Origin of the sequence: Pseudomonas sp. MWU13-2105, assembly GCF_023242315.1 — a bacterium.
GTDB lineage: Bacteria > Pseudomonadota > Gammaproteobacteria > Pseudomonadales > Pseudomonadaceae > Aquipseudomonas.
This window is the reverse complement of the sequence record NZ_JALLIY010000008.1, coordinates 114195-170185: the sequence shown is the minus strand read 5'-3', so window position 1 is coordinate 170185 and position 55991 is coordinate 114195. Positions and strand designations below refer to the sequence as shown.

Annotated in this window: 52 protein-coding genes and 3 pseudogenes (2 of these 55 cut by a window edge); 35 read left to right on the top strand and 20 right to left on the bottom strand. The window is 61.3% G+C overall.

Translation table 11 applies throughout. The features are described 5' to 3' along the window. Nucleotides 1–528 (top strand): annotated as a pseudogene (locus tag M5B96_RS13745) (tripartite tricarboxylate transporter permease) (its annotated part extends 216 nt beyond the left edge of the window); the annotation flags it as partial. Between the two features lie 318 nt (nucleotides 529–846). Here M5B96_RS13745 and ung read toward each other — a convergent pair. After that, entirely contained in the window at nucleotides 847–1539 is a 693-nt protein-coding gene (ung, locus tag M5B96_RS13740) for a uracil-DNA glycosylase (RefSeq protein ID WP_248797206.1), read from the bottom strand. Nucleotides 1540–1669: 130 nt separating this feature from the next. On the opposite strand from ung, the gene M5B96_RS13735 reads away from it, so the two are divergent. Beyond that, nucleotides 1670–2788 carry an enoyl-CoA hydratase/isomerase family protein gene (locus tag M5B96_RS13735; RefSeq protein ID WP_248797327.1) on the top strand — a complete coding sequence of 373 codons (1119 nt, stop codon included), beginning with the start codon at nucleotides 1670–1672 and terminating at the stop codon, nucleotides 2786–2788. A gap of 22 nt (nucleotides 2789–2810) precedes the next feature. On the opposite strand, the gene M5B96_RS13730 is transcribed toward M5B96_RS13735, so the two are convergent. From M5B96_RS13730 to M5B96_RS13715, 4 genes are all read right to left on the bottom strand, one after another. Beyond that, complete coding sequence (locus M5B96_RS13730) at nucleotides 2811–3131, bottom strand: hypothetical protein (protein ID WP_248797205.1); 321 nt, start codon at nucleotides 3129–3131, stop codon at nucleotides 2811–2813. A gap of 282 nt (nucleotides 3132–3413) precedes the next feature. After that, a complete protein-coding gene (locus tag M5B96_RS13725; RefSeq protein ID WP_248797204.1) occupies nucleotides 3414–4262 on the bottom strand; it encodes an ATPase in 849 nt (282 codons plus the stop codon). Between the two features lie 114 nt (nucleotides 4263–4376). Next, nucleotides 4377–5375, bottom strand: coding sequence for an NAD-dependent epimerase/dehydratase family protein (locus M5B96_RS13720; protein ID WP_248797203.1), 999 nt, complete (start codon nucleotides 5373–5375; stop codon nucleotides 4377–4379). A gap of 52 nt (nucleotides 5376–5427) precedes the next feature. Next, on the bottom strand, nucleotides 5428–6321 hold the full coding sequence (locus M5B96_RS13715; RefSeq protein WP_248797202.1) for a LysR family transcriptional regulator ArgP: 894 nt from the start codon (nucleotides 6319–6321) through the stop codon (nucleotides 5428–5430). A 95-nt stretch (nucleotides 6322–6416) separates the two neighbouring features. Here M5B96_RS13715 and M5B96_RS13710 point away from each other — a divergent pair, with 95 nt between their 5' ends. From M5B96_RS13710 to M5B96_RS13675, 8 genes are all read left to right on the top strand, one after another. Beyond that, entirely contained in the window at nucleotides 6417–6818 is a 402-nt protein-coding gene (locus M5B96_RS13710) for an ACT domain-containing protein (protein WP_248797201.1), read from the top strand. A 5-nt stretch (nucleotides 6819–6823) separates the two neighbouring features. Then, entirely contained in the window at nucleotides 6824–7426 is a 603-nt protein-coding gene (locus M5B96_RS13705) for a LysE/ArgO family amino acid transporter (RefSeq protein WP_248797200.1), read from the top strand. A gap of 179 nt (nucleotides 7427–7605) precedes the next feature. Continuing rightward, complete coding sequence (gene sodB / locus M5B96_RS13700) at nucleotides 7606–8202, top strand: superoxide dismutase [Fe] (protein WP_103498275.1); 597 nt, start codon at nucleotides 7606–7608, stop codon at nucleotides 8200–8202. Nucleotides 8203–8487: 285 nt separating this feature from the next. After that, the gene (locus M5B96_RS13695) at nucleotides 8488–10539 is read left to right on the top strand and encodes a putative bifunctional diguanylate cyclase/phosphodiesterase (RefSeq protein WP_248797199.1); all 2052 of its coding nucleotides are present in this window, start codon (nucleotides 8488–8490) and stop codon (nucleotides 10537–10539) included. Between the two features lie 157 nt (nucleotides 10540–10696). Then, a complete protein-coding gene (locus M5B96_RS13690) occupies nucleotides 10697–12037 on the top strand; it encodes an imelysin family protein (protein WP_248797198.1) in 1341 nt (446 codons plus the stop codon). A 163-nt stretch (nucleotides 12038–12200) separates the two neighbouring features. Next, nucleotides 12201–13622: a di-heme oxidoredictase family protein gene (locus M5B96_RS13685; RefSeq protein ID WP_248797197.1), complete on the top strand. Its 1422-nt coding sequence runs from the start codon at nucleotides 12201–12203 to the stop codon at nucleotides 13620–13622. A 12-nt stretch (nucleotides 13623–13634) separates the two neighbouring features. Beyond that, nucleotides 13635–14699 carry an imelysin family protein gene (locus tag M5B96_RS13680; RefSeq protein ID WP_248797196.1) on the top strand — a complete coding sequence of 355 codons (1065 nt, stop codon included), beginning with the start codon at nucleotides 13635–13637 and terminating at the stop codon, nucleotides 14697–14699. 2 nt (nucleotides 14700–14701) lie between these two features. Further along, the gene (locus tag M5B96_RS13675; RefSeq protein WP_248797326.1) at nucleotides 14702–15799 is read left to right on the top strand and encodes a DUF1513 domain-containing protein; all 1098 of its coding nucleotides are present in this window, start codon (nucleotides 14702–14704) and stop codon (nucleotides 15797–15799) included. Nucleotides 15800–15803: 4 nt separating this feature from the next. Here M5B96_RS13675 and M5B96_RS13670 read toward each other — a convergent pair. Together M5B96_RS13670 and M5B96_RS32725 are read right to left on the bottom strand one after the other, a co-directional pair. Continuing rightward, nucleotides 15804–16001: pseudogene (locus M5B96_RS13670) on the bottom strand (isochorismatase family protein); the annotation flags it as partial. After that, complete coding sequence (locus M5B96_RS32725) at nucleotides 15958–16092, bottom strand: hypothetical protein (protein WP_412548608.1); 135 nt, start codon at nucleotides 16090–16092, stop codon at nucleotides 15958–15960. The pseudogene M5B96_RS13670 and the gene M5B96_RS32725, both read right to left, overlap by 44 nt. 121 nt (nucleotides 16093–16213) lie before the next feature. Between M5B96_RS32725 and M5B96_RS13665 the strand changes: the two genes are divergently transcribed. Next, on the top strand, nucleotides 16214–18667 hold the full coding sequence (locus M5B96_RS13665) for a penicillin acylase family protein (RefSeq protein WP_248797195.1): 2454 nt from the start codon (nucleotides 16214–16216) through the stop codon (nucleotides 18665–18667). Between the two features lie 168 nt (nucleotides 18668–18835). Here the strand turns inward: M5B96_RS13665 and M5B96_RS13660 are convergent, their stop codons facing one another. Then, on the bottom strand, nucleotides 18836–20179 hold the full coding sequence (locus M5B96_RS13660; RefSeq protein WP_248797194.1) for an OprD family porin: 1344 nt from the start codon (nucleotides 20177–20179) through the stop codon (nucleotides 18836–18838). A 605-nt stretch (nucleotides 20180–20784) separates the two neighbouring features. Between M5B96_RS13660 and M5B96_RS13655 the strand changes: the two genes are divergently transcribed. The 8 genes from M5B96_RS13655 (at nucleotide 20785) to M5B96_RS13620 (ending at nucleotide 30416) form a co-directional block, all read left to right on the top strand. Next, nucleotides 20785–22134, top strand: coding sequence for a 2-hydroxycarboxylate transporter family protein (locus M5B96_RS13655; protein ID WP_248797193.1), 1350 nt, complete (start codon nucleotides 20785–20787; stop codon nucleotides 22132–22134). 458 nt (nucleotides 22135–22592) lie between these two features. Then, entirely contained in the window at nucleotides 22593–23792 is a 1200-nt protein-coding gene (locus M5B96_RS13650) for a YncE family protein (protein ID WP_248797192.1), read from the top strand. 466 nt (nucleotides 23793–24258) lie between these two features. Then, nucleotides 24259–25884, top strand: a complete 1626-nt coding sequence (locus tag M5B96_RS13645) for a methyl-accepting chemotaxis protein (RefSeq protein WP_248797191.1) — start codon at nucleotides 24259–24261, stop codon at nucleotides 25882–25884. Between the two features lie 356 nt (nucleotides 25885–26240). Further along, nucleotides 26241–27020: a transporter substrate-binding domain-containing protein gene (locus tag M5B96_RS13640; protein WP_248797190.1), complete on the top strand. Its 780-nt coding sequence runs from the start codon at nucleotides 26241–26243 to the stop codon at nucleotides 27018–27020. Nucleotides 27021–27078: 58 nt separating this feature from the next. Beyond that, nucleotides 27079–27807 (top strand): ABC transporter permease, encoded by a 729-nt coding sequence (locus tag M5B96_RS13635; RefSeq protein WP_248797189.1) that lies wholly within the window; start codon nucleotides 27079–27081, stop codon nucleotides 27805–27807. Continuing rightward, on the top strand, nucleotides 27804–28514 hold the full coding sequence (locus M5B96_RS13630) for an ABC transporter permease (RefSeq protein WP_248797188.1): 711 nt from the start codon (nucleotides 27804–27806) through the stop codon (nucleotides 28512–28514). Before M5B96_RS13635 ends, M5B96_RS13630 begins: the two co-directional genes overlap by 4 nt. Before the next feature lie 11 nt (nucleotides 28515–28525). Next, nucleotides 28526–29644, top strand: a complete 1119-nt coding sequence (locus M5B96_RS13625; RefSeq protein ID WP_248797187.1) for a succinylglutamate desuccinylase/aspartoacylase family protein — start codon at nucleotides 28526–28528, stop codon at nucleotides 29642–29644. 7 nt (nucleotides 29645–29651) lie between these two features. Beyond that, nucleotides 29652–30416, top strand: coding sequence for an ABC transporter ATP-binding protein (locus M5B96_RS13620; protein WP_248797186.1), 765 nt, complete (start codon nucleotides 29652–29654; stop codon nucleotides 30414–30416). Nucleotides 30417–30564: 148 nt separating this feature from the next. Here M5B96_RS13620 and M5B96_RS13615 read toward each other — a convergent pair whose 3' ends face one another. The 3 genes from M5B96_RS13615 to dcd all read right to left on the bottom strand — a co-directional run bounded on the left by M5B96_RS13615 (nucleotide 30565) and on the right by dcd (nucleotide 32499). After that, nucleotides 30565–31410, bottom strand: a complete 846-nt coding sequence (locus M5B96_RS13615) for a transporter substrate-binding domain-containing protein (RefSeq protein WP_248797185.1) — start codon at nucleotides 31408–31410, stop codon at nucleotides 30565–30567. Nucleotides 31411–31599: 189 nt separating this feature from the next. Next, on the bottom strand, nucleotides 31600–31824 hold the full coding sequence (locus M5B96_RS13610; protein ID WP_248797184.1) for a hypothetical protein: 225 nt from the start codon (nucleotides 31822–31824) through the stop codon (nucleotides 31600–31602). A gap of 108 nt (nucleotides 31825–31932) precedes the next feature. Beyond that, nucleotides 31933–32499 carry a dCTP deaminase gene (gene dcd / locus M5B96_RS13605; RefSeq protein WP_100944471.1) on the bottom strand — a complete coding sequence of 189 codons (567 nt, stop codon included), beginning with the start codon at nucleotides 32497–32499 and terminating at the stop codon, nucleotides 31933–31935. A gap of 374 nt (nucleotides 32500–32873) precedes the next feature. Here dcd and M5B96_RS13600 point away from each other — a divergent pair, with 374 nt between their 5' ends. Beyond that, nucleotides 32874–33083, top strand: a complete 210-nt coding sequence (locus M5B96_RS13600; protein WP_002554837.1) for a cold-shock protein — start codon at nucleotides 32874–32876, stop codon at nucleotides 33081–33083. 132 nt (nucleotides 33084–33215) lie between these two features. On the opposite strand, the gene apbC is transcribed toward M5B96_RS13600, so the two are convergent. Continuing rightward, complete coding sequence (gene apbC / locus M5B96_RS13595) at nucleotides 33216–34310, bottom strand: iron-sulfur cluster carrier protein ApbC (RefSeq protein WP_248797183.1); 1095 nt, start codon at nucleotides 34308–34310, stop codon at nucleotides 33216–33218. A 338-nt stretch (nucleotides 34311–34648) separates the two neighbouring features. On the opposite strand from apbC, the gene metG reads away from it, so the two are divergent. The 8 genes and pseudogenes from metG (at nucleotide 34649) to M5B96_RS13555 (ending at nucleotide 41506) form a co-directional block, all read left to right on the top strand. Beyond that, nucleotides 34649–36700, top strand: coding sequence for a methionine--tRNA ligase (metG, locus tag M5B96_RS13590; RefSeq protein ID WP_248797182.1), 2052 nt, complete (start codon nucleotides 34649–34651; stop codon nucleotides 36698–36700). Nucleotides 36701–36863: 163 nt separating this feature from the next. Continuing rightward, a complete protein-coding gene (locus tag M5B96_RS13585; protein ID WP_248797325.1) occupies nucleotides 36864–37448 on the top strand; it encodes an Rnf-Nqr domain containing protein in 585 nt (194 codons plus the stop codon). Then, nucleotides 37445–38260, top strand: a pseudogene (rsxB, locus tag M5B96_RS13580) (electron transport complex subunit RsxB); the annotation flags it as partial. The gene M5B96_RS13585 and the pseudogene rsxB, both read left to right, overlap by 4 nt. Before the next feature lies 1 nt (nucleotide 38261). Beyond that, the gene (locus M5B96_RS13575; RefSeq protein WP_248797181.1) at nucleotides 38262–39254 is read left to right on the top strand and encodes an RnfABCDGE type electron transport complex subunit D; all 993 of its coding nucleotides are present in this window, start codon (nucleotides 38262–38264) and stop codon (nucleotides 39252–39254) included. Further along, a complete protein-coding gene (locus M5B96_RS13570) occupies nucleotides 39251–39850 on the top strand; it encodes an RnfABCDGE type electron transport complex subunit G (RefSeq protein WP_248797180.1) in 600 nt (199 codons plus the stop codon). Before M5B96_RS13575 ends, M5B96_RS13570 begins: the two co-directional genes overlap by 4 nt. Beyond that, on the top strand, nucleotides 39843–40460 hold the full coding sequence (locus M5B96_RS13565) for an Rnf-Nqr domain containing protein (RefSeq protein WP_248797179.1): 618 nt from the start codon (nucleotides 39843–39845) through the stop codon (nucleotides 40458–40460). The genes M5B96_RS13570 and M5B96_RS13565 overlap by 8 nt, the downstream gene beginning before the upstream one ends. A 120-nt stretch (nucleotides 40461–40580) precedes the next feature. Further along, the gene (gene nth, locus M5B96_RS13560) at nucleotides 40581–41219 is read left to right on the top strand and encodes an endonuclease III (protein WP_248797178.1); all 639 of its coding nucleotides are present in this window, start codon (nucleotides 40581–40583) and stop codon (nucleotides 41217–41219) included. 107 nt (nucleotides 41220–41326) lie between these two features. Next, nucleotides 41327–41506, top strand: a complete 180-nt coding sequence (locus tag M5B96_RS13555) for a PA3496 family putative envelope integrity protein (RefSeq protein ID WP_040070339.1) — start codon at nucleotides 41327–41329, stop codon at nucleotides 41504–41506. Between the two features lie 191 nt (nucleotides 41507–41697). Here the strand turns inward: M5B96_RS13555 and M5B96_RS13550 are convergent, their stop codons facing one another. Then, nucleotides 41698–42324 (bottom strand): response regulator transcription factor, encoded by a 627-nt coding sequence (locus M5B96_RS13550; protein ID WP_040070340.1) that lies wholly within the window; start codon nucleotides 42322–42324, stop codon nucleotides 41698–41700. 915 nt (nucleotides 42325–43239) lie between these two features. On the opposite strand from M5B96_RS13550, the gene M5B96_RS13545 reads away from it, so the two are divergent. After that, the gene (locus M5B96_RS13545) at nucleotides 43240–43782 is read left to right on the top strand and encodes a hypothetical protein (protein WP_248797177.1); all 543 of its coding nucleotides are present in this window, start codon (nucleotides 43240–43242) and stop codon (nucleotides 43780–43782) included. 64 nt (nucleotides 43783–43846) lie between these two features. Here M5B96_RS13545 and M5B96_RS13540 read toward each other — a convergent pair whose 3' ends face one another. Further along, nucleotides 43847–45064, bottom strand: a complete 1218-nt coding sequence (locus tag M5B96_RS13540) for an argininosuccinate synthase (RefSeq protein ID WP_123358038.1) — start codon at nucleotides 45062–45064, stop codon at nucleotides 43847–43849. Nucleotides 45065–45193: 129 nt separating this feature from the next. Beyond that, a complete protein-coding gene (locus M5B96_RS13535; RefSeq protein WP_318654839.1) occupies nucleotides 45194–46123 on the bottom strand; it encodes a flagellar protein MotY in 930 nt (309 codons plus the stop codon). Nucleotides 46124–46281: 158 nt separating this feature from the next. On the opposite strand from M5B96_RS13535, the gene pyrC reads away from it, so the two are divergent. Together pyrC and rnt are read left to right on the top strand one after the other, a co-directional pair. Then, complete coding sequence (gene pyrC, locus M5B96_RS13530; RefSeq protein WP_248797176.1) at nucleotides 46282–47328, top strand: dihydroorotase; 1047 nt, start codon at nucleotides 46282–46284, stop codon at nucleotides 47326–47328. After that, a complete protein-coding gene (gene rnt / locus M5B96_RS13525) occupies nucleotides 47325–48002 on the top strand; it encodes a ribonuclease T (protein ID WP_248797175.1) in 678 nt (225 codons plus the stop codon). Before pyrC ends, rnt begins: the two co-directional genes overlap by 4 nt. A gap of 76 nt (nucleotides 48003–48078) precedes the next feature. Here rnt and M5B96_RS13520 read toward each other — a convergent pair whose 3' ends face one another. Beyond that, on the bottom strand, nucleotides 48079–48681 hold the full coding sequence (locus M5B96_RS13520; protein WP_121134265.1) for a peroxiredoxin: 603 nt from the start codon (nucleotides 48679–48681) through the stop codon (nucleotides 48079–48081). Between the two features lie 287 nt (nucleotides 48682–48968). On the opposite strand from M5B96_RS13520, the gene M5B96_RS13515 reads away from it, so the two are divergent. Further along, nucleotides 48969–49187 carry a bacterioferritin-associated ferredoxin gene (locus tag M5B96_RS13515; RefSeq protein WP_248797174.1) on the top strand — a complete coding sequence of 73 codons (219 nt, stop codon included), beginning with the start codon at nucleotides 48969–48971 and terminating at the stop codon, nucleotides 49185–49187. Nucleotides 49188–49387: 200 nt separating this feature from the next. Further along, on the top strand, nucleotides 49388–49858 hold the full coding sequence (gene bfr, locus M5B96_RS13510; RefSeq protein ID WP_248797173.1) for a bacterioferritin: 471 nt from the start codon (nucleotides 49388–49390) through the stop codon (nucleotides 49856–49858). A 192-nt stretch (nucleotides 49859–50050) separates the two neighbouring features. On the opposite strand, the gene grxD is transcribed toward bfr, so the two are convergent. From grxD to M5B96_RS13495, 3 genes are all read right to left on the bottom strand, one after another. Next, nucleotides 50051–50392: a Grx4 family monothiol glutaredoxin gene (gene grxD, locus M5B96_RS13505; protein ID WP_248797172.1), complete on the bottom strand. Its 342-nt coding sequence runs from the start codon at nucleotides 50390–50392 to the stop codon at nucleotides 50051–50053. 234 nt (nucleotides 50393–50626) lie between these two features. Next, nucleotides 50627–52732 carry a molybdopterin oxidoreductase family protein gene (locus tag M5B96_RS13500; protein ID WP_248797171.1) on the bottom strand — a complete coding sequence of 702 codons (2106 nt, stop codon included), beginning with the start codon at nucleotides 52730–52732 and terminating at the stop codon, nucleotides 50627–50629. A 134-nt stretch (nucleotides 52733–52866) separates the two neighbouring features. Next, entirely contained in the window at nucleotides 52867–53157 is a 291-nt protein-coding gene (locus M5B96_RS13495; RefSeq protein ID WP_248797170.1) for a hypothetical protein, read from the bottom strand. 416 nt (nucleotides 53158–53573) lie between these two features. Between M5B96_RS13495 and argF the strand changes: the two genes are divergently transcribed. Both argF and M5B96_RS13485 read left to right on the top strand, forming a co-directional pair. Then, nucleotides 53574–54494: an ornithine carbamoyltransferase gene (argF, locus tag M5B96_RS13490; protein WP_152740904.1), complete on the top strand. Its 921-nt coding sequence runs from the start codon at nucleotides 53574–53576 to the stop codon at nucleotides 54492–54494. Then, on the top strand, nucleotides 54491–55540 hold the full coding sequence (locus M5B96_RS13485) for an ABC transporter ATP-binding protein (protein ID WP_248797169.1): 1050 nt from the start codon (nucleotides 54491–54493) through the stop codon (nucleotides 55538–55540). Before argF ends, M5B96_RS13485 begins: the two co-directional genes overlap by 4 nt. A gap of 13 nt (nucleotides 55541–55553) precedes the next feature. Here the strand turns inward: M5B96_RS13485 and ybaK are convergent, their stop codons facing one another. After that, nucleotides 55554–55991 carry the 3' portion of a Cys-tRNA(Pro) deacylase gene (gene ybaK, locus M5B96_RS13480; protein ID WP_248797168.1) on the bottom strand. 33 nt of this gene lie beyond the right edge of the window, so only the last 438 of its 471 coding nucleotides appear in the window; its start codon lies off the right edge, out of view — the gene reads right to left on this strand; the stop codon is at nucleotides 55554–55556.

Genomic DNA, 55991 nt, shown 5'->3' with positions numbered 1-55991 from the left:
GCCCTGTCGCTGTCGGCCTGGAGTTCGTTCATCGGCGCCTTAATCGCCACCTGTGGCATGGTGCTGTTCGCCCCGCTGCTGGCGAAATGGGCGATTGCCTTCGGCCCGGCGGAGTATTTCGTGCTGTTGGTCTTCGCCATTGTCTGCCTCGGCGGCATGGCCGGCGATCGGCCGTTGAAGACCTTTTTCGCGGCGCTGATCGGCCTGTTCCTGTCGAGTGTCGGGATCGATGCCAACAGTGGTGTCTACCGTTTCACCGGGGACAATATCCACCTCACCGACGGCATCCAGTTCGTGGTGCTGGTACTGGGCCTGTTCTCCATCAGCGAAATCCTCCTGCTGCTGGAAAAGACCCATCGCGGCCAGGAAGCGGTGAAGGCCACCGGGCGGATGATGTTCAACTTCGAGGAAGCGGCTTCAGTGTTCACGGTGAACATCCGTTGCGGCTTGCTGGGTTTCATCATGGGCGTGTTGCCGGGTGCCAGCGGTACGTTCGGCCAAGGTGACAAACGCGGTCTCGCCGCGCCGAACTGGGCGCTGGTGCCGGTGATCGCCATTATCACCGCGATCGGGGTCTACGCCGTCCACGGCGGGGGTCTGGGTACTGACGGCGATCATGCTACTGATGCCGCTGGTACGCAGTTGGCGCAAGCGTTCGGTGCAACGCCGCACGCTGGCGGATGCCTGATAAAGGAACACGGGAGGGCAACAGCCCAATTCCAGTCAGTTAAAAAGACTTGAGGTTGAACGCAGTCTTGTGGCGAGCGGGCTTGCCCGCTCGCCACAAATCTTGGCCTGGCTTGAGATCTCTCTTAACTGAACCGTCCCCCCTGCCGCCCAAGGCCGTCAGAGCGGTGGCAACGCCCACTGAATCGGCGCCTGGCCATTCTGTTCGAGGAACTTGTTGGTCCGACTGAAATGCCCGCAGCCGATAAAGCCGCGATAGGCCGACAACGGCGACGGATGCACCGACTTCAAGACCAGGTGCTTGGTCGCGTCGATCAGCTTCTGCTTGCCCTGGGCATGGGCGCCCCAGAGCAGGAACACCAGTTTGTCCTGGTGCTCGCTGACCACTTCGATAATCCGATCGGTAAAGAACTGCCAGCCGCGATTGGCGTGTGAGGCGGCGATGCCGCGCTCCACGGTCATGGTGGTGTTGAGCAGCAACACGCCCTGCTCGGCCCAGCTTTGCAGGTAGCCGTGCTTGGCAATGTCGATGTTCAGGTCGCGCTGCAACTCCTTATAGATATTGACCAGCGACGGTGGCGCCGGGACACCCGGCTGCACCGAAAAGCACAGGCCATGGGCCTGGCCCGGGCCATGGTAGGGATCCTGACCGATGATCACCACCTTCACCCGATCCAGCGGCGTGCTGTTCATGGCATTGAAGATCAGTGGGCCCGGCGGGTAGATCTCCTTGCCGGCGGCACGCTCCTGGCGCAGAAATTCTCGCAACTCGCTCATGTAGGGCTTGTCGAACTCTTCACGTAGCGCCTGCTTCCAGCTGGGCTCGAGTTTGATGCGGTCGTCGTCGGTCATTATCGTGTCCGGAAATAACAATGGGGCGGACACTAGGAAAGCCCATCACGCTTGTCAATTGATCCGCGACAGAACCGGCACTTTCCCACACAAGGATCATACTGTGCATTCAACGAGTAGCGAGGTCATGATGAACCTGCATTTCGAAGAACTCACCGGTATCAACGGTGCCCGCCTGGGCATCGCCACCCTGGATGCCGAACATACCCTCAATGCACTGTCACTGCCGATGATCCAGGACCTCGACGAACGCCTGGAGACCTGGGCGCGGGATCCGAACATCGTCTGCGTGCTACTGCGTGGCAACGGCGCCAGGGCCTTCTGCGCCGGCGGCGAGGTGCGCAGCCTGGCCCAGGCCTGCCAGGCCCATCCGGGCGCGGTCCCGCCACTGGCCAGCGTGTTCTTTGCCTCGGAGTACCGCCTCGACTATCGCCTGCACACCTACCCCAAGCCGGTGCTGTGCTGGGCCCATGGTTATGTCCTCGGCGGCGGCATGGGCCTGCTGCAAGGCGCGACCATTCGCATCGTCACCCCGAGCAGCCGCCTGGCGATGCCGGAGATCGGTATCGGTTTGTACCCGGATGTCGGCGCCAGCTGGTTTCTGTCGCGGCTGCCGGGCAAGTTGGGACTGTTCCTCGGCCTGACCGGCGCGCAGATGAACGCGCGCGACGCCATTGACCTGGGCCTGGCCGACCGGCTGCTGGGCGACGATCAACAGGAAGAACTGATCGAAGGGCTGCTGCGACTCAATTGGCAGGAGCAGACGGCAATGCAGCTCAACAGCCTGCTCAAGGCACTGGAACGTCAGGCCCGCGAGCAGCAAGCGCAACCGCAAGCACAATGGCTGCCGCTGCGCGAGCGCATCGATGAACTGCTGGATGTCAGCGATGTGCACTGTGCCTGGAAGGCCATTGCGCAACTGGCCGAAGACGCCGACAAACGCCTGGCCCGGGCGGCCAGGCAACTCAAGGAGGGCTGCCCGTTGACCGCTCATCTGGTCTGGGAACAGATCGCGCGGGCCCGACACCTGTCACTGGCGCAAGTGTTCCAGATGGAATACACCCTGAGCCTCAACTGCTGCCGTCATCCGGAGTTCAGCGAAGGCGTGCGGGCGCGGCTGATCGACAAGGACGGCGAACCGCGCTGGCATTGGCCGGATATCGCCGCCGTGCCGGAAGCCGTGGTCGAGGCCCATTTCCACAAGGCCTGGGAGGGACGCCATCCGCTGGCGGACTTGTCAGACTACTGAGCGGCGGCCCGCTTGGTCCCGGCTAGTTCCCCCGGCCGCCATGACCACGGCCACCGCCGCCATGGTGACCGTGACCGCCATCGCTGTCGTCACCGCGCCATTGATGCCGATCCCAGCCCCAACCGCGGTTCGGATATGGACGGTAGGTCGGCGCCGGGGCGTAATAGCGTGGTGCAGGCACATAGTAGCCGTGCCGATAGTAGGAACCGCCGCCGTAGTAATAGGCCGGGGCCGGGGCGGTGTAGACATCGGAACGGTAATAGGTGGCCCCGCCATCGTAATAGGGGACACACGCGGACAGTACCAGGGACAGGCTTGCGGCGAGAAGGATTCGAGGGTGCATGGCGGCCTCCTGGACCGCTGAAGGGCGTCGGTCAGCGAAGCTGAGCGACGTAGGCGGGCCAATGCCCGCCTACACCAGATCAGACCGCGAAACCCTCGACGAGTGCCCCGACGGCGAAAATTCCGCCACAACACCAGCCAGCACTTACACCACAAAATCTGTAGGTATTTAATTAGAGCCTGTGGGAGCGGAGCTTGCCCGCGAAGCTTCTGGCGCCCTCACGGGCCTCTTCGCGGCGGCGCGGCGACCCGACAAACTCCGCTCCTACACAAACCGCTCCCGCTATGCTCCGGGTTTTGCGCTGATCTGCTCCTGCAGGTTCTGGATCTGGTTCTGCAAGGTGGTGATATTGCGCGTGACCTGCCCACGGAAGGCATCGAACTCCGCCGTGTTGGAGCCCGCCTGCCCACCCGCGGCCTGACGCTTGTCCTGTTCACTCTTGAGCACGATCAGTTCCTGTTCGATACGCTCGACCGCCGCACTGCCATTGCCCTGCTTTTTCAAGGCGGCAATTTCGGCGGCATTGCTCTTCACCTGCGCGTCGAGCTTGCCGGCATCACCCTGGGCGCCCTTCAGGCCGGCGACTTCCGCCGCCAGGCTTTTGACCTGCGCCTGCAACTGGGTGTTGGCGCTCTGCTGGTCCGCCGTCAACGCGCTCATCTGTTGCAGGCGTTGCTCAAGACCGGTGGCTTGCCCGGCAACGCCCTGTTGCTGGCGGCCCTGCTCAAGCAACTTGCCTTCGAGCTGGCGAATCTGCAACTTCAGCGCTTCGCTGTCACTGCTGACGCTCGACTCGCTGGCGACCACCTTGCCGGAAATCGCCTGCAAGCGCCCCGCCGCTTCCTCGCTGATCCGCGCGAAACTTTCCTGGGTCGCCACCAGTTGCTGCTCCATCAGGGTGATCTGCTGGAAGCTCCACCAGGCCAGCCCGGCGAAGGCAATGAACAAGGCACCGACCAACGCCCACAGCGGCCCGGTGCTCGGCACCTTGACCTTGAGCCGCGGCGTGGCGGCAACCTGGGTACGCGTGCGCTCACGTGCGGGTACGGTGCCGACGTGATCGTCATGGTCGTCCGCATCGGCACGCAGGCTGGGCACATCATCGAAATCATCGTTGGCATCGTTACGCATGAAGGAACCTTTCTGAACCGCAGTGATAGCGAAATGCAGCGAGTATACCGCCCAAGCCCGCCGCTCTGATCGACCCCGAACCTGGAACCGGGTTCAGTCGTGGTAACCGAATATTTAAACGGTCGCCGGTTCCTGGGCTTTCCACCAGGCACAGAACTCGTCGAGGGCCGCCCACAAGCTGACCTTGGGCTCGTAACCGAGATAATGCCGCGCGCGGCTGATGTCCAGGGTGAAATCCTTGTTCATCACCTGCATGCCCAGGCGCGACAGAGTCGGCTCCGGACGTCCAGGCCAGAGAGCGCAGGCACTTTCGTTCAAGGCCGCGACGCCGTAGGCCAGAGCGAAGGAGCGGTAGCGGGTCACCTGCGGCACCTGCATCTGGCGCATCACATAGTTCACCACATCCCACAACGGAATGGGCCTGCCGTTGCTGATATTGTAAGCCTTGCCCAAGGCCGAATCGCCGACCTGCAGGCTGCTCAGCAGCGCTTCGTTGAGGTTGTGCACGCTGGTGAAATCGACTTTGTTCAGGCCGTTGCCGACAATCGACAGGCGCCCCTTGCGCTGCATCTTCAGCAGCCGCGGGAAGATGCTCATGTCACCGGCACCGGTCACGAAGCGCGGACGCAGCGCCAGGACCTCAAGACCGAACTCCCGGGCGCCGAAGACCTTCTGTTCGGCCAGGTACTTGGTCGCCGCGTAAGGGTGCTTGAAACGCTTGGGTACCTGCTCCTCGGTCAGCCCCAGGTGCGAACGGCCATCGAAGTAGATCGACGGCGACGACAGGTGCACCAGGCGCCGGACCTGCTGCTTGAGGCAGGCCTCGACGACATTTTCGGTGACCAGCACATTGCCCTGGTGGAAGTCCTGGTAACGCCCCCAGAGTCCCACCGCGCCGGCACAATGCACCACGGCCTCGACATCGCGGCACAGCTCGCGCACCAACTGCGGGTCAGTCAGGTCGCCCTGGATGAACTCGGCGCCACGCCGCACCAGATGCTCGACACTCTCGGCCCGGCGGCCATTGACCCGCACCTCATGGCCCTGCTCCAGGGCGCAACGCGCAAAGCGCCCGCCGATAAAGCCACTCGCGCCGGTGACCAGAATTTTCATGTCGTGCTCCAAATGCCTTGATTCGTCTTGCCTGCTACTTAAACGCCGCCCGTCACGCCAGAGGCACCAGCCATTGCGCCGCCGAACGCGCCAGATGCTCGGTCAACTGCCCAAGCAATTGCCCGCCGTTGCGCCAATGATGCCAGTACAACGGCACATCGATGGTTTTATCCGCGATCAACTCCACCAGTCTGCCCCGGGCCAACTGCTCGCGCACCTGTAATTCCGGCACCAGCCCCCAACCCAGGCCGGCCTCGGTCAGGCGGATAAAGCCTTCCGATGACGGGCACAGATGATGTTCGAAACCGCCTTCCACGCCCAGTGCCGCGAGGTAACGGTGTTGCAGGAAGTCGTCCGGGCCGAACACCAGCGCCGGCGTGCGGGCCAGCGTCTGCACATCAATGCCGCCGGGAAAGTGCCGGGCGATAAACGCCGGACTGGCCAGCGCGCGATAACGCATTGCCCCCAGCAGCAGGCTACGCGCGCCGGCCACCGGGCGCTCGCTGGCGCAGACACACGCCGCGACCTCGCCGGCGCGCATGCGCTTGAGGCCCACGGTCTGGTCCTCCACCACCAGGTCCAGCAACAGGTGCTGGCGGGCACAGAAATCCCCCACCGCCTCGCCCCACCAGGTCGCCAGGCTGTCGGCATTCAGGGCGATCCGCAGGCGCTCCGGCAGGCCCTCCTCATCCAGCGCCGGCACCTGGCTCTGCAGGTCACGCTCGAGCAGGCGCACCTGCTGCACATGGTTGAGCAGGCGCCGGCCGATCTCGGTCGGGCTCGGGGGCGTGGCCCGCACCAGCACCGGCTGGCCGACCCGGGCTTCGAGCAACTTGATCCGCTGGGAAATCGCCGACTGCGACAACCCCAGCACCTGGGCCGCGCGTTCGAAGCCGGCCTGCTCGACCACAGCCGCCAGGGCGGAGAGCAATTTATAGTCGAACATCAGTTTTCCTAATGGGCGATCAGCACTATTGTTTTTTCTTATACAACATCGCCGCGCAGAATGCCCACATCCACTGTTTATCCAAGGACACCGACATGGCCGGCGAAACCTCCCTGAGCGTGCTGCTGCGCAGCATGAGCCCCGAACTCAACACCGGAGACTACGTTTTCTGCAGCCTGAGCGACGCCAGCCTGCTCCAAGGCCGCGAGCCCATCGGCAGCTTTCGCGAACGCGAAGGCCTGAGCGTCATCCTGCGCCGCGAAGACGCCCAGGCCCTGGGCCTGGCGTTCGACTACCTGGCGGCCTGGATCACCCTCAACGTGCACTCGGCGCTGGCCGCGATCGGCCTCACCGCCGCTTTCGCCGGCGCCCTCAGCAGAGCCGGTATCAGCTGCAACGTGATCGCCGGTTATTACCACGACCACCTCTTCGTCGCTCGCGACGACGCCGAGCGCGCCATGCAGGTCTTGCGACAACTGGCCGAACACGGGGAGTAGTCGACATGTGGCAGAGTTATCTGAATGGCATGCTGGTAGCCGCCGGCCTGATCATGGCGATCGGCACGCAAAACGCCTTTGTCCTGGCCCAGAGCCTGCGTCGCGAACACCACCTGCCAGTGGCGGCCTTGTGCGTGCTCTGCGATGCGCTGCTGGTGACGGCGGGGGTCTTCGGCCTGGCCAGCGTGCTGGCGCACAACCCGACGCTGCTGGCGTTCGCCCGCTGGGGCGGCGTGGCCTTCCTGCTCTGGTATGGCAGCCTGGCGCTGCGCCGGGCCTTTTCCCGGCAGAGCCTGCAACAAGGCCAGGGCCAGACCGTGCGCTCATTGCGCGCCGTGCTGCTCAGCGCCCTGGCGGTGACCCTGCTCAACCCCCACGTGTACCTCGACACCGTGCTGCTTATCGGTTCCCTCGGCGCCCAGCAAACCGAGCCCGGCGCTTATGTGGTGGGGGCCGCCAGCGCTTCGCTGCTGTGGTTCTTCAGCCTGGCCCTGGGCGCGGCGTGGCTGGCCCCGTGGCTGGCGCGCCCGGCCACCTGGCGCCTGCTCGACCTGCTGGTGGCGATCATGATGTTCAGCGTCGCGGCCCAATTGATCGGTACCCGCTGAGTTATTCCAAAAGGCTCTGGAACCTCTATTCCACACAGTTGTTGCGTGGTTAAGCCGCCCCCCCGGTGCTATGATCCGAGTCTTGCGCCGCAAAGAGTACAAACTCCCCGGCGCACGCCTGTATGGCCGCCGTGATCGGCCTTGCGCTCACCGCAACTGACCTGATTAGGAGAATCACCATGGCTTTCGAATTGCCTCCGCTGCCTTATGCACATGATGCCCTGCAGCCGCACATCTCCAAGGAAACCCTGGAGTACCACCACGACAAGCACCACAACACCTATGTCGTGAACCTGAACAACCTGGTGCCAGGCACCGAGTTCGAAGGCAAGACCCTGGAAGAAATCGTCAAGTCTTCCTCCGGCGGCATCTTCAACAACGCCGCTCAGGTCTGGAACCACACCTTCTACTGGAACTGCCTGGCGCCAAACGCCGGCGGTCAACCGACCGGCAAGCTGGCTGAAGCCATCAACGCCGCGTTCGGTTCCTTCGACAAGTTCAAGGAAGAGTTCACCAAGACTTCCGTCGGCACCTTCGGTTCCGGTTGGGGCTGGCTGGTGAAGAAGGCTGACGGTTCCCTGGCCCTGGCCAGCACCATCGGCGCCGGCAACCCGCTGACCAGCGGCGACACCCCGCTGCTGACCTGCGACGTCTGGGAACACGCCTACTACATCGACTACCGCAACGTCCGTCCGAAGTACGTCGAGGCGTTCTGGAACCTGGTGAACTGGAAATTCGTCGCCGAGCAGTTCGAAGGCAAAGCCTTCACCGCTTGAGATTGAACCCGCTGCGCAAAAAAACCCGGCCTCGCCGGGTTTTTTTATGCCAGTCGCGCCGCCAGGAACTAACCTGAATAATCCGGGAAAATGAAGCTCCCCCCTCAAGTAGACAGCTTGAGCGACCGACACAGTCAGCATGGCCTGAAAGGGTCCGGGAACCGCCTGATCGGTCAAGCATGAGCACAGGTTCTCGCCGCTTGCATTGTCCCTTTGACTGACCGGGCCGGATTGCCAATACTCATGGCAACTTGATGCCATCCGCACGGAACAAGGAATAGCCCTTTGAAGCTGGAATTCAAGAACAGCTTGTCGGTGAAGTTGCTCCGGGTCGTGCTGCTGTCGGCGCTGATCGTCGGCGTTGTGCTGAGCTGTGCGCAGATCGTCTTTGATGCCTACAAGACCCGGCAAGCCGTGGCCAGCGATGCCCAGCGCATTCTCGATATGTTCCGCGACCCCTCGACCCAGGCGGTCTACAGCCTAGACCGCGAGATGGGCATGCAAGTCATCGAGGGCCTGTTCCAGGACGACGCGGTGCGCATGGCCTCCATCGGCCATCCCAACGAAGCCATGCTCGCGGAAAAATCCCGCGACCTGCAAAAAACCGCCAGCCGCTGGCTGACCGACCCGATCCTCGGCCAGGAAAGCACCTTCAGCACGCAACTGGTCGGTCGCGGTCCCTACAGCGAATATTACGGCGACCTGAGCATCACCCTCGACACGGCAACCTACGGCCAGGGCTTCCTGGTCAACTCGGTGATCATCTTCATCTCCGGCGTGCTGCGGGCACTGTTCCTCGGCCTGGTGCTGTATCTGGTCTATCACTGGCTGCTGACCAAGCCGCTGTCGCGGATCATCGAGCACCTGAGCAACGTCAACCCGGATCGTCCCAGCGAACATCAGTTGCCCCAGCTCAAGGGCCATGAAAAAAACGAATTGGGTATCTGGGTCAACACCGCCAACCAGTTGCTGGCGTCCATCGAGCGCAATACCCACCTGCGCCACGAAGCGGAAAACAGCCTGCTGCGCATGGCCCAGTACGACTTCCTCACCGGCCTGCCCAACCGCCAGCAGTTGCAGCAGCAACTGGACAAGATCCTGGTGGACGCCGGCCGCCTGCAACGCCGGGTGGCGGTACTCTGTGTCGGCCTGGACGACTTCAAGGGTATCAACGAACAGTTCAGCTACCAGGTCGGCGACCAACTGTTGCTGGCCCTGGCCGACCGTCTGCGCGCCCACAGCGGCCGCCTCGGCGCCTTGGCCCGCTTGGGTGGCGACCAGTTCGCCCTGGTCCAGGCCGATATCGAACAACCCTATGAAGCGGCCGAGTTGGCCCAGAGCATCCTCGACGACCTGGAAGCGGCGTTTGCCCTCGACCACCAGGAAATCCGCCTGCGCGCCACCATCGGCATCACCTTGTTCCCGGAAGACGGTGACAGCACCGAGAAGCTGTTGCAGAAAGCCGAACAGACCATGACCCTGGCCAAGACCCGCTCGCGCAACCGCTACCAGTTCTATATCGCCAGCGTCGACAGCGAAATGCGCCGCCGCCGCGAACTGGAAAAAGACCTTCGCGATGCCCTCAACCGCAATCAGTTCTACCTGGTCTACCAGCCGCAGATCAGCTACCGCGACCATCGGGTGGTGGGCGTCGAGGCACTGATCCGCTGGCAGCACCCGGAACACGGCCTGGTACCGCCGGACCTGTTCATTCCCCTGGCCGAGCAGAACGGCACCATCATCGCCATCGGCGAATGGGTACTGGACCAGGCCTGCCACCAGTTGCGCGAATGGCACGACCAGGGTTTCAGCGACCTGCGCATGGCGGTCAACCTGTCCACCGTGCAACTGCACCACGCCGAACTGCCGCGGGTGGTCAACAACCTCTTGCAGATGTACCGCCTGCCGCCACGCAGCCTGGAGCTGGAAGTCACCGAGACCGGCCTGATGGAAGACATCAGCACCGCCGCCCAGCACTTGTTGAGCCTGCGCCGCTCCGGCGCGCTGATCGCCATCGATGACTTCGGCACCGGCTACTCGTCGCTGAGTTATCTCAAGAGCCTGCCTCTGGACAAGATCAAGATCGACAAGAGCTTCGTCCAGGACCTGCTCGATGATGACGACGATGCGACCATCGTCCGGGCGATCATCCAACTGGGCAAGAGCCTCGGCATGCAGGTCATCGCCGAAGGCGTGGAAACCGTCGAGCAGGAGGCCTACATCATTTCCGAGGGCTGCCACGAGGGCCAGGGCTACTACTACAGCAAACCCTTGCCGGCCCGCGAGCTGGGGGTCTATCTCAAGCAGGCGCAACGCAGCAATGCGGCGATCTTGTGAGCCCCGCCGCGACAAGATCGGCTGGGATCAACCACTGATTTAATACCAAATATTTCAATCACTAAGCCCTTTACACAGAATGCAAATCTTTCGCATTATGTGCCGGTTTTGCGGGGTTCCGTGCCCCCATCCCCTCTCTCGAAGCAGGATGTTCGCCATGATTCGCATGCCTCTGGCCACCGCCAGTCTGTTGGCCATTGCCATCGCCCTCGCCGGTTGTGGCGACAAGGATAAGGAAAAATCCACAGCGGCCACCCAGGCCCCGGCCGCCGCGGCCCAGGCGCCCGGCGACGATGCTGGCGGTAAAGTCGACGAAGCCGCCGCCAAGGCCGTGGTCGCCCACTACACCGAGATCGTCTTCGCCGTGTTCAGCGATGCCGAATCCACCGCGAAGAACCTGCAGGCGGCTGTCGACGCCTTCCTCGCCAAACCGAACGACGAGACCCTCAAGGCCGCCCGCGCGGCCTGGATCGCCGCGCGCGTGCCCTACCTGCAAAGCGAAGTGTTCCGCTTCGGCAACACCATCATCGACGACTGGGAAGGCCAGGTGAATGCCTGGCCACTGGACGAAGGCCTGATCGACTATGTCGATGCCGCCTACGAACATGCCCTGGGCAACCCGGCCGCGACTGCCAACATCATCGCCAACCAGCAGATCCAGATCGGTGAAGACAAGGTCGATGTCAGCGAGATCACCCCGGAAAAACTTGCCAGCCTGAACGAGCTGGGCGGCTCGGAAGCCAATGTCGCCACCGGCTACCACGCTATCGAATTCCTGCTCTGGGGCCAGGACCTGAACGGTACCGGCCCTGGCGCCGGCAGCCGTCCAGCTTCGGACTACCTGGAGGGTCCCGGGGCCACCGGCGGTCACAACGATCGGCGGCGCGCCTACCTCAAGGCCGTGACCCAACTGCTGGTCAACGACCTGGACGAAATGGTCGGCAACTGGAAGCCGGATGTGGCTGACAACTATCGCGCCAGCCTGGAAGCCGAGCCGGCTGAAAGTGGCCTGCGCAAGATGCTCTTCGGCATGGGCAGCCTGTCCCTCGGTGAACTGGCGGGCGAGCGCATGAAGGTTTCGCTGGAAGCCAACTCGCCGGAAGACGAGCAGGACTGCTTCAGTGACAACACCCACAACTCGCACTTCTACGATGCCAAGGGCATCCGCAACGTCTACCTGGGTGAATACACCCGCGTCGATGGCACCCGGCTGACCGGCCCGAGCCTGTCGTCCCTGGTGGCCAAGGCCGACCCGGCGACCGACGAGGCGCTCAAGAACGACCTGAAAACCACCGAAGCGAAGATCCAGATCATGGTCGACCACGCCAACAAGGGTGAGCACTACGACCAGTTGATCGCATCCGGCAACGAAACCGGTAACAAGATCGTACGTGATGCCATTTCGGCGCTGGTCAAGCAGACCGGCTCCATCGAGCAGGCGGCGGCCAAGCTGGGCATCAGCGACCTGAACCCGGACAACGCCGATCACGATTTCTGATCGGCAACACGGCCTCTAGTCTGGCCGAAACTTGTGGCGAGCGGGCAAGCCCGCTCACCACAGGGTCGTACCATGCAGTCAATCAAGCAAATGCTAATCCCTCTTATTCAAATGTATCGAGACTGATAAACTCGCGCCGGTCTTTCTAACGTCCTGGACACCGATGCCCTCGCTGCCCCTTCGCTTGTCGACACTGCTCCTGGCCCTTGGCCTGGCCGCCTGCGACGACGCACCGCGTTTTACCAAGCCCGAACCCGGCGAAGCTCGATCCGGCGGCAGCGCCACGGTTGGCAAATACGATCGCAACGCCTTCTCGCGACCTTCGGCCAACCTCTCCCCGGAGCGGCGCCTGGACTTCAGCGTCGGCAACAGTTTTTTCCGTAGTCCCTGGGTCATCGCACCGTCCACCACCACCGCCCGCGACGGCCTCGGCCCGCTGTTCAATACCAACGCCTGCCAGAACTGCCATATCAAGGACGGCCGCGGTCATCCGCCGGCTCCTGGCGCGGATAACGCCGTGTCGATGCTGGTACGCCTGTCGATTCCCAACAACCCGATGTACGCCAATCTGATCGAACGCCAGGGCGTGGTACCAGAACCGGCCTACGGTGGGCAATTGCAGGACATGGCCCTTCCCGGCGTCGCCCCGGAAGGCAAGGTGCGAGTCGACTACGAGGCGCTGCCGGTACGGTTCAAGGACGGCACGGAAGTCGAACTGCGTCGTCCCACGCTGCGCATCAGTCAGTTGGGCTACGGCCCGATGCACCCGCAGACACTGTTTTCCGCGCGCATCGCCCCACCGATGATCGGTCTCGGCCTGCTCGAAGCGATTCCCGAGCAAGCCATCCTGGCCAACGCCCGGCAGCAGCAACGCCTGGGCGTCAACGGCCGCCCGAACCGGGTCTGGGACGACGTCCAGCGCAAGACCGTCCTCGGTCGCTTTGGCTGGAAGGCCGGGCAACCGAACATCAATCAACAGAACGTCCACGCATTTTCCAGCGACATGGGCCTGACCAGCAGCCTGCGCCCCTTCGACGACTGCACCCCGACCCAGACCGACTGCCTGCAAGCGCCCCACGGCGGCGGCGCGGAGGGCGAACCGGAAGTCAGCGACAACATCCTGCGCCTGGTGACCTTCTACACCCGCAACCTCGCGGTACCGGCCCGCCGCGACGTCGGCGCGGCGCAGGTGCTGGCCGGCAAGAGCCTGTTCTACCAGGCCGGTTGCCAGGCCTGCCATACCCCGCAGTTCACCACCTCGGCCACGGCCGCCGAACCCGAGCTGGCCAATCAGTTGATCCGCCCCTACAGCGACCTGCTGCTGCATGACATGGGCCCCGGCCTCGCCGACCAGCGCAGCGAGTTCCTCGCCGACGGCAATGACTGGCGCACCCCGCCGCTGTGGGGCATCGGCCTGACGCAAACCGTCAGCGGCCACACCCAGTTCCTGCATGACGGTCGCGCCCGCAACCTGCTCGAAGCCGTGCTCTGGCATGGCGGCGAGGCCCTGCCGGCGCAGCAACAGGTGCTGTCTTTCAATGCCGAACAACGCGCCGCGTTGCTGGCCTTCCTGAATTCTTTATAAAAGGACACGGCGATGTTCCGCCCCAAACTGTTGTTCAGCGGCCTGGCCGCACTCGCCCTCGGCGCCTGCTCGCCGCAAGACCCGCAGGCGCTGACCTCGGCCGCGATCGCCAAGCAGGTGATCCTGCCGACCTACAGCCGCTGGGTCGACGCCGACCGCCAACTGGCGATCAGCGCCCTGGCCTTCTGCGCAGGCCAGGCAAGCCTTGCAACCGCCCGTGCCGACTTTCTCCATGCGCAGAAAGCCTGGGCCGAATTGCAGCCGCTGTTGATCGGGCCATTGGCCGAAGGCAATCGTTCCTGGCAGGTGCAGTTCTGGCCGGACAAGAAAAACCTGGTGGGTCGCCAGGTCGAGCAACTGGTCAGCGCCCAGCCACAGATCGACGCCGACGCCCTGGCCAAGTCCAGCGTCGTGGTCCAGGGCCTCTCGGCCTACGAATACATCCTGTATGACAGCAAGATCGACCTGGCCGACAGTGCCCAGAAAGCCCGCTATTGCCCACTGCTGAGCGCCATCGGCAAGCGCCAGCAAGTCCTTGCCGAAGAGATCCTCTCGCGCTGGGAAAACAGTGACGGCATGCTCGCGCAGATGAGCAAGTTCCCCAACCAGCGCTACGCCGACTCCCACGAAGCCATCGCCGATCTGCTGCGGGTCCAGGTCACCGCCCTCGACACCCTGAAGAAAAAGCTCGGCACGCCCATGGGCCGCCAGACCAAGGGCATCCCGCAACCCTTCCAGGCCGATGCCTGGCGCAGCCAGTCTTCGCTGCCAGGCATGCGCGCCAGCCTGGCCGCCGCCCGGACCGTCTGGGTCGGTGTCGACAACAAGGGCCTGCGCAACCTGCTGCCGGCGGAACAGAAAGCGCTGGCCGAGAAGATCGACGCCGCCTACACCGCCTCGCTGAAGCTGTTCGACAGCACCCAGCGTTCGCTGACCGACCTGCTTGGCGACGATACCGGGCGCCAGCAGCTCAACGACCTCTACGACAGTCTCAACGTGCTCCACCGCCTGCACGAAGGCGAGCTGGCCAAGGCGCTGGGCATCCAACTCGGCTTCAACGCCAACGACGGGGACTGATGATGTTGCGACGCCAGGCCCTGACCCTCGGTAGCCTGCTGCTCAGCGCGTTGACGCTGGGCGGTTGGAGCCTGTTCCGGCAAAAGGGCAACAGCCCGTTGCTGCTCTCCGCCCGCGACGACACTGACGGCAAGCACTATGCCGTGGGCTATCGGCTGGACGGTACGCAGGTCTTCGCCACCCAGGTTGGCCAGCGTTGCCACGACATCATCAACCACCCGAACCTGCCCCTGGCGCTTTTCGTGGCGCGACGTCCCGGCACCGAGAGCTACCTGCTTGACCTGCGCGACGGGCGTCTGCTACAGACCCTCGCCTCGCAGCCGAACCGGCATTTCTACGGGCATGCGGTGATCCACAAGAGCGGCGACTGGCTGTATGCCACCGAGAATGACACCACCGCCCCGGGTCGTGGCCTGTTGGGTGTGTATCGCTTCGAAGGTGAGGGACTGGTTCATGCCGGCGAGATTTCGACCCATGGTATCGGCCCGCACCAGGTGTCGTGGATGCCCGATGGCGAGACCCTGATCGTCGCCAATGGTGGCATTCGCACCGAAGCCGAAAGCCGGGTGGAGATGAACCTCGACGCCATGGAACCGAGCCTGGTGCTGATGCGGCGCGACGGCAGCCTGCTGAGCAAGGAAACCCTGCCGCAGCCGATGAACAGCGTGCGCCACCTGGGCGTAGCCAGCGACGGCACCATCGTCGCCGGCCAGCAGTTCATGGGCCCGTCCCACGAGTCGGCCGAGTTGCTGGCGATCAAGCGTCCCGGCCAGCCCTTTATCGCCTTCCCGGTGGCCGAGCAGCAGTTGCAGGCCATGGCGCATTACACCGCCAGCGTCGCGGTGCACAGCGAATTGCGCCTGGTGGCCTTGACCGCGCCGCGGGGCAACCGCTTTTTTATCTGGGACCTGGACAGCGGCGCCGTGCGCCTGGACGCGCCATTAGCGGACTGCGCGGGCGTCGGTGCGGTGGCGGACGGTTTCGTCGTCACCTCCGGCCAGGGCCGCTGCCGCTTCTACGATTGCCGCCAGGAGGAACTGACAGCCCAGCCGCTGAAGCTTCCCGCCGGGCTGTGGGACAACCATCTGCATCTGCTCTGATGGATCACCCCCCAAGCACCAAACGGCTGGACACCACCGTCGCATACTCGCCATGCAGATTGCCCAAGGACATGGCATGGACCTCCTGGGCGCTGTGCCTCGCACCAAAATAATCCGTCTTGTCGAAGGTGTAGCACGCGTCCTCCACCACCCAAGTGTCAAACCCGAGGTTGCCGGCCGTCCGCGCGGTCGCCTCCACAGAGATTGTTGCGTGGCCCCAGGCGCGGATGAAGGATGCCTTGTTGCTGGTCAATCAGGATCAGTGCCGCGTTGGCCTGGATCCGCATATTCATTCGCTTTCCCTTTCGATTTATCACTCAAAACTCGAAATAAGCCCGCCCGCCGTCTTGCGCGCCTTCCTCCCGCTCACTAACGTAGCGCCTTTACTGACGCTACCCCCGCAGGAGCCTTGCCATGGCCTCGCCAGCCTTTTCCTTTTCTCTCAAGCAATGTGGCGTTGCCGCCGCCATGGCGGGCCTGCTCGGCCTGACTGGTTGCCAGGCCTGGAACTCCCAGGACAGCCTGCCACCGACCTCCGGCGTGCAGCCGATCAAGGGCCTGGCGCAGAACGTCTCGGTGCGCCGCAACAGCCTCGGCATGCCGCTGATCGAAAGCAACACCTTTCACGACGCGCTGTTCACCCTCGGCTACGTCCACGCCAGCGACCGCATCACCCAGATGGTCACCCTGCGCCTGCTCGCCCAGGGCCGGCTTGCCGAAATGAACGGTGCGGACGCTCTCGACAGCGACCGTTTCATGCGCGCCGTCAACCTGAAGAAAAGCGCCGGCGAGTTGTACAACGCCGCGTCGCCACGGCTCAAGCGCTTCTTCGAAGTCTACGCGCGCGGCGTCAACGCCTACCTGTTCCGCTATCGTGACAAGCTGCCGCCGGACCTGGCCAGCAGCGGCTACCGCCCGGAATACTGGAAACCGGAAGATTCCGCGCTGATCTTCTGCCTGCTCAACTTCAACCTGTCGGCCAACCTGCGGCAGGAGATTTCCAGCCTGGTGCTGGCACAGAAAGTCGGCGTCGACAAGCTAGCCTGGCTGACCCCGGCCGCCCCGGACGAACCGCTGCCGCTGGCCGAAGCCGAGAAACTCAAGGGCATCGCCCTGAGCCAGGTCTCAGGCCTGGGCGCGCTGGACAAGGCCGCCGAGCAAGTGGCCGCGCTGAATATCCTCGGCACCGGCACCTCGACCAACTGGGCCATCGGCCCGCAGCGCAGCCGCAGCGGCAAGAGCCTGCTGGCCGCCGACCTGCAGCAACCGACCAGCGCTCCCGCCGCCTGGAACTACGTGCAGATTTACGCACCAAAGTACCGCGCCGCCGGGACCTCGATCGCCGGCCTGCCGATGCTGCTGTCCGGTTTCAACGGCAAGGTGGCCTGGAGCATGGCCGCCGTGCCGGGAGACAACCAGGACCTGTTCCTGGAAAAGCTCAAGCGCCAAGGCAATGCGCTCTATTACGAAGCCGACGGCAAGTGGCTACCGGTAATCGTGCGCAACGAAACCTACTTCATCAAGGGCCAGCGTTCGATCCGCGAGACGGTGTTCGAGACCCGCCACGGCCCGCTGCTCAACAGTGCGCTGGACAACACCGCCTTGACCGGCGGCTACGGCCTGGCCCTGCAGACCCCATCGTTCAAGGACGACAAGAGCCTGGATGCGTTCTTCGACCTGTCCCGCGCCCAGAGCGCCGAGAGAGCCTCGGATGCCAGCCGGGAAATCCGCGCCATCGCCCTGAACCTGGTCTTCGCCGACGCCAACCATATCGGCTGGCAGGTCACCGGACGCTTCCCCAACCGCCGCGAAGGCGAAGGCCTGTTGCCATCGCCGGGCTGGGACAACCGCTTCGACTGGGACGGCTACGCCGACGCAATGCTCCATCCCTATGACCAGGACCCGGGCCAAGGCTGGCTGGGCACCGCCAACCAGCGCACGGCGGCGCGCGGCTACGGCATGCAACTGTCCAACGCCTGGTACTACCCGGAGCGCGGCGAACGCCTGGCGGAGCTGGCCGCGGCCGGCAAGCAGGACAGCCGCAGCACCATCGCCATGCAGTACGACCAGAGCACCACGTTCGCCAACAAGCTGAAGAAAATGTTCCAGGCGCCGGGTATGGCCGGGCCGCTCAAGCAGGCCATCGATGCCCTGCCGGATACCGAACGGAGCAAGGCGCGGGAAGCCTTGAACCGGTTACTGGCGTTCGACGGCAAGCTCAGCGCGACCTCGGCTGACGCCGCGTTATATGAGCTGTTCCTGCAGGAAAGCATGAAGCAGATCTTCCTCGACAAGCTCGGCCCGGAAAGCGGTCCGGTCTGGCAGGCCTTTGTCGCCAACGGCAAGTTGTCCTACTCGGCCCAGGCCGATCATCTGCTGGGCCGCGAGGACAGCCCGTTCTGGGATGACAGCCGCACGCCACAGAAAGAAGACAAGCCGGCGATCCTGGCCCGCAGCCTGGCGGCGGCGATCAGCGCCGGTGACAGCCTGCTGGGCAGCGATCACAAGGCCTGGCAATGGGGCACGCTGCACCGTTATAGCTGGAAGAACGGCGCCGGCCAGGTGATTCGCGGACCGATCCAGGCCGGCGGCGACCACACCACGCTGAACACCTCGGCCTATGCCTGGGGCGGCGCAAGCTTCGACGTCACCCAGGTGCCGGGCGTGCGCATGATCGTCGACTTCGGCCAGATCGAACCGATGAGCGGCCAGCAGAGCCCCGGGCAGTCAGGCAACCCGGCCAGCCCGAGCTACGCCAGCGGGATCGACGGCTGGTTGAAAGCCCAGTACGTCAGCTTCCCGATGCAACAGCAGAACTTCGACAAGGCCTACGGCACCACGCGATTGACCCTGACACCCGGCAAGTAACGCTCCCTTGTAGCCGTACAGATAATCGTCCGAATCACCACCACAGTGAACCGAACAGCGCCAGTCACGGCATTACACACCATGCCTGGCGCACAATACAAAAGGCCCATCACCAGGATGGGCCGTTCTTTAACCGAGTGTCACATCATTCAGCAGGTAATCAGTTGATTACAGGAAGTTGATTGGGTAGTCGGTGATCAGGCGGAAGTCGTTGACGTTGCCTTCGCTCTCGGCAGCATTGGCGCGGTGCCAAGCCTGGCGTGCACGGATGGACAGGTTTTTCAGAGGACCAGACTGTACAACGTACTTGGCTTCCAGGTTGGTTTCGAAGTGATGCCCGTCTGAGCCATAGCCGTTATTGAGCGCATATGCAGCGTTCATATGGGTACCGTCGATACCTTCGCCATGGGCATAACGAACCATGAAGCTCAGGCCGGGGATGCCGTACTCGGCCATTTTGATGTCATAACGAGCCTGGAGGGATCTTTCACCCGGGGCGTTGAAGTCGGAGTACTCAATCGAGTTGCTCAGGAAGATCGACTCGGTACCGCGGTTTTTGTCACCCGCACCGATGTAGTCGAATGGCTCGTTGCCGTTGATCTTCTGGAACGCCAGAGTAAAGGTGTGTGCCTTCAGGAACGCATAGGATGCTGCCAGCGAGTAGGCGGTGTTGGAGATCTTGCCAGCTTTTGCCGCGCCGGTGTCGGTGGTGCGATAGAGGTTGAAGTCGAAGTTCAGAGACTGATCGGTCGCCAGCGGAAGGGTGTAGTTCGCGTTGGTGTAGTACTGATTCCACGTGTCTTGGGCCTTGGCACCGTAGAGGGATACGCTCAGGTTCTCATTGATACCGTACTTACCACCCACGTAATCAATGCTTCTGATCGGAGTACCGCCGTATTGGCTAAAGAGGTTGCCTTGCAGTGTGGTGTTGTCCTCGCTGCTGCTGGCGTAGAAGTGACCGGCGTCCAGATTGAGGTCTTTGATTTCGCTGCTTTGCAGTTGGAAGCCACGGGCAGTCTGTTGGAACTGACGGGGTGTGCCGAAGGCAAATACTGGCGCCGTGCTTGGGGTGAAGTCGCCGAACTTCAGCTCGGTTTTGGAGATGCGAACGGCAATGTCGGCACCGGCTTTGCCGTAACTGTTGTCGTTTCCAGTATTGGTGCTATTGCGGGGTAGGTTGAGCGAGCCCCCCTCATTGTCAAGACCATAGAGTTTGTAAGCAGCATCACCAAAGCCTTCAACTTTGACGCCGACAGTCCCTTGAGTGTAGCCGGAGCTGAATTTGCCCCGGATGCCTTGGGTCCAGTCGATTGAGTCTTTATTACTTTTTCCAACTTTTTGATCCTGCCTGGTCCGGTTGAAGTAGAAGTTCTCCAGAACCACGCCAGCCTTGGCTCCTTCAACAAAGCCCGGGGCATCAGCCTGAGAGGTTACAAACGGCTCAGCCATGGCCAATTGGGAACCTACTGCAGAAACAGCCAGGGCGATCATGCTCCACTTCATTACGCGCATCGTCATTTGCTCCGTTTATTTTTAGGAAGAATACTGCCGTCCCACTTGTATTTTTGTATGGGCGGCTCTTTCTTTTTTTGAGCGTCAGCTTTTTTGTTTTTGCGTCGGCGCGAAGTTATATCAGGTCGGTATTTGTCGGGTAAACTTCGTTTTCGGTGTATTGCTGAGGTTTATGGTAATTGAGATCTGCTTGCAAATTTCTTGCTGTTTCTAATCTACCGCCGGTCCGTTTTACAATGGCGCGAACATATAATATGGGGAGTGCTTGTTCAAGGCGCTTTATTGAAAGCTGTCAGAAAGGTTGGTGGTTTAAGGTAATGGGCGCAAGACCAAAATATGCGATTTCTGCAGAGGTTAATGTTAAGGGGCTTTATTGAAAGGTTCCAGAAAGGTTAGTGGTATACAGTAATGGATGCGAGACCAAAATCTGCGATTTCTGCAGGGGTCAATATTATTAAGGAGCTTTATTGAAAGCTGTCAGAAAGGTTGGCGGTATATAGTCATGAGTGCACGACCAAAATCTGCGGTTTCTGCAGAGGTCAATATATTTGGCTGCGTGAAGATCTGACAAAACAATGAAAACAATAAAAGCAGTGGAGAGAAATATGAAAGCGAGTCCGTCCGAGCAGCCGCTGATGGGCAAGGATGAAGTATCCACTAAATTCTGGCCGTACGGCTGGTGGAAAATCATGGAGATTCGCATCGGTATCATACCGTTGCCGGTGTACTTGCTGCTTCTGGTGTTGCTCGGTGGATTCGCCCTCACCGACAAGGTGCCGACTGACATTTCCGTGTCGATCGCCATTCTGGCGATAGGCGGCTATAGCTGCGCCGAGCTCGGCAAGCGCCTGCCCTTTTTCCGCAATATCGGCGCCGCCGCGATTTTCGCCACGTTCATTCCCTCGTTTCTGGCTTTCCAGCATCTGGTGCCGGATCTGGTTCTAAAGAATGTGACGGAATTTACCAAATCGTCCAATTTCCTTTATCTGTTCATTGCGTCGATCATTGTCGGCAGTATCTTCAGCATGGATAGAACGGTGCTCATCAAGGGTTTTCTGAAGATATTCGTGCCGCTCGCTGCCGGCACCGTGGCGGCGGCCATCGTCGGCACCCTGGTAGGCACCTTGTTGGGCTTGGGTGCCTTCCACACCTTCTTCTACCTGGTCGTTCCGATCATGGCAGGCGGCGTTGGCGAAGGCGCGATCCCGTTGTCGATCGGTTATGCCGCCATCCAGCATGTGCCCCAGGGTGATGTTTTCGCGCAAGTTCTGCCGCCGGTAATGCTAGGCAGTCTGACGGCCATTCTGCTGTCCGGACTGTTGAATGCCTATGGCAAGAAAAATCCGCACCTGACCGGCGAAGGCCGTCTGCAGCCGGGCGAGCACGATGACATGGAGCCGAGCGAAGAAATCCTGCCGGGCCATATGGATATCTCCCATATCGCCGCGGCCGGCATCACCGCCATCACGTTGTACATGGTCGGTTTGATGGCCTTCAAATTGTTCGGATTTCCGGCACCGGTCGCCATGCTGTTTGTCGCGGTTGTGCTTAAGCTGTCGCGCGCGGTGTCGCCGCAATTGCAGCAAGGTTCGTTCGTCGTCTACAAGTTCTTTTCGACGGCAGTGACTTATCCGTTGCTGTTCGCGATCGGCGCTGTCATGACACCGTGGGACAAGCTGGTCGCTGCTTTCAATTTGCCCAACCTGATCACGATCGTGGCAACGGTGGTGACCTTGATGGCGACGGGTTTTGTGGTCGGGCGCTGGATGAAAATGTATCCGATCGAGACCGCGATCGTGAACGCTTGCCATAGCGGCCAGGGCGGCACCGGAGACGTGGCGATCTTGACCGCCGCCAACCGCATGCAGATGATGCCGTTTGCGCAAATCGCCACGCGCATCGGCGGCGGTATCATGGTGACATTGGCGTTGATCGCCATCTCTCAGTTGACATAAGAAAACCCCGGGCCGGGTTTCACTCGGCCTGGTTGACGGAGTGCAAGCGACGAAGTGCAGGACTGTGCTTCGTCGACGCTCTACCAGCGTCTTGCTCTTTTCCCTCGGTTTTGTAACCGCCATCGCAAGTTTTTCGATCTGTTTACGACAGACAAAAGCCCCTCCAGGTCTGGAATATATCCAGTTTCAACAACACTTATGGATATGCGGGTGGAGTGCGTTTTTCTGAAGACTTCAGCATGGTGTGCTTGGGCGAGGTAAAGTGTCAGCGCTTATAAAAAAGCTATTTCGGATTAATGATCCCATCAGGCTCGCCGTTGATTTGACAGGGCATGTTTTGATCGGGGGGGGGTGATTCGGCTGTTGCAATGCAGTTGTAATAGCAGGGCCGCAAGTAATAATATTTCCTAAAGGCGCGCAATCTGCACGTGCAAGCACATCTAATGTTGACACCGTTTATGTATTTGACCGAAATTAACCAGGCGATAGAAAGTGTTAGACGTCTCGGTTGGCTAGGGGCGGCTTACTGGAAACGAATAAAAAAAACATCCAAAGAGTTCTGGAGAAAACACGATATGCAGCGGAAATTGTTGGGTTGTGCAACTGCAATATGGGCCTTGAGCTTAATTGCCACTTCAGTGAGTGCTGCTGATCTGAAACAGATCGGAAAATTGGAAATTCCAGGCGAACCTCTCAACGGCTTCGATATCACCTACGTCGATCAGGCAACCAATCTTTACTATTTGGCCGATAGATCCAACAAGTCTGTAGACGTGTTCGATGTCACCAGCGGCAAAATGGTCGACCGGCTGCCCGGAGGATTCGTAGGGCAATTGAAGAGCAGTTCTGTATCGGGTCCGAACGGTGTCGTCGTCGCTGGCGGCGATTTGTGGGCTGGCGACGGCGACAGTACTGTGAAGGTCATCGACCTCAAGACGAAAAAAGTCACTGATACCCTTTCGACCGGCGGTAAGGCCCGGGTTGACGAGATGGCATACGATCCGGACGCCCACGTTGTGATTGTCGGCAACAATGCTGACGAGCCGCCGTTCCTGACACTGTTCTCGACCGAGGCCGGGCATAAAGTCGTGTCCAAGATTGTTTTTGAGGATGCCACGGACGGAGTCGAGCAGCCTATCTACGATGCTGTGACGAAGAAGTTCTATGTTTCGGTTCCCGAGTTGAAGAAGGATAAGGCCAAGGGCGCAGTCGCCGTCATCGACCCGAGCAGCGGCAAGCTCGAGAAACTGATGCCTGTGGATGACTGCCATCCCAATGGGCTGGTGAAAGGACCTGGCGCAAATCTGCTGTTGGGTTGCGACGCCGGGAGCAAGGACGGCGGCCTGAAGCCGGTGCTCGTGGTCATGAAAACCGACGGTTCGGTAGTCAAGGTCATTCCTGGTCTCGGTGCAGCCGACATGGTCGCCTACAATCCCAAAGTCAATCAATATTACAGCGCTTCGCGCAACATGCCGGGAGCCCCGGAACTCGGCGTCATCGACGCGAAATCCAACACCCTCGTCCAGCGCATAAAACTGCCTGGAGGCACCCCGCACTCGGTCGCTGTCAGCGAGAAAAATAACCACGTCTTCGTGCCACTCGGCGCGAAGGGCGGTGGTTGTGATGGTTGCGTTGCCGTCTTCGAACCAGGTAACTGATTTTTCATCCTGATCGTCCAGCCTTGCGCGTCGCCAATACAGGCGGCGCGCAAGGCTGTCGGTCGTCTTGTATCCAGAAAAAGCGCTTGATCGGTATCGTCTCGAATGCTGATGCGCAATGCTTTTACCTGTCCTCCCATTGCCATCCTCGCCAGGTACCTGACCTATATAAGTTCCAGCAGGGAATGCAACGAGATGGCCTCACCCGCGCCGGGTCTGCTTACGTTTTCCGGTGAGTTCGAGTCGGCGAAGAACATCTGTTTCATCAGGGTTTAAATGTTCGGTTCGTGTGAGGTGAGTAAGTTTTTTTCAGAATTTTCCTAATAAATGTACAGCTCCTGCCGATAGTCAGCCCAAGCCTGTTGTCGATGGAAGGCGTGGGGCGGCACTGTCAGTATCGCCTGTTGTTATCTGGTGTATCTCCGGTATGGAGGCAGGTATCCTCACGTCTATAAGAGAGCAGTCCATGTCCCTACGAAATATGAAAATCGCTCCTCGCGCCTTTCTCGGTTTCGCATTCATTGCATTACTGGTAATTGTGCTAGGGGGCTTTTCCCAAACTCGTATGACGGTGATTCGTCAAGCGTCCGTTGATATGTATACCAATCAACTGCCCAGCGTGAAATATCTGGACAATGTGGGCGAATACATTCTGCGTATGCGTATTGTGTTCTATCGGATTCTGATCAACCGTGAGCCCGAGTCCCTGCAGAGCGAGTATCCGCGCATCGTTGGTCTGATCGACAAAGTTCGCAAGGACGAGAAAGCCTACGCAGACTTAACGGCTGATGGGGATGCGCTGGCCAAGTACAAGGCGTTCGCCGCGACGCTCGATACTTATATAGGAGGCCTGAACCAGGCGTTGGAGCTATCGCGCCAGAACAAGGTCGAGGAGTTGGGTAACCTAATGAAAAACCAGCTCAAGGCCAATTCGGATGCGATGGAGGAGCAGCTCAAGCTGTTGGTGGAAATCAACATGAAGGGGGCCACGGACGCATCGAACCAAGCTGGCGAGCAATATAGCAACGCCAGCCTCGGCATTCTTCTGGTCTCGGCTCTGGCGGCGGCGATGACCGTGCTCTTGGCCTGGTTGTTGACCCGCAGCATCGTCGTACCGCTGAACAAGGCTGTCGAAGCGGCTGAAACCATTGCCGGCGGTAACCTGACCAAGGCCATTGCCGTTGAAGGCAAGGATGAGCCGGCCCGTTTGCTCGGCGCGTTGTTGGCAATGCAAGGCAACCTGCGCAAGACCATCGAACAGATCTCCGGTTCGGCCACCCAGCTGGCGTCGGCGGCCGAAGAGCTCAGCGCGGTGACCGAGGAGTCGTCCCGCGGGCTGCAGCAGCAGAACAACGAGATCGAGCAGGCGGCCACGGCGGTCAACGAAATGACCAGCGCAGTCGAAGAAGTGGCGCGCAACGCGGTGTCGACCTCCGAAGCTTCGCAGCAGTCCAATCAGGCGGCCCGTGATGGACGCGACCGTGTCGTCCAGACGGTGGAGGCGATCCTGGTCATGACCCAGGATGTGCAAAGCACCTCGGTGCTGATCGAAGGGTTGGCCACCCAGGGCCGCGACATTGGCCAGGTGCTCGACGTGATCCGCGCGATTGCCGAACAGACCAACCTGCTGGCCCTCAACGCCGCCATCGAAGCCGCGCGGGCGGGCGAGGCCGGGCGCGGTTTCGCGGTGGTGGCCGATGAAGTGCGAGCGCTGGCCCATCGCACCCAGCAGTCGACCAAGGAAATCGAGCAGATGGTCGCCGGCATCCAGAATGGCACCGGCCAGGCCGTGCAATCGATGCAGCAGAGCAACCAGCGGACCCAGAGCACCCTGGAGATGGCCCGTGCCGCCGGCGTGGCCCTGGAGCAGATCACCCACTCGATCAACCTGATCAACGAGCGCAACCTGGTGATCGCCAGCGCCTCGGAAGAGCAGGCCCAGGTCTCCCGTGAAGTGGACCACAACCTGGTGAACATCCGCGACCTGGCTTCCCAGTCAGTCGCCGGTGCCAACCAGACCAGCGTCGCCAGTCAGGAACTGTCGCGCCTGGCGGTGGATTTGAATTCAATGGTCGCCAGATTCGTGATCTGATTGTCGATCGGGTGTGTCGGTGTTGTAGGCACAAGCATTTGAATGCCGCTCCTACAGTTGATGGCGTCGAGGACAATGGCAGTCCAGGACCGAGCCCCAGGCCACAATGACAGGTGTTACCCCCATCAGTGGGCAACCGCCCCCTTTTCTCACTCACCAATGCACCAATACGGGTCATTTATTTTTTTACGCCCATTTTCGGGCATCATTAGCTGGCTCGTAGCCATATTCCTGCTTTTTAAAACGCTTGTTCGTGACTCTGGTTCGGAAATTGCAACTTTTATCAGGTCATACGCGTTCCAGTAACAGTACTCAGTGCGCCACAAGCGCTCATATTGGTTTTTAGGGAATAAATAATGAAAAAAGCATTGCTGACCCTTTCTGCACTGGCTCTCTGCATGGCCGCCGGTTCCGCTATGGCCAAGGAATACAAGGAACTGCGCTTCGGCGTCGATCCGTCCTACGCGCCATTCGAATCCAAGGCCGCGGACGGCAGCCTGGTCGGCTTCGACATTGACCTGGGCAACGCCATCTGCGCCGAGCTGAAGGTCAAGTGCAAATGGGTTGAAAGTGACTTCGACGGCATGATCCCAGGCCTCAACGCCAACAAGTTCGACGGTGTGATTTCGTCGATGACCGTGACCGAAGCCCGCCAGAAGGCCATCGACTTCTCCAGCGAGCTGTTCTCCGGCCCGACTTCCCTGGTGTTCAAAAAGGGTGCGAACTTTTCCACGCCTGAGTCCCTCAAGGGCAAAACCGTGGGCTACGAGCAAGGCACCATCCAGGAAGCCTACGCCAAGGCCGTACTGGATAAAGCTGGCGTGACCACCAAGGCCTACGCCAACCAGGACCAGGTTTATGCTGACCTGACCTCCGGCCGCCTCGACGCTTCGGTGCAGGATATGCTGCAAGCCGAACTGGGCTTCCTGAAGTCGCCAGCGGGCGCCGGCTACGAAGTGAGCAAGCCGATCAACGATCCGCTGCTGCCGGCGAAAACCGCCGTCGGTATCAAAAAAGGTAACAAAGACCTGAAAGCCCTGTTGGATAAAGGTATCGAAGCGTTACACAAAGACGGCAAGTACACTGAAATCCAGAAGAAGCACTTTGGTGATCTGAACCTGTACAGCGGGAAGTGATCCCTTGGCGCCCCTCGCCCGAGGGGCGCCTTTTCGACTGCCAAAGGTCTGATTTTTCATGTTCGACAACCTCCTGCAAACTCTGGGGCTTTCGGCCTTCAGCCTGAAGGGCTTTGGCCCGATCCTGCTGGAAGGCACCTGGATGACCGTCAAGTTATCCATCCTCTCGCTGCTGGTCAGCGTGCTACTGGGCCTGATCGGGGCCAGTGCCAAATTATCCAGTATCAGCCTGTTGCGTATTCCGGCCCAGCTCTACACCACGCTGATTCGCGGGGTTCCCGACCTGGTGCTGATGCTGCTGATTTTCTACAGCCTGCAAACCTGGCTCTCGACCCTGACCGACGCCATGGACTGGGACTACATCGAGATTGACCCGTTTGCCGCCGGGGTCATCACCCTGGGCTTTATCTACGGTGCCTATTTCACCGAAACCTTCCGCGGCGCGATTCTCGCCGTGCCGCGCGGACAGCTCGAAGCCGCCACGGCCTACGGTCTTACCCGGGCCCAGCGGTTCCGCTTCGTGACCTTTCCGCAAATGATGCGCTTCGCCCTGCCGGGGATCGGCAACAACTGGATGGTGATCCTCAAGGCCACCGCGCTGGTCTCGATCATCGGCCTGGCCGACCTGGTCAAGGCCGCCCAGGACGCGGGCAAGAGCACTTATCAACTATTCTACTTCCTGGTACTCGCCGCCTTGATCTACCTGCTCATTACCAGTGCTTCGAACTACGTCCTGCGCTGGCTGGAACGCCGCTATGCCGCGGGCGCCCGGGAGGCCGTGCGATGATCGAACTCCTCCAGCAATACTGGCGGCCGTTCCTCTACAGCGACGGCCAGCACATCACCGGCCTGGCCATGACCCTGTGGCTGCTCAGCGCCTCGATCTTCTTCGGCTTCCTGGTGTCGATCCCGCTGTCCATCGCCCGGGTCTCGCCCAGGCGCCGCATCCGCTGGCCGGTGGAGTTCTACACCTACCTGTTTCGCGGCACGCCGCTGTATATCCAACTGCTGATCTGCTACACCGGGATCTACAGCCTGGAAGCGGTGCGCGAACAGCCGCTGCTCAATTCGTTCTTCCGCGACGCGATGAACTGCACCATCCTGGCCTTCGCCCTGAACACCTGCGCCTACACCACGGAGATCTTCGCCGGAGCCATCCGCAGCATGAACCACGGTGAAGTCGAGGCGGCCAAGGCCTATGGCCTGAGCGGCTGGAAGCTCTACGCTTATGTGATCATGCCCTCGGCCCTGCGGCGTTCGTTGCCCTATTACAGCAACGAAGTGATCCTGATGTTGCACTCCACCACCGTGGCATTTACCGCGACCATCCCGGACATCCTGAAAATTGCCCGGGACGCCAACTCGGCGACCTATATGACCTTCCAGTCCTTCGGTATCGCAGCCGTGATCTATCTGGCGATCACCTTCACCCTGGTCGGCCTGTTCCGTCTGGCCGAGCGCCGCTGGCTGGCGTTTCTCGGCCCGGCCCACTAGGACTCCAGAGCATGCGTCATCTGACTCACGAGCTGCTGGCTCCCCTGCCGGGCACCGCCCGGCAGATCCACAGCTTTCATTTCGGGCCGGAGCAGGCCACGGGAAAGATCTACATCCAGTCGTCCCTGCACGCCGACGAACTGCCCGGCATGCTGGTAGCCTGGCACCTCAAGCAGCGCCTGGCCGAGCTGGAACAGGCCGGTGCCCTGCGCGGCGAAATCGTGCTGGTACCGGTGGCCAACCCGATCGGCCTGGAACAGGTACTGATGGATGTGCCGCTGGGTCGCTACGAGCTGGAAAGCGGGCAGAACTTCAATCGCTGGTTCATCGACCTCAGCGACGAAATCGGCCAGCAGATCGAAGACCAGCTCAGCGCCGATCCGGCGCACAACCTGCAACTGATCCGCAGTCACCTCAAGGCCGCCCTGGCAGCGGAGGTGCCGACGACCCAACTGCAATCCCAGCGCCTGGCTTTGCAACGATTGGCCTGCGACGCGGACATGGTCCTGGACCTGCACTGCGACTTCGAAGCCGTGGCCCATCTGTACACCACGCCTGAAGCCTGGCCGCAGGTCGAGCCGCTGGCCCGCTATATCGGCGCGCAAGCCAGCCTGCTGGCGACCGACTCCGGCGGCCAGTCGTTCGACGAATGCTTCACCCTGCTCTGGTGGGACCTGCGCCAGCGCTTCGGCGAGCGTTTCGCGATTCCCCAGGGCAGTTTCTCGGTGACCGTGGAACTGCGCGGCCAGGGCGATGTGAATCACCCGCAAGCGATCCTCGACTGCCAGGCGATCCTCGACTACCTGACCCGCTTCGGCGCCATCACCGGCGAGCCCGCGTCCTTGCCGCAACTGCCCTATCCGGCAACCCCGCTGGCCGGGGTCGAGCCGGTAAGCACCGCGGTAGGCGGCCTGCTGGTGTTCTGCGCGGTGCCGGGGCAATACCTGGAAGCCGGGCAACTGATCGCCGAGATCATCGACCCGCTGAACGACAGCGTTACCCCTGTTCATTGCAGCACCGCGGGCCTGCTCTACGCCCGCTCGCTGCGCCGCATGGCCACCGCCGGCATGGTGATTGCCCATGTCGCCGGCCGCGAAGCCTATCGCAGCGGCTATCTACTTTCTCCTTGAGGTGCCCATGTACAAACTGACCATTGAAGGCCTGCACAAGAGCTATGGCGAACACCAGGTGCTCAAGGGCGTCTCGCTCAAGGCCAAGACCGGCGACGTGATCAGCCTGATCGGCGCCAGCGGCTCGGGCAAGAGTACCTTCCTGCGCTGCATCAACTTCCTCGAAACGCCCAATGATGGCGCCATGAGCCTCGACGGCCAGGCGATCCGCATGGTCAGCGACAAGCACGGCATGCGCGTCGCCGACGACGCCGAGTTGCAGCGCCTGCGCACCCGCCTGGCGATGGTGTTCCAGCACTTCAACCTGTGGAGCCACATGAGCGTGCTGGAAAACATCACCATGGCCCCGCGACGGGTGCTGGGGGTGAGCAAGAAAGACGCCGAGGACCGTGCCCGTCGTTATCTGGACAAGGTCGGCCTGCCGTCGCGGGTGGCCGATCAGTACCCGGCGTTCCTGTCCGGCGGCCAGCAGCAGCGCGTGGCGATTGCCCGGGCGCTGGCGATGGAGCCGGAAGTGATGCTGTTCGACGAACCGACCTCGGCGCTGGACCCGGAACTGGTGGGCGAGGTGCTCAAGGTGATCCAGGGGCTGGCAGAGGAAGGCCGGACCATGATCATGGTGACCCACGAGATGAGCTTCGCCCGCAAGGTTTCCAGCCAGGTGCTGTTCCTGCACCAGGGCCTGGTGGAAGAACAGGGCGCGCCGGACGATGTGTTGGGCAACCCGCAGAGCGAGCGGCTGCGGCAGTTCCTCAGTGGTAATCTGAAGTAATCAAAACGGCTCTCGTGAAGGCGGCTTTTGTGGGAGCGGAGCTTGCCCGCGAAGCTTTTGGCGTCCTCACGGGCCTCTTCGCGGGCAAGCTCCGCTCCCACAAGGGCAATCGGCCCCCACACAAGCCCTTCCTCAAGATCGCGGCTCTTCAGCCATGCGCCGCCGACCATGGATAGGCCAGCCACGTCTCCATGCGCCTGGCGAAGCGGCCGCTTTCCATATCCTGGTGCAGCCACTGGTCGACATACTGCTTGAGCACGATGTCACGGGGCAGCAACACGGCCTTCTCGGAAAAATCGAAGGGCTGATCCGGATGCACCGCACACAGCTCGGGATGCAGTTTCTGCTGGACCCGGGTTTCCACCGCATCGGTCATCATCAGGTCGGCCTTGCCGTCGACGATCTGCTGGAAAATCGTCACGTTGTCCGCATGCACGAGGATCTGCGCCTGCTTGAGGTTGGCCCGGGCGAACTTCTCGTTGGTCCCGCCGGGATTGACGATAGCCCGGACATTCGGCCGGTCGATCTGGGCCAGGGTCTGGAAGTCCTGCTGCCGCGAGCAGAGGGTGATCGGCGTCTTGCCATCACGCTGGTAAGGCTGAGAGAAAAACGCCAGCTTCTGGCGCTCCATGTTCACCGAGATTCCGCTGATCGCCAGGTCGAACCTGTCGGCCTGCAGATCGCCCATCAGCGTCGGCCAGGTGGTCGGCACCAGTTCCAGCTTGACCCCCAGGGACGCGGCCAACCCTTCGGCCAGCTCGATATCCAGGCCGATAAAGCCATCTGCCCCCTTGTAGCTGAACGGTTTGTAGTCACCGGTGGTGCCGACGCGCAGTACGCCCTGCTGAACGATACGGTCAAGTCGGCTGCTGGTGGCTTCCTGTTGGGAAGCCGCGCTACTGGTCAGCGGCTGTGGCGCGGCAACGGCACTGCCTGCCAGTAACAATCCGGCAAACAGGCAGCGGGAAAAATACGCGGGAATGGCAAACGTCATGAGTGGCCTTTTTTCCTGGGGTTTGGCCACTGGATTTGTATCGTATACGCGATCAAGAGTCGACTACGTCCTGTAGGAGCATGGCTTGCCAGCGAAGAGGGCCTTGAGGCCGCCAAAAGCTTCGCTGGCAAGCCAGGCTCCTGCAAGGTGTGCGGCTCGGCTGGAATCCATCGATACGGCACACACCGCTCAGGCTACGGGAGACGGCGTCTCATCAGGGAGGGTCGGCTCGCCGGGTTCGTTCGGCTGGGAGGGCTCTGAGGGTTGTGGCGTATCGGGATCAGGCTGCCCCGGGATACCCGGGATGCCGCTGGTCATACCCTGGGGGTGGGCCAGCAACGACCAGGCCAACAGACCCACTTGATTGGGTTCAAGTTTCGCCAGTTGGGCGCTGATACTTGGATCGTTCTTCATGGGGCTACTCCTGGGCGTGAAAGCCCGGTTGGTCTCGCACAAACCGGGATGGTGCACCCAGTAGAGTGCCCCAGCGCCGAGGAATTCCCTGTTTTGTCACGCCCTTCGTCAGGTGCGCGGCAGGGTCACGCCACGCTGGCCCTGATACTTGCCGCCACGGTCCTTATAGGACACTTCGCATTCCTCGTCGGACTCCAGGAACAACATCTGCGCCACGCCTTCATTGGCGTAGATCTTCGCCGGCAGCGTGGTGGTGTTGGAGAACTCCAGGGTCACGTGGCCTTCCCATTCCGGTTCCAGCGGCGTGACGTTGACGATGATCCCGCAACGGGCATAGGTGCTCTTGCCCAGGCAGATGGTCAGTACGTTGCGTGGAATACGGAAGTATTCGACGGTACGGGCCAGGGCAAAGGAGTTCGGTGGAATGATGCAGACGTCGCTCTTGACGTCGACGAAGCTGCCCGCGTCGAAGTTCTTCGGATCGACGGTCGCCGAGTTGATGTTGGTGAACACCTTGAATTCATCGGCGCAACGCACATCGTAGCCATAGCTCGAGACACCGAAGGAAATCACCCGGTTGTCGGCCTCGCCACGCACCTGGCGCTCGACGAAGGGCTCGATCATGCCGTGCTCTTGCGCCATGCGGCGAATCCACTTGTCCGATTTGATGCTCATGGCGGGTGTCCTGATATAACGAGGTGGAGAAATTCTGTCCGGCATCTTACCGGGGCGCGCCGCCGGGTTAAAGCGTCGACGCCGTTTCTCGCGACGAGACTGTCCCCGGGCCTGACAAATCGGCTATTTGCGCGGGGCGAACAGCCGGGCTGGCCGCCGTCAGTCACGAAATAGGCGAAACCTTGTTGAAGACCATTGGCACGTCTCGGAAAGTGGGGTATGGTGGCGCCACTGTGCTGCTTGTGTCACTGAGAATCTCTACACGATGTTGAATTTCGATCCAACCATCTCCAAGAATTTTTCCTGCTCTTTGCACTCAGTCTCGGCCAGGGCTTTTCCTGAGTCGCAGTTAACTTTGTCCAAGGAGACATCAAATGTCTAATCGCCAAACCGGTACCGTCAAGTGGTTCAACGATGAAAAAGGCTTCGGCTTCATCACTCCACAATCCGGTGACGACCTGTTCGTACACTTCAAAGCAATCCAATCCGACGGCTTCAAAAGCCTGAAAGAAGGCCAACAGGTTTCTTTCATCGCTACCCGCGGTCAGAAAGGCATGCAAGCTGAAGAAGTTCAAGTTATCTAACTTGTACTGATCCAGTAAAAAGCCCCGCCCTCAAAAGCGGGGCTTTTTTTGTGCCCGGTGTTTTTGCATTGAAGTCGAGCATACCTCTGTGGCGAGCGGGCCTGCCCGCTCGCCACATGGGCCTGCGCCCTATCAATCGTCGCTGATGGTGATATTCGGCATCGCCTGGCTGAGCGCTTCCTGCAACACGATCCGCGCGCCCACGTGCCGCGCCAGTTCCTGGTAGACCATGGCGATCTGACTGTCCGGCTCGGCGATCACCGTCGGCTTGCCACCATCGGCCTGCTCACGGATCAACATCGACAGCGGCAACGAAGCCAGCAGCTCGACACCATATTGGCTCGCCAGCTTCTCACCGCCGCCTTCACCGAACAGATGTTCGGCATGGCCGCAGTTCGAACAGATATGCACCGCCATGTTTTCCACGACGCCCAGCACCGGGATATTCACCTTGCGGAACATCTCCACGCCCTTGCGCGCATCCAGCAAGGCCAGGTCCTGCGGGGTGGTGACGATCACCGCACCGGCCACCGGGACCTTCTGCGCCAGGGTCAGCTGGATATCGCCGGTACCCGGCGGCATATCGATCACCAGGTAGTCCAGGTTGCCCCAGTCGGTCTGGGTCACCAGTTGCAACAAGGCCCCGGAAACCATCGGGCCACGCCAGACCATCGGCGTGTTGTCATCGGTGAGGAAGGCCATGGACATCACTTCCACGCCATGGGACTCGATGGGCACGAACCATTTCTGCTCCTTGATCTTCGGCCGCGTGCCTTCGGCGACGCCGAACATGATGCCCTGGCTCGGCCCGTAGATATCCGCGTCGAGAATACCGACCCGCGCCCCTTCACGAGCCAGCGCCAGCGCCAGGTTGGCCGCCGTGGTGGATTTGCCCACCCCGCCCTTGCCGGACGCCACCGCCACCACGTTCTTCACATTGGCCAGACCCGGAATCTGCGCCTGGGCCTTGTGCGCGGCGATCACGCAATCGATCTCGACCTTGGCCGCGGCGACGCCGTCGAGGCCTTCGACGGCCATCTGCAGCATCTGCGCCCAGCCGCTCTTGAACAGCCCGGCGGCATAGCCCAGCTCCAGCCGGACCGTCACGCGATCGCCCTGGATATCAATGGCCCGCACGCAGCCGGCGCTGACCGGGTCCTGGTTCAGATAAGGGTCGGTGTACTGGCGAAGGACGGCCTCCACCGCTGCGCGATTGACTGCGCTCATGGGCAACTCCCGAAAAAGACTGAGTAAAACAGACAGCTATCGTAACTGTTCTGGAGCGCAGAGACATGCCAGACAATCATTTGTGGCGAGCGGGCTTGCCCGCGTTGGGGTGCGAAGCGCCCCTGAAACCAGCATCCGCGGTGTCTCAGGCAGGCCGAGTGCACAGGTTTTACGACGGCTGCGCAGTCGAACGCGGGCAAGCCCGCTCGCCACAAAACCGCGCCAGGTTTCAAATCCCCCGGGCGGAACAATCTCCGGGCAAGGCTGCAAGGGGTGAATTATGTGCGCCGGGGCTTTATAGTGGCCGATCTCCGTTTCACTTCAAGTAGCCGAGCCCCATGTCCGAGCCACGCCAGATCCTCGTCACCAGCGCCCTGCCCTATGCCAATGGTTCCATTCACCTTGGCCACATGGTCGAGTATGTCCAGACGGACATGTGGGTGCGCTTCCAGAAGCACCGCGGCAACCAATGCATCTATGTCTGCGCTGACGACGCCCACGGCTCGGCCATCATGTTGCGCGCCGAGAAGGAAGGCATCACCCCGGAACAGCTGATCGCCAATGTCCAGCTCGAACACAGCGGCGACTTCGCCGACTTCCTGGTGGAGTTCGACAACTTCCATTCGACCCACGCCGAAGAAAACCGCGAGCTGTCGACGCAGATCTACTTGCGCCTGCGCGACGCCGGGCATATCGCCACGCGCTCGATCACCCAGTATTTCGACCCGGAAAAGCAGATGTTCCTGGCCGACCGCTTCATCAAGGGCACCTGCCCGAAATGCGGCACCGAAGACCAGTACGGCGACAACTGCGAGAAATGCGGCGCGACCTACGCCCCGACCGACCTGAAAAACCCGAAATCGGCGATTTCCGGGGCGACCCCGGTACTCAAGGACTCCCAGCACTTCTTCTTCAAGCTGCCGGACTTCCAGGCCATGCTGCAAACCTGGACCCGCAGCGGTACCCTGCAGGATGCCGTGGCGAACAAGATCGCCGAATGGCTGGATGCCGGCCTGCAGCAGTGGGACATCTCCCGCGATGCACCGTACTTCGGTTTCGAGATCCCGGATGAGCCGGGCAAGTACTTCTATGTCTGGCTGGACGCGCCGATCGGCTACATGGCCAGCTTCAAGAACCTCTGCGCGCGGCGTCCGGAACTGGACTTCGACGCGTTCTGGGGCAAGGACTCCACCGCCGAGCTGTACCACTTCATCGGCAAGGACATCGTCAACTTCCACGCCCTGTTCTGGCCGGCGATGCTCGAAGGCGCGGGCTACCGCAAGCCGACCGGGATCAACGTGCACGGCTACCTGACCGTCAACGGCCAGAAAATGTCCAAGTCGCGCGGCACCTTTATCAAGGCCCGCACCTACCTGGACCACCTGTCCCCGGAATACCTGCGCTACTACTACGCGGCCAAGCTGGGCAAGGGCGTTGATGACCTCGACCTGAACCTGGACGACTTCGTGCAGAAGGTCAATTCGGACCTGGTGGGCAAGGTGGTCAATATCGCCAGCCGTTGCGCCGGTTTTATCCACAAGGGCAATGCCGGCGTACTGGTAGCCGGCAACGCCGCGCCGGAACTGACCGAGGCCTTCCTGGCCGCCACCCCGGGTATCGCAGAAGCCTACGAGGCACGCGATTTCGCCCGGGCCATGCGCGAGATCATGGGCCTGGCCGACCGCGCCAACGCCTGGATCGCCGACAAGGCACCCTGGTCCCTGGCCAAGCAGGAAGGCAAGCAGGATGAAGTCCAGGCGGTCTGCGCCGTGGGTATCAACCTGTTCCGCCAGTTGATCATCTTCCTCAAGCCGGTGCTGCCGCTGTTGGCCGCCGATGCCGAGGCGTTCCTCAATGTCGCGCCGCTGACCTGGAACGATCACGCCAGCCTGCTCGCCAACCATCAGCTGAACGCGTTCCAGCCGTTGATGACCCGTATCGACCCGGTAAAAGTACAAGCCATGACCGACGCCTCGAAGGAAGACCTCACTGCCAGCCAGACCGACACCGGTAGCGCCGCCCCGCAAGGCAACGGCGAACTGGCCAAGGACCCGCTGTCGGCGGAGATCGACTTCGATGCCTTCGCCGCCGTTGACCTGCGCGTAGCGCTGATTCTCAAGGCCGAAGCCGTCGAGGGCGCGGACAAGCTGCTGCGCCTGACCCTGGATATCGGCGATGAGCAACGCAACGTGTTCTCCGGGATCAAGAGCGCCTACCCGAACCCGGCTGAGCTGGAAGGTCGCCTGACCATGATGATCGCCAACCTCAAGCCACGGAAAATGCGCTTCGGCATCTCCGAGGGCATGGTGATGGCGGCCGGCCCCGGCGGTGAGGAAATCTACCTGCTGAGCCCGGACACCGGCGCCAAACCCGGCCAGCGGATCAAGTAACCGCCCGCTGCGCCTGGTGGGCCATGGGCAATCATGGCCCACGATGTCGCAAAACTGGTGCGCCGTCCCTCCTTGCCGGATAATCAGCTCGTTCGCCAGGCTCATACGAAAACTCGCCGAGCGGCGCGCAGGCAGTTTTCGTAGAGCCTAACCCGGCATGACCATGATCGATTTTGTACTCCCCCTCGTCAGTGCAGCCCTGCTCAACAACTTCGTGTTGCACTGGCCGCTGGGTGTCGATCCGCTGCTGCAAGCCCGGCCGGCCGCCGGGAAACGCCTGACACTCCACGCGCAGGGCATTGCCACCAGCGCGCTGATGCTGGTCACCACGCTGATCAGCCACAGCCTCTACCACTACCTTCTGCTGCCGCTGGGCCTGGAGGCCTTCAAGCTGTTCGTCTTCCTGCCCACCAGCGTCTTGCTGATCGGCCCGCTCCTGAGCCTGCTTGCGCGCGGCCTGCCACGCCTGCCATTCGGCGGACTCACAACGCCGTTGCTGGGCAATGCCGGCATCCTTGGCCTGAGCCTGCTCAACGCGGCCGATGACAAGGGCTTGATCCAGGCGCTCCTTACCAGCCTGGGTGCCGGGCTGGGTTTCTGGCTGGTCCTGGGCCTGTTCAGCGATCTGCGCCAGCGTACTTTCCACGAAGAAGTGCCGCAGCCCTTTCGCGGGCTGCCGATCGACCTGATCGGCGCCGGTCTGATCGGCGTGGCTTTCCTCGGTTTCACTGCATTGGTCAAACCATGAGCCTGATTCAACGTATCGATGCCCTGCTGCCGCAGACCCAATGCGGCAAATGCGGGCACCCGGGTTGCAAGCCCTACGCCGAAGGCATCGCCCAGGGCGAAGCGATCAACAAGTGCCCGCCAGGCGGTGGCGAAACCATTGCCGCCCTGGCCGAACTGCTGCGGGTGCCGGTCCTGCCGCTGGACCCGGAACGCGGCAGCGCCCCGGCCCAGGTCGCCTTTATCCGCGAGGCCGAGTGCATCGGCTGCACCAAGTGCATCCAGGCCTGCCCGGTGGATGCCATCGTCGGTGCCGCCAAATGGATGCACACGGTGATCGTCGACGAGTGCACCGGCTGCGACCTGTGCGTCGCGCCCTGCCCGGTGGATTGCATCGAGATGCATCCGCTGCCCCGCGCCCAGGTCGTGGCGGTGGTCGGCGGCCTGGCCCATAGCGCCGAAGAACTCAGGGCCCGTACGGAAAAACGCAACCGGGCCCGGCGCCGCTTCGAAAGCCGTAACGCCCGGCTGCGCGCCGAAGAACAGCGCAAGCAGGCGGAACGCCTGGCCCGTACGCAACGCGCCGGGCAACCCGAGCCAGTCGCCAGCAACCCGCTGCAAGACGCCATTGCACGGGTCAAGGCGCAGAAAGCCGCGGCCGCCGACGCCACGCTGAAAAAAGCCAAGATCGATCTGGCCATGAGCCGCGCGCAACTGAACAAATCGCTGAAAGCCTTCGGCCACCCGCCAATCGCCGAACAGGCCGCGCAACTGGTGCTGCTGCAACAACAGTTCGAGGCGGCGGAACAGGCCCTGCGCCACGCCGAGGCAGCCCATGCGGCCCCTTGAAACGCCGGAACAGCGCACCCGCCAGGCGATGCAATGGGTGTTGCTCGCCACGCTGCCGGGGATCGCGGTACTGCTCTGGCTCAATGGCTGGGCCATCCTGATCAATCTGCTGCTGGCCGGCGCTAGCGCAGTCGCGGCCGAAGCGCTGGCCCTCGGTTTGCGCCGCCGTCCCCCGGGCCCCGCGTTGCTGGATGGCAGCGCCCTGGTCAGCGCCACCCTGCTGGCCATCGCCCTGCCGCCCTATTGCCCCTGGTGGCTGACCGTCGGTGCCGCGGCCAGCGCCTTGCTGCTGGGCAAGCACCTGTACGGCGGCCTGGGCAAGAACCCGTTCAATCCGGCGATGCTCGGTTATGCCCTGGTCCTGGTCAGCTTCCCCGGCGCCATGACCCATTGGTCGGTCAACCATGGCCTGGACCTGCCCGGTGCGCTGCAAGCCGTGTTCGGCCTGCACCTCGACGGGCAACCGGACGCCTGGGTCCAGGCCACCGCGCTGGACACCCTGCGCGTCAACAAAAGCCTGACCATCGACGAGCTCTTCGCCGGCAACCCCGCATTCGGCCATTTCGGCGGCAAGGGCAGCGAATGGATCAATCTGGCCTTTCTCGCCGGCGGCGCCTTTCTGCTCCGGCAAAAAGTCTTCAGTTGGCACGCGCCGGCGGGCATGCTCGGCAGCCTGTTTATCCTCAGCCTGTTGTTCTGGAATGGCTCCGGTTCGGACTCCCACGGCTCGCCGCTGTTTCACTTGCTGACTGGCGCGACAATGCTCGGTGCTTTTTTCATCGTCACCGAGCCGGTTTCCGGCGCCAGGAGCCCCAGGGCGCGCCTGCTGTTCGGCATCGGTGTCGGTGCGCTGACCTATGTGATCCGCACCTGGGGCAGCTACCCCGATGGCCTGGCCTTTGCCGTACTGCTGATGAACCTGGCGGTACCCTCGCTGGAACGCCTGGTCGCCGCCACGCAGGAGGAACCGCCAGTATGAACAGAACCGCCTCGGCACTTATCCTGCTGACCCTGGCCGGACTGGGGATCGGCCTGACCTGGCTGGCGCAGCAACAGGCGCGGCCGCTGATCCAGGAGCAACGCGAGGCGATCGAGAACCGCAAGCTGCTCGATGTCCTGCCGCCGGGGCAATACCAGAGCCGCCCGCTACGACTGGAGGCGGCGCAGCAAGCTCATAGCCTGCTGCTCAGCGGCACCTTGATGCTCAAGGACGGACAACCGACGGCAGTGGTCCTGCAAAGTCGGACCCAGGGCTACGGCGGCCCGCTGGAGCTGATGATCGGAATTGGCGCGAATGGCCGACTGCTCGGAGTCAAGACCCTGTCGCACGCGGAAACCCCCGGACTCGGTGGAAAAATCGCCGACCAGGGTAATCGCTGGCTGCAACACTGGCTGGGCAAGTCCCGCGCGGACACCCCCGATAGCGACTGGAGCCTGAAACAGGATGGTGGCCAATTCGACCAGATAGCCGGCGCGACGATCACTTCCCGCGCCGCCGTCAACGCCATTCATGATGCCCTGCGTTATTTCGATGAACACCAGGCACAACTCATGGGGAACGCCGCGCATGAATAGACCCGCGCTACTCCAGGGAACGCTGGTACTGACACCGCTGCTCGGTGCCAGCGACTCGCTGCTCAAGGCATTCTCGATAGGACTACTGAGCCTGATCGCGATCAGCGCCCATGGCCTGCTGAGTCGGCTCCTCAAGCTCCGGATTCATCCGCGACTGGCCGGGCTGAGCAGCATCCTGCTGGCCGCCAGCCTGGTCAGCTGCCTTTCGCTTGGTGTCCAGGCCTGGGCCTGGGAGCTGCACCAGGCCCTGGGCATCTACCCGGCCCTGATCGGCCTGCAATGCCTGCTATTGGAACGCCTTGGGGCATTCGAGCGCAGCCACCTGGGAGCCACTACCGCCCTGCTCGCCGGCCTCGTGGGTGGACTGCTGCTCATGGGGGCATTGCGAGAACTGCTGGGTAACGGCACATTGCTGGATCATCTGCGCTGGCTGGTACCGACCGCCAACGAACTGCCGCGCCTGTGGGCCGCCCAGGGCGGACTGCACCTGGCCAGCCTGACGCCAGGAGCCTTTATCCTCCTGGGCCTGCTGCTGGCCGCCAGGCAGGCCTGGAAGCAACACCGATCGAGCAAACCGAATTCACTCTTGAGCACACAAAGGGACCTGTAGCAGCATGGCTTGCCAGCGAAGCTTTTGGCGCTCTTGAGGCCCCCTTCGCGACAATGCGGCGCCCCGACAGGCCATGCCCCTACAGGTGCTGTGTACAACCTTAAAGGACTCCACCGCCCCATGAATGCCGCCAAACGCCTGGAGATCTTCCGCAAATTCCACGAAGACAATCCAGACCCCAAGACCGAACTGGCCTACTCGACGCCCTTCGAACTGTTGATCGCGGTGATTCTTTCCGCCCAGGCCACCGACGTCAGCGTGAACAAGGCGACGGCCAAGCTCTATGCCGTGGCCAATACCCCGCAAGCCATCCACGCCCTCGGGGTCGAAGGACTATCGGCCTATATCAAGACCATTGGCTTGTTCAACAGCAAGGCCAAGAACGTGATCGAGACCTGTCGCTTGCTGCTGGAAAACCACGGCGGCGAGGTACCGCAAACCCGCGAAGCCCTGGAAGCCCTGCCCGGCGTCGGCCGCAAGACCGCCAACGTCGTGCTCAACACCGCATTCCGACAACTGGCCATGGCCGTCGACACGCATATTTTCCGCGTCAGCAACCGCACCGGCCTGGCGCCGGGCAAGGACGTGGTCGCAGTCGAGAAGCAGTTGATGAAGTTCGTGCCCAAGCCCTATCTACTCGATGCCCACCATTGGTTGATCCTGCACGGGCGTTACGTCTGCCAGGCGCGCAAACCACGTTGTGGCAGTTGCCGGATCGAAGACCTGTGCGATTACAAGGACAAGACCTCGGACGATTGAGCCGCTATTGGTTTTATCGATCAGGCGATTGAAAAAATCTTTTTTACCGGGCCGGAAATTATCGATATAAGGGGCGCCAACGGCAGTCTTAGCCCGGAGTTATGTTTATGAGCACCGACAAAGAGCAATTGGACGTAGAGGACGACTTCATCGCTGCCGAAACAGAGGACAGCGAGCCCGTGGTGGAAGTCGCAAAAACCAACCTCAGCAAGCGCCGCACCATTGATAACCTGCTGGAAGAGCGTCGCCTGCAAAAGCAATTGGCGGACTATGATTTTGATTTGTAATTAACACGCGCCCACTCAAAAGCCTCCTTTGCGGAGGCTTTTCGGTTTGTAGAGGTGTGGTTGTTACACAAAGCATCATCGATGCCACGCCGCAGGCCCTCTCCTGCCGGCTGAATACCAGGGGTTTCTCGTCGTCCCTGCTGCCTTCCCCCTTTCGTCCGTTGCCAGATGCCTGTCGCCAAAGGCGCTGATCAGACCAGGCCGTTGCGCTGCGCCAACTCGATCAGGTCAACCAGCGAGCGGGCATTGAGCTTGAGTAATAAACGCGTCTTGTAGGTACTGACGGTCTTGTTGCTCAAGAACATGCCATCGGCAATTTCCTTGTTGCTCTTGCCTCTCGCCAATTGCTGCAACACCATCATTTCACGGCCCGAGAGCCGATTGACCATGTCCGCCTCGCTGGCATTCCCCAGGCTGGAGCGCACCGTGTGCAGCGCCTGGTTGGGGAAATAGCTATAGCCGGACAGCACCGCCTTGATGGCACTGAGCATTTCAGTCAGGTCCTGCTGCTTGCACACGTAACCGGCGGCGCCGGCCTGCATGCAACGCATGGAAAAATGCCCGGGGGCCTGCGAGGTCAGCACCAGAACTTTGAAAGAAAGCCCCATAGACGTTAAACGGGCAATGACTTCCAGCCCGTCCAGCTTGGGAATCCCGATATCGAGTATAACAATGTCCGGCGCATGTTCCCGCGCCAACTGTAAAGCATCTACACCGTTATCCGTCTCCGCAATGACTTCGTAGCCATGACGTTCCATCAGCATACGTACAGCAAGACGAATGACGGGATGATCATCCACGATCAGCACTTTATTCATGGGCAAGTCCAATTTTCGCTGTTCGAATTTTCAGAGTCAGCACAATAGCCTAGTCATACCCTCCTGGGCATAGCGCCTCCACCGGGCAGTACCAGCCAAAGACATTCCCTACAAACAACAGAGATTTGCCCTACAAAAAAAGCACCATCATAAAAAGTACAACTCCCTGGAGGATCAGCAGCCGCCCGGGAGCCACACTGTCCATGATAAACATCCCACTTCCAGTGGTATTTCATCCTGGCGTCCAGCAGAACGACATCACCTTGCCGCGCGTTGCCAGATTCAAACATTAGAACGCCAGGTAATGGCCTGTCTAATGGATTTCTGCAACAAGAAATAATGGCCCCGCCGCCCCCGAAAACCCGCCCGGGCAGTACCTGCGCGCAAACGCCGTGACGCAGGGCGTGACCACGTCGCGGAAAAGCGCCACAAGTGCCCACTGGCCGCCACGCAAAACCCAGGAGAAATTTTCCATGAACCGCCGGCATACACATAAGTAAGGACGGCATTATGAAAAAGCCGTTTACTCTAATGCCGGGCCAGCGGAAACGTTTGACAACTTGTACCCAGCCTCCGCTCGTGAATACACGGACTGCGCTGGGGCGAGGCATATCAACAAACCCTGAACGTCAATATTATCAGGCGCAGCCCGACACACTTTGAAAATGCCAATCCAGCACCGATAAAAAGAACAGGAAACGGACTACGCCCCGCCAAGAACGCTTACCTTCAATTCTACAATCACAGCGCGAAAGTTAAACCCTCTGACTTGATCCTTTCTTTCCAGGCTGCAAACTCGATACTTGCTGACTCACTTCAAGACCTTCGAGCACCACCAATCGTTTATTCAACTCTCAACACCGAATGACATTAGCAAAGGTCTATCCTACGACTCGGACGAGCAGGCCATATATAATGAACGACCACACTTTCAAAAAGCATTCCACTGCGCACAAAACCCTGGATCTTGATCTCGATCTGGCCATTGATGACTTCCTCAAACGCGGTGGCACCATTGCTCGCGTGCAAGCCAGCGCCAGCAACCAGGCCCCGCCGGAAACCGGCGAGCCAGCCATCGCGGTGGAAGACGAGGAGCAGGAAAGAACACGCAAAACCGAACTGCTGCGCGAGTTGATTACCAAGGGCGCGGGGATCTCGGCGCTGCAGTACTCGCTCAAGATGAACAAGAACGAGATAAAACGCATGGCGCGGGAAAACGGCCTGAAGATCAGCCAAAGCCGCTCGCTGCACCTCACTCGAAAATACCGGGCGGCGCACTCGGCCAGTGCGGAGTTCGCCCAAGATGCCATTGCCGGACATGCCATGCACTATTGCGCGCTCGGCTACACCGCCATCGAGATTGCGCAAAAACTCGACCTGACCGTGCGTCAGGTCTGCGAGCTGGGGAAAAACTACCGCTTCGAACTCAACCACCGTACCGACCATCGGGATGAATAATGTCATCCCGACGGTAAAAAAAAGCCCCGGCCAAGCGGCCGGGGCTTTTCAGGGCAACAACCGATCAGAACAACTTGCGACCCTTGTTCGCCGCAATGCGCATGCGCAACGCATTGAGCTTGATGAAGCCGGCCGCGTCGGCCTGGTTGTAGGCACCGCCATCTTCTTCGAAGGTGGCGATATTGGCATCGAACAGCGACTCGTCGGACTTGCGCCCGGTGACGATCACGTTGCCCTTGTACAGCTTCAGGCGAACCACACCATTCACGTGGGCCTGGGACGCATCGATCATTTGCTGCAGCATCAGACGCTCAGGGCTCCACCAGTAGCCGGTGTAGATCAGGCTGGCGTACTTGGGCATCAGCTCGTCTTTCAGGTGAGCGACTTCGCGGTCCAGGGTGATCGACTCGATGGCCCGGTGCGCGCGCAGCATGATGGTGCCGCCCGGGGTTTCGTAGCAGCCGCGGGACTTCATGCCCACATAGCGGTTCTCGACGATATCCAGACGACCGATACCGTGTTCGCCACCGATGCGGTTCAGGGTCGCCAGCACGGTGGCCGGGGTCATTTCGACGCCGTCCAGCGCGACGATATCGCCGTTGCGGTAGGTCAGTTCCAGGTACTGCGGCTTGTCAGGCGCGTTCTCCGGGGAGACGGTCCAACGCCACATGTCTTCTTCGTGCTCGGTCCAGGTGTCTTCCAGCACGCCGCCTTCATAGGAGATGTGCAGCAGGTTGGCGTCCATCGAGTACGGGGATTTTTTCTTGCCGTGACGCTCGATCGGGATGTTGTGCTTTTCAGCGTAATCCATCAGCTTTTCACGGGACAGCAGGTCCCATTCACGCCACGGCGCGATCACTTTCACGCCAGGCTTGAGGGCATAGGCGCCCAGCTCGAAACGCACCTGGTCGTTACCCTTGCCGGTAGCGCCGTGGGAAATCGCGTCGGCACCGGTTTCGTTGGCGATTTCGATCAGGCGCTTGGCGATCAGCGGACGGGCGATGGAGGTACCCAGCAGGTACTCGCCTTCGTAGACGGTATTGGCACGAAACATCGGGAACACGAAATCGCGCACGAACTCTTCGCGCAGGTCATCGATATAGATCTCTTTCACGCCCATGGCTTGCGCCTTGGCACGTGCAGGTTCGACCTCTTCGCCCTGACCCAGGTCAGCGGTGAAGGTCACCACTTCACAGTTATAAGTATCCTGCAGCCACTTGAGGATCACCGAAGTGTCCAGGCCGCCGGAATACGCCAGAACGACCTTGTTTACGTCGGCCATGCCATCACTCCACGGGGTTGTACGGAAAGGCGTCGATTCTACCGCTCAAACCGGTGGATTTACAGAGGCGCGACAGCTTAGGACGGCAAAGCGACAGATAATGTCGACGCGGCGACGAAAACAGCCGCTTCAGGAGGTCTTCGCGGCACTCCCGGCGCCAGCCGTGGGCGCGGGAGCGGGAACAGCAGCGGGCGCGGACTTCTCGGCGACCGGGACACGCTCCAGATGGATATTGACCCGACGATTCTTCGCCCGGTTGGCCGCACTGTTGTTCGGCACCAGCGGATAACGTTCACCGTGGAAACGCATGACGATCTCCGATTCGGGGATGCCATTGGCCTTGAAAAAGTCCATCACCGCCAGCGCCCGGCGGCGCGACAGGTCACGGTTGGCCAGGCGATTGCCGGCATTGTCGGAATGCCCGTCGAGTTCGATATGGTTGACGCTCGGATCGGCCTTGATGAAGTCGAGCATCACCTGCAACTCGGCCTTGGCCTGGGCATCGAGGTCGACACCGGTGCCGGGAAAGCCGATCTGCGCCTGTTTCACTTGCTCGAAATTCTTCGGCAGCAGTTTCGCGGTGCATTCCTGATAGTCACTGTAGGCCTTGCTGAACTTCACCGGCAGCAGGCGGACTTCCGAGACGCCGCCGTCGCGCGAATAGTGACGCAGCAGCGGGCTGCGACCCTCCAGCAAACCACTGACCAGCCGTCCGGCCTGGCCCTGGGAACTGTTGAAAAGCACATCGCCACTACCGATCTGCACCGAGCCCAGGTTGATGTCGCCACGCCCCGGCTGCCACGGCGCCGCGGCGGCGAGCAGGGTCGCCGAACCGCCACCGAGCACATGGTTGTAGGCCTTCAGGCGAAAAGTCACCTGCTCGCCGGCCCGGCGCACGAACTCACCGGCACCGAAGTCGGTGATCGGCTGGCTCAGCCGGCACTCGAACTTGTCCCCTTCCACCTTCCACTCGATGCTCTCCAGACGGGTCTGGAAAGTCATGGCCATGGCGGGCAGGCCGGCGAACATACTGAGCAAGGCTAAATAACGCTGGCGCACGGGAGGCTCCACTGAATGTCTACATCGTCAAGACAGGCATGCCGATTCCACGCCCTACCTCTGTGGTATCGGTTGACCGTGGCAAAACTTGATAGCGAGTGCCTGAGGCCGTCTTTTCCGGTAGCATTCCCTTCAGTTCGACCCGCCTGGAATCCCCAATGTCCGACCGCCTGACCCTGCTGCGTCCCGACGACTGGCATATTCATCTTCGCGATGGTGCTGCGTTACCCCACACTGTCGCGGATGTTGCGCGCACCTTCGGCCGCGCCATCATCATGCCCAACCTGGTGCCACCGGTACGCAACGCCGAGGAAGCCGACGCCTATCGCCAGCGCATCCTCGCCGCGCGTCCGGCCGGCAGCCGCTTCGAACCGTTGATGGTGCTCTACCTCACCGACCGGACCCAGCCCGAGGAAATCCGCGCCGCCAAGGCCAGCGGTTTCGTCCACGCCGCCAAGCTCTACCCGGCCGGCGCGACCACCAACTCGGACTCCGGCGTCACCAGCATCGACAAGATTTTCCCGACCCTGGAAGCCATGGCCGAAGTCGGCATGCCGCTGTTGATCCACGGTGAAGTCACCCGTGGCGAGGTCGACGTGTTCGACCGCGAGAAACTCTTCATCGACGAGCATATGCGCCGCGTCGTCGAACGTTTCCCGAGCCTGAAGGTGGTGTTCGAACACATCACCACGGCCGATGCGGTGCAGTTCGTCAGCGAGGCCCCGGCCAACGTCGGCGCGACCATCACCGCCCATCACCTGCTGTACAACCGCAACCATATGCTGGTGGGCGGTATCCGTCCGCACTTCTACTGCCTGCCGATCCTCAAGCGCGGCACGCACCAGGAAGCCCTTCTGACGGCGGCGACCAGCGGCAATCCGAAGTTTTTCCTCGGCACCGACTCGGCGCCTCACGCCCAGCACGCCAAGGAAGCCGCCTGCGGTTGCGCCGGCTGCTACACCGCCTATGCGGCGATCGAGTTGTATGCCGAAGCCTTCGAACAGCGCAACGCGCTGGACAACCTCGAAGGTTTCGCCAGCCTGCATGGCCCGCGGTTCTACGGCCTGCCGGCGAACACCGAACAGATCACCCTGGTCCGTGAAGAATGGACCGCCCCGACCAGCCTGCCATTCGGCGAGCTGTCAGTCATCCCGCTGCGCGCCGGTGAAAAACTGCGCTGGCGCCTGCTGGAGAAAACGCTGTGAGTGAAGAGCATTTCGACGACGAACAAGAAGGCAATGGCGGCGGTACCGGTTCCCGGCACCCGATGGCCGCACGCTTTCGTGGCTACCTGCCGGTTGTCGTCGATGTCGAGACCGGAGGTTTCAACGCCGCCACCGACGCCCTGCTGGAAATCGCCGCGACCACCATCGGCATGGACGAAAAAGGCTTTGTGTTCCCGGAGCACACCTACTTCTTCCGCGTCGAGCCCTTCGAAGGCGCGAATATCGAAGCGGCAGCCTTGGAGTTCACCGGGATCAAGCTCGATCACCCGCTGCGCATGGCCGTCAGCGAAGAAACCGCGCTGACCGACATTTTCCGTGGTGTGCGCAAAGCCCTGAAGGCCAACGGTTGCAAACGCGCGATCCTGGTCGGCCACAACAGCAGCTTCGATCTGGGCTTCCTCAACGCCGCGGTGACGCGCCTGGACATGAAGCGCAACCCGTTCCACCCGTTCTCCAGCTTCGACACCGCCACCCTCGCCGGCCTCGCCTACGGCCAGACCGTGCTGGCCAAGGCCTGCCAGGCGGCCGATATCGACTTTGACGGACGCGAAGCCCACTCGGCCCGCTACGACACCGAGAAGACCGCCGAGCTGTTCTGCGGCATCGTCAACCGCTGGAAGGAAATGGGCGGCTGGGAAGACTACAACGACTGATCCGGTCGGCGAAGCAAACCCAGGCATAAAAAAACCGGTCATGAAGACCGGTTTTTTTATGCCTGAAGCCTGGCGCTTACAGCTTGCCGGCGTTCTCGGTCAGGTACTTGGCAACGCCTTCTGGCGAAGCGTCCATGCCCTTGTCGCCTTTTTTCCAGTTGGCCGGGCAGACTTCGCCGTGCTCTTCGTGGAATTGCAGGGCGTCGACCAGACGGATCAGTTCTTCCATGTTACGGCCCAGCGGCAGGTCGTTGATGATCTGCGAGCGGACCACGCCCTTGTCGTCGATCAGGAACGCGCCACGGAAGGCCACGCCGCCTTCGGACTCAACGTCGTAGGCCTTGGCGATTTCGTGCTTCATGTCGGCAGCCATGGTGTATTTGACTTTGCCGATGCCGCCGTCGTTGATGGCGGTGTTGCGCCAGGCGTTGTGGGTGAAGTGCGAGTCGATGGAGACGGCCACGACTTCAACGTTGCGCGCCTTGAAATCGTCCATGCGGTGGTCCAGGGCGATCAGCTCGGACGGGCAGACGAAGGTGAAGTCCAGTGGGTAGAAGAACACCAGGCCGTATTTGCCTTTGATGGCCGAGGACAGGGTGAAACTGTCAACGATTTCGCCATTGCCCAGTACGGCAGGGACGGTGAAGTCGGGGGCTTGTTTGCCTACGAGTACGCTCATTGAATATCTCCTGGTGTGATGCGGTGAAGAACTTAAGGCCCAGCCCAGCCTGCCATAAGCAGACGACAGGACTGTGACGTGACCTACCTTCCTAAGGACCGACCATCATACACCGCGTTTTTCGACTGCCCCCAGCGCTTTTTACAAACTCGCCTGCCGCGGGATGACACCACTCGTCAGGTAAGCAGCCCGCTGACAGAAGCTTTACCGAAAGCACTTTGACAATCATTCTCGTTAACATTAAGATCCAGCGCAATCGAGCCTTAATCAGCGATGGTTCTCACCTTATGTATGTCTGCCTCTGCACTGGCGTCACCGATGGGCAAATCCGCGAAGCGATCTATGAGGGTTGCTGCAGCTATCGCGACGTGCGGCAAGCCACCGGCGTGGCCAGCCAATGTGGCAAATGTGCCTGCCTGGCCAAGCAGGTGGTGCGCGAGACCCTGACCGAACTGCAAAGCCAGCAGGCGGCGCTCCCTTACCCGGTAGAATTTTCTGCAGCGTAAAGCACGAGTTCTCAAAGAACCGGACCTTGCGTCCGGTTTTTTTATGCCTGTAATTCAATTGCTTAGCGCTAAGACGCGGAACATAAACATTCTTATTCCGATTAATTTTTATATATGATTCAATAACTTAGGTTTGACACCCGAAGTTGCGCGGCTCAAACTCCGTCGAATAGTCAGTTATTAAAGGACAGGGCCCCACCATGAAAGGCGATATCACGGTCATCCAGCATCTCAACAAGATCCTTGCCAATGAGCTGGTCGCGATCAACCAATACTTCCTGCATGCGCGCATGTATGAAGACTGGGGCCTGAACAAGTTGGGCAAGCACGAGTACCACGAGTCCATCGACGAGATGAAGCACGCGGACAAGCTGATCAAGCGCATCCTGTTCCTTGAGGGCCTGCCCAACGTGCAGGACCTGGGCAAGCTGCACATCGGCGAACACACCAAGGAAATGCTCGAGTGTGACCTGCGCATCGAACGCAGCGGCCATGCCGACCTGAAGGTGGCCATTGCCCACTGTGAAGCCAGCGGCGACTTCGGCAGCCGGGAACTGCTGGAAGAGATCCTTGAGTCCGAGGAAGAACATATCGACTGGCTGGAAACCCAACTCGGCCTGATCGACAAAGTGGGGCTCGAGAATTACCTGCAGTCGCAAATGGGCGAATAAACAGCGCCGATTAAAAAGCCCCGCGCTCTTGTTCAGAGGCGGGGCTTTTTTATAGGTGCCGGAGAAACAGACACCTATTCCTGCTGGAGCCGACTTGCCGGCGATGATATCCGCAAGATCGATACAAGGCTTACGGGCCTCATCGCCAGCAAGCTGGCTCCTACAGGATTGCGTTCAATCAAGCACCAGTGATCAGGCTTCGGTCTTGGCCGCTGCCGCTTTGCTCGCAGCATCCTTGACCAGGGTCTGCAACTCACCGTTGGCGAACATTTCCGCCATGATGTCGCTGCCGCCGACCAGTTCGCCACCGACCCACAGTTGTGGGAACGTCGGCCAGTTGGCGTACTTCGGCAGGTTGGCGCGGATCTCCGGGTTCTGCAGGATGTCCACGTAAGCGAACTTCTCGCCACAGCCCATCACGGCCTGCGCGGCCTTGGCGGAAAAGCCGCACTGTGGAGCATTCGGCGAGCCTTTCATGTAAAGCAGAATGGTGTTGTTGGCAATCTGCTCTTTAATCGTTTCGATGATATCCACAAGGCACCTCTTCTGAACTTTCCGACGCTGTTGTCGGCACGGTGAGGCATTGTAACGGAAAGCCAAGCGTGGTGCTCGGTCTCCCCGATTCATGGCGACTACAATATTTTGTCTCGAACCGAGAGCTCGCATGCGACTGAAGACCCAATGTGGGAGCGGTGCCTGCCCGCGAAGCTCCTGGCGATCCAGCGGACACCATCGCCGGCAAGCCGGCTCCCACATTGATCGGCGTTCTCAGGCCGCCGCCACGGTGACCGGCACACCATTCAACGCCGCATTGCCCGACAACACGTCCAATTGGCGCTCATCGGTCAGGTCATTGGCGCTGGAGCCCGGCTGGCCGCTGGCAATGGCCGTCTTCACTCCGGGCCGCGCATGCCCCCAACCATGGGGCAGGCTCACCACGCCGGGCATCATCTCCAGGCTGGCGAGCACCTCCACCTCGATCATGCCGACCCGCGAACTGACCTGTACCCGCTGCCCATCCTCGAGGCTGCGGCTGGCCAGGTCAGCGGGATGCATCAGCAGTTGATGACGCGGCTTACCCTTCACCAGGCGGTGATAGTTGTGCATCCAAGAGTTATTGCTGCGCACATGCCGGCGGCCGATCATCAGCAACTCCCCGGCTGCCGGCGCCTGTTGCGCGGCGAACCGCGCAAGGTCGGCCAGAATCACCGCCGGCGCCGCCTGGACCCGTTGCCCGGGTGTCTTGAGACGCGCTGCCAGGTTGGGCTTGAGCGCGCCGAGATCGACGCCATGGGGAAAGTCCTCCAGGGTCTTGAGCGACAGCTGCTGAGGCGAGGCATCGCCATACGAGCCCATCCGCAGGCCCATGTCGATCATCTGCGCCGGAGCCATGGTCGGCTTGAGCACCTGGCCGGTCAGGCTGGAAAATGCCTTGGCCAGGCCGACAAAGATCTCCCAGTCGTGCAAGGCGCCGACGGGCTTGGCCAGGATCGCCTTGTTGAAACGGCTGACATTGCGCACCGCGAACATATTGAACGTGGTGTCGTAATGATCGTTTTCCAGGGCCGAAGTCGACGGCAGGATCAGGTCGGCATAACGGGTGGTTTCGTTGATGTACAGGTCGATACTGACCATGAACTCCAGGCCGTCCAGCGCCTGCTCCAGTTGTCGGCCATTGGGCGTGGACAGCACCGGGTTGCCGGCGATCGTCACCAGGGCTCGCACCTGCCCTTCCCCTTCGCTGAGCATTTCCTCGGCCAGGGCCGACACCGGCAGTTCGCCGCTGTACTCCGGCAGCCCGGACACCCGGCTCTGCCAGCGATTGAAATGACCGCCGGAGGTCGAGGCCACCAGGTCCACCGCCGGCTCCGTGCACAAGGCCCCGCCGACCCGATCGAGATTGCCGGTCACCAGGTTGATCAACTGCACCAGCCAGTGACACAAGGTACCGAACGACTGGGTCGAGACGCCCATCCGCCCATAGCAGACCGCCTTGTCCGCCGCGGCGAAGTCCCGCGCCAGCTGACGGATCTGCGCTGCCGGTACCGCGCACAACGGACTCATGGATTCGGCGCTGAAACCAGCAACTGCCTGGCGCACTTCATCGAGACCGTCGACCGGCAAATGGCTGGCGCGCGTCAACCCTTCGGCGAACAAGGTGTTGAGCAGGCCGAATAGCAAGGCCGCATCACCGCCCGGGCGCACGAACAGGTGCTGGTCGGCGATGGCCGCCGTCTCGCTGCGCCGCGGATCGACCACCACCACCTTGCCGCCACGGGCCTGGATCGCCTTCAGGCGCTTCTCGACATCCGGCACGGTCATGATGCTGCCATTGGAGGCCAACGGATTGCCCCCCAGGATCAGCATGAAGTCGGTGTGATCGATGTCCGGAATCGGCAGCAACAGGCCGTGGCCGTACATCAGGTGGCTGCTCAGGTGATGGGGCAATTGATCGACGGAGGTCGCGGAAAAACGATTGCGGGTTTTCAACAGGCCGAGAAAGTAGTTGCTGTGGGTCATCAACCCATAGTTGTGCACGCTGGGGTTGCCCTGGTAGATCGCCACGGCATTCTGGCCATGTCGGGACTGGATCGCCGCCAGGCGTTCAGCCACCAGGGCAAAGGCCTCGTCCCACTCGATCGGCAACCATTCGCTGCCGACCCGCCGCATCGGCTGGCGCAGGCGATCCGGGTCATTCTGGATATCCTGCAGCGCCACCGCCTTCGGACAGATATGCCCACGACTGAAGCTATCCAGTGGATCGCCCTTGATCGAGGTGATCCGCACCGCATCTTCGCTGGTGGTGGTTTCAATGGTCAGGCCGCAGATGGCCTCGCACAGATGGCAGGCACGGTGATGAAGAGTCTTGGTCATGGCCAGTCTCTGTTTTGTTCGAGGCAACCCGAATCGGTTGCGAGAACAAAACTATGGCCCCACGCCGGGCCGCACGCCAGCGACGTTCATCTTGTGAATCGAGGGGCATCAGGCCCACCGATGACGGCCCGGGATCAGGCCGAGGGCAGCATCGGAGCAGGTTGCAACTGGATCTCCTGAATGGTCTCAAGCTGCTCCTGGCCCATATGGACCCCGGTCAGCTCGCCGATCAGGCGCCAATGTTCGTCGAGACCGGAACTGATGGTCGCCATGCGATCGATCATGCGGCGACCGGCCGCCCGGGTCACTTCATCTTCGCTACGCAACAGCTCGAATGACATCGAGGTCACCGAGGCGGTCATATGAGTCAACGCCTGGGCCGTCAGCTTCAGCAGCTCCATTAACTGTTGCTCTTTCGATTCCATTCCAAAGCCCCTTGTGTCCGCGGTGACACATTTTACAACCGAGTAGATTAGTTTAGGAAATGTTTCCACCCATCCCATCTTGCCTGCCATTGTGCGGCCTGGACAGTCAGAAAGCGACCAGGCCCCGCCTGCGCCCGCCACCTTCGATTGCCAAGACTTTGGGCCGCAGTGTACAAAGGCCTGCTGTCGCCAGGAGACAGGCGTGTATCGGGTTGAAAAAATCAGCGCCATCGACATGGTCGGGGGCCCAACCGCCCGGAATCTAAGCCTCCTATTGGTAACACGCGACATTTTCTTATACGATCGCGTCTTCCCCTATTTCGTCGCCCCGTGCGGCTTACGCCGCAGGTCTCGCCCGTTTTTCCGTAAAACCCGGCTTTGAGTATCTGCGGTCTGTTGCAAAAAGGTAGTTAATGATGAGCGCAAGGCACTTTCTCTCCCTGATGGATTGCACGCCCGAAGAGCTGGTCAGCGTGATTCGTCGAGGCATCGAGCTGAAGGACCTGCGTGACCGCGGCGTACTCTTCGAGCCGCTCAAGGGTCGGATTCTCGGGATGATTTTCGAGAAGTCCTCGACGCGCACCCGGGTCTCCTTCGAAGCCGGCATGATCCAGCTGGGCGGCCAGGCGATTTTCCTCTCGCCGCGCGACACCCAACTGGGCCGTGGCGAGCCTATCGGTGACAGCGCCATCGTGCTGTCGCGCATGCTTGACGTGGTCATGCTCCGTACGTTCAAGCACAGCACCCTGACCGAGTTCGCCGCCAACTCCCGCGTCCCGGTGATCAATGGCCTGTCCGATGACCTGCATCCCTGCCAGTTGCTCGCGGACATGCAGACGTTCCTCGAACATCGCGGCTCGATCCAGGGCAAGACCGTGACCTGGATCGGCGACGGCAACAACATGTGCAACAGCTATATCGAAGCGGCCATCCAGTTCGACTTCCAGTTGCGCGTCAGTTGCCCCGAAGGCTACGACCCCAGCCCGGCGCTGTTGGCCCAGGCCGGCGAGCGGGTCCGGCTGGTCCGCGATCCGCGTGAAGCGGTACGCGGCGCGCACCTGGTGAGCACCGATGTCTGGACCTCCATGGGCCAGGAAGAGGAAACCGCCAAGCGCCTGGCCCTGTTCGCCCCGCTGCAAGTCACCCGCGAACTGCTCGACTTGGCCGCGCCCGACGTGCTGTTCCTGCACTGCCTGCCGGCCCACCGTGGCGAGGAAATCAGCCTCGACCTGCTCGACGACCCGCGTTCGGTCGCCTGGGACCAGGCCGAAAACCGCCTGCATGCACAAAAAGCCCTGCTCGAATTCCTGGTTGCTCCGGCGTATCGCCCTGCATGAGTCATTCGCGGCTGTTGAACCTGCATGACCTGGCTTGCGGCTACCAGGCGCAACGGGTCGTGCAGAACCTCAACCTGCACCTCAACGCCGGCGACATCGGTTGCCTGCTCGGCGCCTCCGGGTGCGGCAAGACCACCACCCTGCGAGCGATTGCCGGTTTCGAGCCGGTGCACGAGGGCGAGATCCAGCTGGCCGGCGAAGTCATCTCCCGCGCCGGGTTTACCCTGGCGCCGGAGAAGCGCCGGATTGGCATGGTGTTCCAGGACTACGCGCTGTTTCCGCACCTGAACGTCGCCGACAACATCGCCTTCGGCATTCGCCTGCACCCGCGCAAGGCGCGGATCAGCGAAGAAATGCTCGAGCTGGTCAACCTCAGGGGGCTGGGCAAGCGTTATCCCCACGAACTCTCCGGCGGCCAGCAGCAACGGGTGGCACTGGCCCGCGCCCTGGCCCCGGAGCCGCAGCTGCTGTTGCTCGACGAACCGTTTTCCAACCTCGATGTCGAGCTGCGCCGCAAGCTCAGCCAGGAAGTCCGGGAGATCCTCAAGCTGCGCGGCACCAGCGCAATCCTGGTGACCCATGACCAGGAGGAAGCCTTCGCCGTCAGCGACCAGGTCGGCGTGTTCAAGGAAGGTCGCCTGGAGCAATGGGATACGCCCTACAACCTCTATCACGAACCGCAGACGCCCTTCGTCGCGAGCTTTGTCGGCCAGGGCTACTTCATTCGCGGACAACTGAGCAGCCCCGAGTCGGTACAGACCGAACTGGGTGTGCTACGCGGCAATCGGGCCTATCCCTGGCCGCTGGGCGGCGCGGTGGATGTACTGCTGCGTCCGGATGACATCGTCCATGCCCCGGACAGCGCCCTGAAGGCGACCGTCGTCGGCAAGACCTTCCTCGGCGCCTCGACCCTGTATCGCCTGCAACTGCCCACGGGCAGCCAGTTGGAGTCGATTTTCCCCAGTCACGCCGATCACCTGCCGGGGACCCAGGTCGGTATTCGCGTGGCGGCCGAACACCTGGTGCTGTTCCAGCCAGCCGCGTAGTTCCTGGACAGGATCAGGCGCGGCCGATATCAGCAAACTTTGCCTGGGTATGCTCGGCCAGCACCGCCGGCGCCAACTCCACTTCCAGGCCGCGACGACCGGCACTGACGAAAATACTCGCGAAGGGCTGCGCACTCTGATCGATAAAGGTCCGCAGGCGCTTCTTCTGCCCGAGCGGACTGATGCCGCCGAGCAGATAACCGGTAGCCCGCTGGGCCGCCGCCGGATCCGCCATCTCGACCTTCTTGACCCCCGCCGCGTGGGCCAGCGCCTTCAGATCCAGACTTCCGACGACCGGCACCACCGCCACCAGCAATTCGGCCTTCTCCGTACTCGCGAGCAGCGTCTTGAACACCTGCTCCGGGGCCAATCCCAGTTTCTCCGCGGCCTCCAGACCATAAGACGCAGCTTTCGGATCGTGTTCATAACTGTGCACGCGATGTTCGGCACG

Excerpts from the sequence above, each read along its gene's own strand:
- M5B96_RS13710 (WP_248797201.1), top strand. The coding sequence starts at position 6,417 with ATGGCCGGCGAAACCTCCCTGAGCGTGCTGCTGCGCAGCATGAGCCCC.
- M5B96_RS13635 (WP_248797189.1), top strand. The coding sequence starts at position 27,079 with ATGTTCGACAACCTCCTGCAAACTCTGGGGCTTTCGGCCTTCAGCCTG.
- M5B96_RS13610 (WP_248797184.1), bottom strand. The coding sequence starts at position 31,824 with ATGAAGAACGATCCAAGTATCAGCGCCCAACTGGCGAAACTTGAACCC.
- M5B96_RS13735 (WP_248797327.1), top strand. The coding sequence starts at position 1,670 with ATGAACCTGCATTTCGAAGAACTCACCGGTATCAACGGTGCCCGCCTG.
- M5B96_RS13615 (WP_248797185.1), bottom strand. The coding sequence starts at position 31,410 with ATGACGTTTGCCATTCCCGCGTATTTTTCCCGCTGCCTGTTTGCCGGA.
- M5B96_RS13540 (WP_123358038.1), bottom strand. The coding sequence starts at position 45,064 with ATGGCCGACGTAAACAAGGTCGTTCTGGCGTATTCCGGCGGCCTGGAC.
- M5B96_RS13690 (WP_248797198.1), top strand. The coding sequence starts at position 10,697 with ATGATTCGCATGCCTCTGGCCACCGCCAGTCTGTTGGCCATTGCCATC.
- M5B96_RS13520 (WP_121134265.1), bottom strand. The coding sequence starts at position 48,681 with ATGAGCGTACTCGTAGGCAAACAAGCCCCCGACTTCACCGTCCCTGCC.
- M5B96_RS13600 (WP_002554837.1), top strand. The coding sequence starts at position 32,874 with ATGTCTAATCGCCAAACCGGTACCGTCAAGTGGTTCAACGATGAAAAA.
- M5B96_RS13705 (WP_248797200.1), top strand. The coding sequence starts at position 6,824 with ATGTGGCAGAGTTATCTGAATGGCATGCTGGTAGCCGCCGGCCTGATC.
- apbC (WP_248797183.1), bottom strand. The coding sequence starts at position 34,310 with ATGAGCGCAGTCAATCGCGCAGCGGTGGAGGCCGTCCTTCGCCAGTAC.
- pyrC (WP_248797176.1), top strand. The coding sequence starts at position 46,282 with ATGTCCGACCGCCTGACCCTGCTGCGTCCCGACGACTGGCATATTCAT.
- sodB (WP_103498275.1), top strand. The coding sequence starts at position 7,606 with ATGGCTTTCGAATTGCCTCCGCTGCCTTATGCACATGATGCCCTGCAG.
- metG (WP_248797182.1), top strand. The coding sequence starts at position 34,649 with ATGTCCGAGCCACGCCAGATCCTCGTCACCAGCGCCCTGCCCTATGCC.
- nth (WP_248797178.1), top strand. The coding sequence starts at position 40,581 with ATGAATGCCGCCAAACGCCTGGAGATCTTCCGCAAATTCCACGAAGAC.
- M5B96_RS13680 (WP_248797196.1), top strand. The coding sequence starts at position 13,635 with ATGTTCCGCCCCAAACTGTTGTTCAGCGGCCTGGCCGCACTCGCCCTC.
- M5B96_RS13550 (WP_040070340.1), bottom strand. The coding sequence starts at position 42,324 with ATGAATAAAGTGCTGATCGTGGATGATCATCCCGTCATTCGTCTTGCT.
- dcd (WP_100944471.1), bottom strand. The coding sequence starts at position 32,499 with ATGAGCATCAAATCGGACAAGTGGATTCGCCGCATGGCGCAAGAGCAC.
- M5B96_RS13500 (WP_248797171.1), bottom strand. The coding sequence starts at position 52,732 with ATGACCAAGACTCTTCATCACCGTGCCTGCCATCTGTGCGAGGCCATC.
- M5B96_RS32725 (WP_412548608.1), bottom strand. The coding sequence starts at position 16,092 with ATGAATATGCGGATCCAGGCCAACGCGGCACTGATCCTGATTGACCAG.
- M5B96_RS13575 (WP_248797181.1), top strand. The coding sequence starts at position 38,262 with ATGCGGCCCCTTGAAACGCCGGAACAGCGCACCCGCCAGGCGATGCAA.
- M5B96_RS13625 (WP_248797187.1), top strand. The coding sequence starts at position 28,526 with ATGCGTCATCTGACTCACGAGCTGCTGGCTCCCCTGCCGGGCACCGCC.
- M5B96_RS13585 (WP_248797325.1), top strand. The coding sequence starts at position 36,864 with ATGATCGATTTTGTACTCCCCCTCGTCAGTGCAGCCCTGCTCAACAAC.
- M5B96_RS13660 (WP_248797194.1), bottom strand. The coding sequence starts at position 20,179 with ATGCGCGTAATGAAGTGGAGCATGATCGCCCTGGCTGTTTCTGCAGTA.
- argF (WP_152740904.1), top strand. The coding sequence starts at position 53,574 with ATGAGCGCAAGGCACTTTCTCTCCCTGATGGATTGCACGCCCGAAGAG.
- M5B96_RS13720 (WP_248797203.1), bottom strand. The coding sequence starts at position 5,375 with ATGAAAATTCTGGTCACCGGCGCGAGTGGCTTTATCGGCGGGCGCTTT.
- ung (WP_248797206.1), bottom strand. The coding sequence starts at position 1,539 with ATGACCGACGACGACCGCATCAAACTCGAGCCCAGCTGGAAGCAGGCG.
- M5B96_RS13655 (WP_248797193.1), top strand. The coding sequence starts at position 20,785 with ATGAAAGCGAGTCCGTCCGAGCAGCCGCTGATGGGCAAGGATGAAGTA.
- M5B96_RS13545 (WP_248797177.1), top strand. The coding sequence starts at position 43,240 with ATGAACGACCACACTTTCAAAAAGCATTCCACTGCGCACAAAACCCTG.
- M5B96_RS13645 (WP_248797191.1), top strand. The coding sequence starts at position 24,259 with ATGTCCCTACGAAATATGAAAATCGCTCCTCGCGCCTTTCTCGGTTTC.
- M5B96_RS13620 (WP_248797186.1), top strand. The coding sequence starts at position 29,652 with ATGTACAAACTGACCATTGAAGGCCTGCACAAGAGCTATGGCGAACAC.
- M5B96_RS13565 (WP_248797179.1), top strand. The coding sequence starts at position 39,843 with ATGAATAGACCCGCGCTACTCCAGGGAACGCTGGTACTGACACCGCTG.
- M5B96_RS13485 (WP_248797169.1), top strand. The coding sequence starts at position 54,491 with ATGAGTCATTCGCGGCTGTTGAACCTGCATGACCTGGCTTGCGGCTAC.
- bfr (WP_248797173.1), top strand. The coding sequence starts at position 49,388 with ATGAAAGGCGATATCACGGTCATCCAGCATCTCAACAAGATCCTTGCC.
- M5B96_RS13640 (WP_248797190.1), top strand. The coding sequence starts at position 26,241 with ATGAAAAAAGCATTGCTGACCCTTTCTGCACTGGCTCTCTGCATGGCC.
- M5B96_RS13725 (WP_248797204.1), bottom strand. The coding sequence starts at position 4,262 with ATGCGTAACGATGCCAACGATGATTTCGATGATGTGCCCAGCCTGCGT.
- M5B96_RS13630 (WP_248797188.1), top strand. The coding sequence starts at position 27,804 with ATGATCGAACTCCTCCAGCAATACTGGCGGCCGTTCCTCTACAGCGAC.
- M5B96_RS13715 (WP_248797202.1), bottom strand. The coding sequence starts at position 6,321 with ATGTTCGACTATAAATTGCTCTCCGCCCTGGCGGCTGTGGTCGAGCAG.
- M5B96_RS13555 (WP_040070339.1), top strand. The coding sequence starts at position 41,327 with ATGAGCACCGACAAAGAGCAATTGGACGTAGAGGACGACTTCATCGCT.
- M5B96_RS13650 (WP_248797192.1), top strand. The coding sequence starts at position 22,593 with ATGTATTTGACCGAAATTAACCAGGCGATAGAAAGTGTTAGACGTCTC.
- M5B96_RS13495 (WP_248797170.1), bottom strand. The coding sequence starts at position 53,157 with ATGGAATCGAAAGAGCAACAGTTAATGGAGCTGCTGAAGCTGACGGCC.
- M5B96_RS13675 (WP_248797326.1), top strand. The coding sequence starts at position 14,702 with ATGTTGCGACGCCAGGCCCTGACCCTCGGTAGCCTGCTGCTCAGCGCG.
- M5B96_RS13730 (WP_248797205.1), bottom strand. The coding sequence starts at position 3,131 with ATGCACCCTCGAATCCTTCTCGCCGCAAGCCTGTCCCTGGTACTGTCC.
- M5B96_RS13515 (WP_248797174.1), top strand. The coding sequence starts at position 48,969 with ATGTATGTCTGCCTCTGCACTGGCGTCACCGATGGGCAAATCCGCGAA.
- M5B96_RS13685 (WP_248797197.1), top strand. The coding sequence starts at position 12,201 with ATGCCCTCGCTGCCCCTTCGCTTGTCGACACTGCTCCTGGCCCTTGGC.
- M5B96_RS13570 (WP_248797180.1), top strand. The coding sequence starts at position 39,251 with ATGAACAGAACCGCCTCGGCACTTATCCTGCTGACCCTGGCCGGACTG.
- M5B96_RS13665 (WP_248797195.1), top strand. The coding sequence starts at position 16,214 with ATGGCCTCGCCAGCCTTTTCCTTTTCTCTCAAGCAATGTGGCGTTGCC.